The organism is Aureimonas glaciei (assembly GCF_014643375.1).
GTDB classification, from domain to species: domain Bacteria; phylum Pseudomonadota; class Alphaproteobacteria; order Rhizobiales; family Rhizobiaceae; genus Plantimonas; species Plantimonas glaciei.
The window spans coordinates 336698-393994 of record NZ_BMJJ01000001.1 but is presented as its reverse complement, the minus strand read 5'-3'; the positions used below and the strand labels follow the sequence as shown (position 1 = coordinate 393994).

Annotated in this window: 50 protein-coding genes and 1 pseudogene (2 of these 51 only partly in view); 16 read left to right on the top strand and 35 right to left on the bottom strand. The window is 67.5% G+C overall.

Translation table 11 applies throughout. The features are described 5' to 3' along the window. Both IEX88_RS01795 and IEX88_RS01790 read left to right on the top strand, forming a co-directional pair. Positions 1–728, top strand: the 3' portion of a protein-coding gene (locus tag IEX88_RS01795; RefSeq protein WP_188848840.1) for an adenylate/guanylate cyclase domain-containing protein. Its footprint begins 703 nt before the window's first position; the window shows 728 of its 1431 coding nt (coding positions 704–1431); the start codon falls outside the window, past its left edge; it ends in the stop codon at positions 726–728. Then, positions 725–2002, top strand: coding sequence for an adenylate/guanylate cyclase domain-containing protein (locus tag IEX88_RS01790; protein ID WP_188848839.1), 1278 nt, complete (start codon positions 725–727; stop codon positions 2000–2002). The genes IEX88_RS01795 and IEX88_RS01790 overlap by 4 nt, the downstream gene beginning before the upstream one ends. A 198-nt stretch (positions 2003–2200) precedes the next feature. Here IEX88_RS01790 and IEX88_RS01785 read toward each other — a convergent pair whose 3' ends face one another. From IEX88_RS01785 to IEX88_RS01730, 13 genes and pseudogenes are all read right to left on the bottom strand, one after another. Continuing rightward, on the bottom strand, positions 2201–2488 hold the full coding sequence (locus tag IEX88_RS01785; RefSeq protein ID WP_188848838.1) for a GIY-YIG nuclease family protein: 288 nt from the start codon (positions 2486–2488) through the stop codon (positions 2201–2203). Positions 2489–2721: 233 nt separating this feature from the next. Continuing rightward, a complete protein-coding gene (locus tag IEX88_RS01780) occupies positions 2722–3879 on the bottom strand; it encodes an ABC transporter permease (protein WP_188848837.1) in 1158 nt (385 codons plus the stop codon). Continuing rightward, complete coding sequence (locus tag IEX88_RS01775; protein ID WP_188848836.1) at positions 3876–4874, bottom strand: ABC transporter permease; 999 nt, start codon at positions 4872–4874, stop codon at positions 3876–3878. The genes IEX88_RS01780 and IEX88_RS01775 overlap by 4 nt, the downstream gene beginning before the upstream one ends. A 13-nt stretch (positions 4875–4887) precedes the next feature. Next, positions 4888–6864 (bottom strand): ABC transporter substrate-binding protein, encoded by a 1977-nt coding sequence (locus IEX88_RS01770; protein ID WP_210319225.1) that lies wholly within the window; start codon positions 6862–6864, stop codon positions 4888–4890. Between the two features lie 13 nt (positions 6865–6877). Further along, entirely contained in the window at positions 6878–8128 is a 1251-nt protein-coding gene (locus IEX88_RS01765) for an FkbM family methyltransferase (protein WP_188848835.1), read from the bottom strand. Continuing rightward, entirely contained in the window at positions 8125–8919 is a 795-nt protein-coding gene (locus tag IEX88_RS26740) for a polysaccharide lyase family 20 protein (RefSeq protein ID WP_244639810.1), read from the bottom strand. Before IEX88_RS26740 ends, IEX88_RS01765 begins: the two co-directional genes overlap by 4 nt. Before the next feature lie 78 nt (positions 8920–8997). Then, positions 8998–10788: pseudogene (locus tag IEX88_RS26735) on the bottom strand (ABC transporter ATP-binding protein); the annotation flags it as partial. Then, positions 10785–11594 carry a polysaccharide deacetylase family protein gene (locus IEX88_RS01755; RefSeq protein ID WP_188848833.1) on the bottom strand — a complete coding sequence of 270 codons (810 nt, stop codon included), beginning with the start codon at positions 11592–11594 and terminating at the stop codon, positions 10785–10787. The gene IEX88_RS01755 and the pseudogene IEX88_RS26735, both read right to left, overlap by 4 nt. Beyond that, a complete protein-coding gene (locus IEX88_RS01750; RefSeq protein WP_244639762.1) occupies positions 11591–12778 on the bottom strand; it encodes a glycosyltransferase family protein in 1188 nt (395 codons plus the stop codon). Before IEX88_RS01750 ends, IEX88_RS01755 begins: the two co-directional genes overlap by 4 nt. Beyond that, entirely contained in the window at positions 12775–13443 is a 669-nt protein-coding gene (locus tag IEX88_RS01745) for a histidine phosphatase family protein (RefSeq protein WP_188848832.1), read from the bottom strand. Before IEX88_RS01745 ends, IEX88_RS01750 begins: the two co-directional genes overlap by 4 nt. Then, positions 13440–14597, bottom strand: coding sequence for a glycosyltransferase family 4 protein (locus tag IEX88_RS01740; RefSeq protein WP_188848831.1), 1158 nt, complete (start codon positions 14595–14597; stop codon positions 13440–13442). Before IEX88_RS01740 ends, IEX88_RS01745 begins: the two co-directional genes overlap by 4 nt. After that, entirely contained in the window at positions 14594–15874 is a 1281-nt protein-coding gene (locus tag IEX88_RS01735; protein ID WP_188848830.1) for a glycosyltransferase family 4 protein, read from the bottom strand. Before IEX88_RS01735 ends, IEX88_RS01740 begins: the two co-directional genes overlap by 4 nt. Before the next feature lie 7 nt (positions 15875–15881). After that, entirely contained in the window at positions 15882–17081 is a 1200-nt protein-coding gene (locus tag IEX88_RS01730; RefSeq protein ID WP_188848829.1) for a glycosyltransferase family protein, read from the bottom strand. Between the two features lie 358 nt (positions 17082–17439). On the opposite strand from IEX88_RS01730, the gene IEX88_RS27015 reads away from it, so the two are divergent. After that, complete coding sequence (locus tag IEX88_RS27015; RefSeq protein WP_188848828.1) at positions 17440–19689, top strand: methyl-accepting chemotaxis protein; 2250 nt, start codon at positions 17440–17442, stop codon at positions 19687–19689. Positions 19690–19828: 139 nt separating this feature from the next. On the opposite strand, the gene IEX88_RS01720 is transcribed toward IEX88_RS27015, so the two are convergent. Genes IEX88_RS01720 through IEX88_RS01710 form a run of 3 tightly spaced genes read right to left on the bottom strand, consistent with a single transcriptional unit; the run spans position 19829 to position 24492 of the window. After that, a complete protein-coding gene (locus IEX88_RS01720) occupies positions 19829–20983 on the bottom strand; it encodes an osmoprotectant NAGGN system M42 family peptidase (RefSeq protein ID WP_188848827.1) in 1155 nt (384 codons plus the stop codon). Beyond that, positions 20970–22715, bottom strand: coding sequence for an N-acetylglutaminylglutamine synthetase (gene ngg / locus IEX88_RS01715; RefSeq protein ID WP_188848826.1), 1746 nt, complete (start codon positions 22713–22715; stop codon positions 20970–20972). The genes IEX88_RS01720 and ngg overlap by 14 nt, the downstream gene beginning before the upstream one ends. A gap of 1 nt (position 22716) precedes the next feature. Continuing rightward, positions 22717–24492, bottom strand: coding sequence for an N-acetylglutaminylglutamine amidotransferase (locus IEX88_RS01710; protein WP_188848825.1), 1776 nt, complete (start codon positions 24490–24492; stop codon positions 22717–22719). A gap of 764 nt (positions 24493–25256) precedes the next feature. On the opposite strand from IEX88_RS01710, the gene IEX88_RS01705 reads away from it, so the two are divergent. Both IEX88_RS01705 and IEX88_RS01700 read left to right on the top strand, forming a co-directional pair. After that, positions 25257–26288, top strand: a complete 1032-nt coding sequence (locus tag IEX88_RS01705) for an LLM class flavin-dependent oxidoreductase (RefSeq protein ID WP_188848824.1) — start codon at positions 25257–25259, stop codon at positions 26286–26288. Between the two features lie 79 nt (positions 26289–26367). Next, positions 26368–26871 (top strand): cupin domain-containing protein, encoded by a 504-nt coding sequence (locus IEX88_RS01700; RefSeq protein ID WP_188848823.1) that lies wholly within the window; start codon positions 26368–26370, stop codon positions 26869–26871. A 131-nt stretch (positions 26872–27002) separates the two neighbouring features. Here the strand turns inward: IEX88_RS01700 and IEX88_RS01695 are convergent, their stop codons facing one another. The 12 genes from IEX88_RS01695 to mutM form a co-directional block, all read right to left on the bottom strand. After that, on the bottom strand, positions 27003–27233 hold the full coding sequence (locus IEX88_RS01695) for a hypothetical protein (protein ID WP_188848822.1): 231 nt from the start codon (positions 27231–27233) through the stop codon (positions 27003–27005). A gap of 126 nt (positions 27234–27359) precedes the next feature. After that, positions 27360–28790, bottom strand: coding sequence for an aldehyde dehydrogenase family protein (locus IEX88_RS01690; RefSeq protein ID WP_188848821.1), 1431 nt, complete (start codon positions 28788–28790; stop codon positions 27360–27362). 131 nt (positions 28791–28921) lie between these two features. Beyond that, on the bottom strand, positions 28922–29725 hold the full coding sequence (gene moeB / locus IEX88_RS01685) for a molybdopterin-synthase adenylyltransferase MoeB (RefSeq protein WP_188848820.1): 804 nt from the start codon (positions 29723–29725) through the stop codon (positions 28922–28924). Next, positions 29725–30846: a DNA replication/repair protein RecF gene (recF, locus tag IEX88_RS01680; protein WP_188849276.1), complete on the bottom strand. Its 1122-nt coding sequence runs from the start codon at positions 30844–30846 to the stop codon at positions 29725–29727. The genes moeB and recF overlap by 1 nt, the downstream gene beginning before the upstream one ends. Before the next feature lie 101 nt (positions 30847–30947). Next, complete coding sequence (gene dnaN, locus IEX88_RS01675; protein ID WP_188848819.1) at positions 30948–32066, bottom strand: DNA polymerase III subunit beta; 1119 nt, start codon at positions 32064–32066, stop codon at positions 30948–30950. 148 nt (positions 32067–32214) lie between these two features. Next, positions 32215–33717, bottom strand: a complete 1503-nt coding sequence (gene dnaA, locus IEX88_RS01670) for a chromosomal replication initiator protein DnaA (RefSeq protein WP_244639760.1) — start codon at positions 33715–33717, stop codon at positions 32215–32217. A 107-nt stretch (positions 33718–33824) separates the two neighbouring features. Then, entirely contained in the window at positions 33825–34256 is a 432-nt protein-coding gene (locus IEX88_RS01665; RefSeq protein ID WP_188848818.1) for a rhodanese-like domain-containing protein, read from the bottom strand. Positions 34257–34933: 677 nt separating this feature from the next. Further along, the gene (gene rpsT / locus IEX88_RS01660; protein ID WP_188848817.1) at positions 34934–35212 is read right to left on the bottom strand and encodes a 30S ribosomal protein S20; all 279 of its coding nucleotides are present in this window, start codon (positions 35210–35212) and stop codon (positions 34934–34936) included. A gap of 191 nt (positions 35213–35403) precedes the next feature. Beyond that, positions 35404–36177: an enoyl-CoA hydratase gene (locus IEX88_RS01655; protein ID WP_188848816.1), complete on the bottom strand. Its 774-nt coding sequence runs from the start codon at positions 36175–36177 to the stop codon at positions 35404–35406. Positions 36178–36254: 77 nt separating this feature from the next. Continuing rightward, positions 36255–36566: a HigA family addiction module antitoxin gene (locus IEX88_RS01650; RefSeq protein ID WP_188848815.1), complete on the bottom strand. Its 312-nt coding sequence runs from the start codon at positions 36564–36566 to the stop codon at positions 36255–36257. A gap of 18 nt (positions 36567–36584) precedes the next feature. Beyond that, on the bottom strand, positions 36585–36866 hold the full coding sequence (locus tag IEX88_RS01645) for a type II toxin-antitoxin system RelE/ParE family toxin (RefSeq protein ID WP_188848814.1): 282 nt from the start codon (positions 36864–36866) through the stop codon (positions 36585–36587). 98 nt (positions 36867–36964) lie between these two features. Continuing rightward, positions 36965–37867: a bifunctional DNA-formamidopyrimidine glycosylase/DNA-(apurinic or apyrimidinic site) lyase gene (mutM, locus tag IEX88_RS01640; protein WP_188848813.1), complete on the bottom strand. Its 903-nt coding sequence runs from the start codon at positions 37865–37867 to the stop codon at positions 36965–36967. 173 nt (positions 37868–38040) lie between these two features. On the opposite strand from mutM, the gene ubiE reads away from it, so the two are divergent. From ubiE to dut, 6 genes are all read left to right on the top strand, one after another. Next, positions 38041–38820, top strand: coding sequence for a bifunctional demethylmenaquinone methyltransferase/2-methoxy-6-polyprenyl-1,4-benzoquinol methylase UbiE (gene ubiE, locus IEX88_RS01635; RefSeq protein WP_188848812.1), 780 nt, complete (start codon positions 38041–38043; stop codon positions 38818–38820). 6 nt (positions 38821–38826) lie between these two features. Continuing rightward, positions 38827–40410: a 2-polyprenylphenol 6-hydroxylase gene (ubiB, locus tag IEX88_RS01630; protein ID WP_188848811.1), complete on the top strand. Its 1584-nt coding sequence runs from the start codon at positions 38827–38829 to the stop codon at positions 40408–40410. A 63-nt stretch (positions 40411–40473) separates the two neighbouring features. Next, a complete protein-coding gene (locus IEX88_RS01625) occupies positions 40474–40746 on the top strand; it encodes a FitA-like ribbon-helix-helix domain-containing protein (RefSeq protein ID WP_188848810.1) in 273 nt (90 codons plus the stop codon). Then, positions 40743–41168, top strand: coding sequence for a type II toxin-antitoxin system VapC family toxin (locus tag IEX88_RS01620; protein WP_188848809.1), 426 nt, complete (start codon positions 40743–40745; stop codon positions 41166–41168). Before IEX88_RS01625 ends, IEX88_RS01620 begins: the two co-directional genes overlap by 4 nt. Then, positions 41165–42388, top strand: coding sequence for a bifunctional phosphopantothenoylcysteine decarboxylase/phosphopantothenate--cysteine ligase CoaBC (coaBC, locus tag IEX88_RS01615; protein WP_188848808.1), 1224 nt, complete (start codon positions 41165–41167; stop codon positions 42386–42388). Before IEX88_RS01620 ends, coaBC begins: the two co-directional genes overlap by 4 nt. Continuing rightward, positions 42385–42834 (top strand): dUTP diphosphatase, encoded by a 450-nt coding sequence (gene dut / locus IEX88_RS01610; RefSeq protein WP_188848807.1) that lies wholly within the window; start codon positions 42385–42387, stop codon positions 42832–42834. The genes coaBC and dut overlap by 4 nt, the downstream gene beginning before the upstream one ends. A 47-nt stretch (positions 42835–42881) precedes the next feature. Here dut and IEX88_RS01605 read toward each other — a convergent pair whose 3' ends face one another. Next, positions 42882–43730 (bottom strand): GGDEF domain-containing protein, encoded by an 849-nt coding sequence (locus tag IEX88_RS01605; protein WP_188848806.1) that lies wholly within the window; start codon positions 43728–43730, stop codon positions 42882–42884. 388 nt (positions 43731–44118) lie between these two features. Between IEX88_RS01605 and cysK the strand changes: the two genes are divergently transcribed. Continuing rightward, positions 44119–45144, top strand: a complete 1026-nt coding sequence (cysK, locus tag IEX88_RS01600) for a cysteine synthase A (RefSeq protein WP_188848805.1) — start codon at positions 44119–44121, stop codon at positions 45142–45144. A gap of 105 nt (positions 45145–45249) precedes the next feature. Here cysK and IEX88_RS01595 read toward each other — a convergent pair whose 3' ends face one another. Both IEX88_RS01595 and IEX88_RS01590 read right to left on the bottom strand, forming a co-directional pair. Continuing rightward, the gene (locus tag IEX88_RS01595) at positions 45250–46617 is read right to left on the bottom strand and encodes a cytochrome P450 (protein WP_188848804.1); all 1368 of its coding nucleotides are present in this window, start codon (positions 46615–46617) and stop codon (positions 45250–45252) included. Between the two features lie 79 nt (positions 46618–46696). Further along, entirely contained in the window at positions 46697–46996 is a 300-nt protein-coding gene (locus tag IEX88_RS01590) for a hypothetical protein (protein WP_188848803.1), read from the bottom strand. A gap of 211 nt (positions 46997–47207) precedes the next feature. Between IEX88_RS01590 and gyrB the strand changes: the two genes are divergently transcribed. Both gyrB and IEX88_RS01580 read left to right on the top strand, forming a co-directional pair. Then, entirely contained in the window at positions 47208–49640 is a 2433-nt protein-coding gene (gene gyrB / locus IEX88_RS01585; RefSeq protein WP_188848802.1) for a DNA topoisomerase (ATP-hydrolyzing) subunit B, read from the top strand. Positions 49641–49731: 91 nt separating this feature from the next. Then, on the top strand, positions 49732–49896 hold the full coding sequence (locus tag IEX88_RS01580) for a hypothetical protein (RefSeq protein WP_188848801.1): 165 nt from the start codon (positions 49732–49734) through the stop codon (positions 49894–49896). A 111-nt stretch (positions 49897–50007) separates the two neighbouring features. Here the strand turns inward: IEX88_RS01580 and IEX88_RS01575 are convergent, their stop codons facing one another. Both IEX88_RS01575 and IEX88_RS01570 read right to left on the bottom strand, forming a co-directional pair. Then, positions 50008–50838: a flagellin gene (locus tag IEX88_RS01575; protein ID WP_188848800.1), complete on the bottom strand. Its 831-nt coding sequence runs from the start codon at positions 50836–50838 to the stop codon at positions 50008–50010. Between the two features lie 814 nt (positions 50839–51652). Further along, entirely contained in the window at positions 51653–52483 is an 831-nt protein-coding gene (locus IEX88_RS01570; protein WP_188848799.1) for a flagellin, read from the bottom strand. A gap of 265 nt (positions 52484–52748) precedes the next feature. Between IEX88_RS01570 and IEX88_RS01565 the strand changes: the two genes are divergently transcribed. Then, entirely contained in the window at positions 52749–53228 is a 480-nt protein-coding gene (locus tag IEX88_RS01565; RefSeq protein ID WP_188848798.1) for a hypothetical protein, read from the top strand. A 197-nt stretch (positions 53229–53425) separates the two neighbouring features. On the opposite strand, the gene IEX88_RS01560 is transcribed toward IEX88_RS01565, so the two are convergent. Continuing rightward, positions 53426–55240 (bottom strand): flavin-containing monooxygenase, encoded by a 1815-nt coding sequence (locus IEX88_RS01560; protein WP_188848797.1) that lies wholly within the window; start codon positions 55238–55240, stop codon positions 53426–53428. Between the two features lie 380 nt (positions 55241–55620). Continuing rightward, positions 55621–56622: a 2-hydroxyacid dehydrogenase gene (locus IEX88_RS01555; protein WP_188848796.1), complete on the bottom strand. Its 1002-nt coding sequence runs from the start codon at positions 56620–56622 to the stop codon at positions 55621–55623. A gap of 265 nt (positions 56623–56887) precedes the next feature. Here IEX88_RS01555 and IEX88_RS01550 point away from each other — a divergent pair, with 265 nt between their 5' ends. After that, on the top strand, positions 56888–57297 hold the 5' portion of the coding sequence (locus IEX88_RS01550; RefSeq protein ID WP_244639807.1) for an SH3 domain-containing protein. It continues 55 nt past the right edge of the window; the window shows 410 of its 465 coding nt (coding positions 1–410); it begins with the start codon at positions 56888–56890; its stop codon lies off the right edge, out of view.

Below are 57297 nucleotides of genomic sequence, written 5' to 3'. Positions count from 1 at the left end.
AGCGCCTCCTCATCTCGTCGATCAGCGAGACGCAGGCGGCCGGCAACCTGTCGCGCTTCTTCGATCCCGCCGTCGCCAGCGACATCCGCGACCAGGACGGCGACACTGCCCCCGGCGACGGCGAGCTGCGCAACGCCACCATCCTCTTCGTCGACCTGCGCAACTTCACCACCATCGCCGCCAGCCGCCCGCCGGCCGCCGTCATCGGCGCCCTGGCGTCCGTGCAGGCGGCGCTGGTGCCGATCATCCACCGGCATGGCGGCACGATCGACAAGTTCATGGGCGACGGCATCATGGTCACTTTCGGCGCGGTGCGCCCGGCCGAGACCCATGCCGCCGACGCCTTGCGCTGCGCCGTGGCCGTGCTCGACGGCTTTGCCGCCTTCGCCGGACAGAGGGAGGATTCCTGGTTCGCCTCCGGCGGGCTCGGCGTCGCCGCGGTGGCCGGGCCTGTCATTGCCGGCCTCGTCGGCGTAGAGGGGCGTCTCGAATTCACGGTGATCGGCAGCGCGGTGAACCTGTGCGCCAAACTCGAGAAGCACAACAAGATGATCGGCTCGCAGGGAATCACCACCGCCTCGACGCTCGCTCTGGCGCAGGAGCAGGGCTTTGCCCCGGAGCCCGGGTTGGAAGGACGGGTGGCCGACATCCCCGGCATCGCCGCCGCCGTCGAGATTGTCGTCCTGCGCCGCGCCGCCGCGCCGGGCGGCGCCGGGCAGCCGGGATGAGCACGGATACCCTCGTCGAGGGAATCGGCGACTGGCTGATCGAGCAGGCGCTCGCCGACAGTCCCTTCCCCGGCACCTTTCGCCAGCTCTGCCTGAAGCTGCAGTCGATCGGCATTCCCGTGGTGCGCGCGCGCGTGACCTGGCCGACGCTGCACCCGCTCTTCCGCGCCGAGACGCTGCTCTGGCACCAGGACGAGGATCTGGAATTCCAGCAGTTCAACCATCAGGACCGCGAGAGCGAGGCCTGGCTGCAGAGCCCGATCCGCTGGATGCTGGAAAAGGACGTGACGGTGATGCGGCGCCGCCTGACCGGCAGCGACCCGCAGCTCGACTTCGCCCTCATGCGCGAGCTGGCGGCGGGCGGCTTCACCGACTTTCTCGGCATCCGCACCTCCTTCACCGGCGGCCGCCCGGCGCTGCGCCCCGACGGCCGCGCCGATTTCGGCCTCTACGTGACCTGGGTGACGGAACGCCCCTCCGGCTTTTCCGACGGCGACATCGGCGCGCTGCAGCGCCTGCAGCGCTCCTTCGCGGTCGCCTGCAAGACCGCGATCCAGCCGCGGATGACGGCCAACATCACCGACGCCTATCTCGGGCCGACGGTCGCGCGCCAGGTGCTGTCCGGCCAGATCCAGCTCGGCAGCGGCAGCCGCACGCTGGCACTGGTCTGGTATTCGGACCTGCGCGATTCCACCCACTCCTCCGAGACCCTGGACGAGGCGAGCTACCTCGCTTTACTCAACGCCTATTTCGGCTGCGTCGCCGAGGCGGCGATCGAGGCCGGCGGCGAGGTGCTCGCCTTCATCGGCGACGCCGTGCTGGCGATCTTCCCCATCAAGGGTCATAGCTGCGAGACGGGCGAGACGCTGGACGATGTGGTGCGCGCCGCGACCTTTGCCGCACACCGGGCGCGGGCCGCCGCCGCCATTCTCAATGAAGGGCGGCGCGCCGCCGGACAGGCGCCGATCACCTTCGGCATCGCCATGAACATCGGCGAGGTCATGTTCGGCAATGTCGGCATTCCCCGCCGCCTGTCCTTCTCGATCGTCGGCCCGACCGTGAACGAGGTGGCGCGGATCGAGAAGATGACGAAGACGCTGGGCGCCGGCGTCCTGGCGACCCGAGCGGTCGCCGAGACCGACCCGGCCGCCTGGGTCTCGGTCGGCGAACACCCGCTCGTGGGCCTGGAGAATCCGGTCGAGCTCTACGCGATGATCGAGGCGCCCGCCGAAGGGCGCCCGGCCCTGGCGGCGCCCGTCGGCGGGGTGGGGTGATGGTCCTCGGCGCTGGGCCGGTCCTGCACTGGCGGCATGGGTTCTCGGGTCAAGCCCGAGAATGACTATCCTGATGGGGCTGGCCCTCGGATCCGACGCCGATGAAAACGTCGAGCACCACCTTAAACATAGTCATCCTCGGGCTTGACCCGAGGACCCATGCCGCGACGGCGTCAACGACACTCCGGGTCCGGACGCTCACCACCCCATGCCGCGGTAGAGCTCGCTCCAATCCGGATTCAGACTCGCGATCAACGATACCTTCCACGCCCGCCGCCACGTCTTCAACGTTCGCTCGCGGCGAATGGCCTCGCGCACGTCGAAATACTCCTCGTACCAGACCAAGCGCTTGCAGCCGTGCTCGGCGGTGAAGCCGGGCAACAGGCCGTTTCGATGCTCAAAGACGCGACGCGACAGGTCGGTGGTGACGCCGATGTACAGCGTCCCGTTTTTCTGGCTGGCCATGATGTAGACGTAGCCGGGCATGGCCGAGCGTTGCCGCGCAGCGGCGGATCGTCAAGGCCGTATACGGCAGCTTTTCAATGGCGGCATGGGTTCTCGGGTCAAGCCCGAGAATGACTATTCTGAAAGGGGTCGGGCTCTGGATCCAGCGCCGATGGAACCACGCTGGGCGCTCCCTTGAACATAGTCATGCTCGGGCTTGACCCGAGCACCCATGCCGCCGCGCTGTCACCGAGGGTACGGGCTCGTTGCCCGCCTCAGTTCGACGAATGCGGGTCGACCGCGTCGCGCAGGCCGTCGCCGAGGAAGGAGAAGGCGAGCACCGTCAGCATCACCGGCAGCATCGGCATCAGCAGCCAGGGATAGAGCGCCACGGCCTCGATGTTCTGGGCTTCCGAGAGGAGCACGCCCCAGCTTGTGATGGGGGGGCGAAGGCCGAGGCCGAGAAAACTCAGCGCGGTTTCGGCCAGAATCATCGAGGGGATGGACAGCGAGGCCGAGGCGATGAGGTGGCTCATGAAGTTCGGCAGGAGATGGCGGGTGATGATGCGGCCGGGCGTCGCCCCCATGACCACGGCGGCAGCGGTGAAATCTTCCTCGCGCAGCGACAGGAGTTTGGAGCGCACGGCGCGGGCAAGGCCCGGCCAGTCGAGCAGCGCCAGGATCAGCGTGATGCCGAAATAGACCAGGATCGGGCTCCAGGTCACCGGCAGCGAGGCCGAGAGAGCCAGCCACAGCGGCAGTTCCGGGATCGAGCGCAGCGTCTCGGTCGCCCGCTGCACCCAGTAGTCGACCTTGCCGCCGAAATAGCCGGCGATGCCGCCGAAGAACAGGCCGAGCGCGAACGACATGGCGACGCCGACCAGCCCGACCGTCAGCGAGATGCGGGCGCCGTAGATCAGACGCGACAGCATGTCGTGGCCGAGACGGTCGGTGCCGAGCGGAAACAGCGTGCTGCCTTCCGGCGGGCAGACGAGGTGAAAGTCGCCGGGCACGAGGCCCCAGAAATTATAGGAATCACCGCGACAGAAGAAGCGCAGCGGCCGCGGCTCGTTGCCGGGCGTGTAGTGGCGCTGCAGCGTGTCGAGGTCGAGCCTTCCGTTCATGTCGTAGACGAAGGGGCCGACGAAGCTCCCCTCGTGGAAGAGGTGGATGGCCTGCGGCGGCATGAAGATATGCGCGGTGTTGCGCGTCTCTAGGCCATAGGGGGCAATGATCTCGGTGAACAGCACGCTGAGATAGGCCGGCACGAGGAAGGCCAGCGCCACCAGCGCGATGCGGTGCCGCCGGAAGCGCCACCAGATCAGCTGGCGCTGCGACGCCTGCATGTATTTTTCCGAGTAGAACGACCCCTCCGCCATCGTCCGCTCTGGATCGAAGGGCTCGGTCGAGACGGTGTGCGGCAGCGCGCTCATGCCTTGCGCGTCCCCGTCAGCCGAACCCTTGGATCGATGATGGCGAGCATGACGTCGGAGACGAGCATGCCGATCACGGTGAGGACGGCGAGGAACATCAGGAAGGATCCGGCCAGATACATGTCCTGGCTTCTGAGGGAGGAGAGCAGCATCGGCCCGGTCGTCGGCAGCGACATCACCGCCGAGACGATGACGGAGCCGGAGACGACCTGCGGCAGCAGCGTGCCGATATCGGCGACGAAGGGGTTGAGCACCGCGCGCAGCGGGTATTTCCGCAGGATCTTGCCCTCGGACAGGCCCTTGGCCCGGGCGGTCACGACATAGGGTTTTTGCAGTTCGTCGAGGAGATTGGCGCGCAGGCGGCGGATCATGCCGGCGGTGCCCGAGGTGCCGATGACCAGCACCGGCACGACGAGATGGCCGAGCAGCGAGGCGATCTTGGCGCCCGTCCACGGCGCGTCCGTGTAGATCGGGTCCATCAGCCCGCCGACCGAGATGCCGAAGAAGGTGTTGGACGCGTAGAGGAGGATCAGCGCCAGGAGAAAATTCGGGGTGGCGAGGCCGAGATAGCCGAGGAAGGACAGGCTGTGGTCGGCGACCGAGTACTGGTGCGTGGCGATGTAGACGCCGATCGGAAAGGACACGGCGTAGATGAACAGGATGGTGACGAAGTTCAGGACCAGGGTCAGGAACAGGCGGTCGCCGACGACGTCGGTGACCGGCATAGCGTATTCGAAGGAATAACCGAGATCGCCGTGCAGGAGGCCGACGACCCAGTCGAAGTACTGGATCGGCATCGGCTGGTCCAAGCCGTACTGCTCGCGCAGGAAGGCGATCTTGTCGTCGGTGACCGATTCGCCGGCGGCTCGGAGTTCGGCGATGTAGGTGGTGAGATAGTCGCCGGGCGGCAGTTGGATGATGATGAAGACGAGCACCGAAATCACGGCGAGCGTGCCCAGCATCGTCAGGACGCGACTGGTGAGGTAGCCGAGCATCGAAAGCCTTCAATTATTGCGGCACGGAGGCCTGTTGTTGCTGCGGCTCGCCGAAGAAGAAGCTGTCGGGGTGGTAGACGCCGAAGAAGGCGCCGGGATTCCAGTTGAAGACGGCCGTCTCGGGCACATTCTGCAACCGGTCGGAGACCACGACGATCTGGTCGACGCCCGAGACGATGCCGATACGGAAGGCCTCGTCGGCGCTGATCGTCAGCATCTTGTCCCAGATGGCCGCCTTCTTGGCCGTGTCGGTGGTCAGCCGCCATTCCTGGTTGAGGGCGAGAAGCTCTCTCGCCGCCGGGAGTTCGGGCGCCGAGCCCATCTTGCCCTTGGTCTCGTAATGCATGCCCCAGACCGGCCACTCGTTCTGCTCGGAATTGGTCGGGGCCAGTTCCGCCGGGCTCGACTCCGCCGTCGGATAGGCATTCTCCAGCCCCGCCCAGACCGACATCACGGTCGCGCCGGAGGCGAGGCGCCGCGAGAGCATGTCGCGCTCGGTCGGCTTGGCCAGGATCTTGATGCCGATCTTGCGGAAATCCTCGGCGATGAGGCCGAGCACGTCGATCTGCTCGATGTCCTCGCCGGCGGTCTCGACCACGATCATCATCGGCCGACCGTCGGGCAGAAGGCGGATGCCGCCGGAATCCTTCTCGGTCAGGCCGAGCCCATCGAGCATGGCATTGGCGCGACCCGGATCGTAGGAGGTCCAGCGCGCGGCGAGCCTGTCGTCATAGAGCGGCGAGCCGGGCATCACCGTGTCGGTCATCGGGATCGCCAGGCCGTAATAGATCGCCTGGTTGATGTCCTGACGGTTGATGCCGAGCGACAGCGCGCGGCGGAAATCGGCCTGCTGGAACAGAGTGCGCCAGGCCTCGTCTGATGTGTTGAGGTTGGGGTAGAGGGCGACCTTGGCGCCCTTGCCGTTGGTCCAGCGGCGCACCGAATAGCCCTTGGCCTTGGCCGCGCGCTTCAGGAAGGCATAGTTGCCGAAGGAGAGATAGTTCGCCTGCAGGTCCGCCTCGCCGGCGCCGACCTTCGCCGGGATCAGGCGGGAACTGGCGATCGTCATCGCCACCTCGTCGATATAGGGCAGCTGGTGCCCGGCCGTGTCGATGCGGTGGAAGAAGGGGTTGCGGGCGAAGATGAAGCGGTCCGACGGCGGCTCGGTCGCCAACACCCAGGGCTGCAGCGACGGCATGTCGACATTGGAGTTCTTGTAGGATTGGTCGTATTTGAAGTGCAGCGCGACCCAGTTGCGCTGACCCTTCTTTTCGATGAGGGCGGCGAGTTTTTCCGGGTTGGCGTATTTCTTGTGGAATTTCTTCAGGTAGTGGGCCGGGCGATAGATATCGAGCGGCTGCGCGCCGGCCAGCGCCGGCAGGAAGAACGGGTTGGGTTTCGACCATTCGTAACGCAGGGTGACGTCGTCGATGAAGGTGACGACCGGCGGCTCGCCGTCGACCATCAGCTCGCGCGGCGGCCCATGCGGCGTCATCTCGGCGTCGCCGAGGATGTCTTCCCAATAGTAGCGAAAATCGTCGGTGGTGAAGGGTTCGCCGTCCGACCAGCGATGGCCGCGGCGAAGATGGATGGTGAAGCTGCGCCCCTCGACGACGTCGACGGCACGGGCGATGTCCGGCACGATCCGCTGGTCGGGCGTGAAGCCGACGAGCCGGGCATAGCCGTAGACGACCATGCGGCGGGTGTCCTTGGCCTGTGCCTCGACGATGCGCAGCGTACCGCCATAGTCGCCGACCGCCTTGCCCTCGGCGGCGAGATCCATGACCAGCGGCTCGGCCGGAATGCGCTCGGCGACGGGGGGAAGCTCCTTCGCCTCAACCTTGGCCAGAAGGGCGGGCGGCTCCACCATGTCGGCGGCCCGGGCAGCGCCGGCGAAAAGGGCGAGGACGGAGCAAAGGACCGCCAGCTTGGAAAAGCCGGCTCGATGCGCGGCGCCCGGATGCCTGTCCGTGTCGGTTGCGCGCATCATTGTCCCGTCTCCCTCAGTCGCCGTTCGGCGCGATCAGATAGTTGGCATGGCCCTTGTCCGAGAAGATCCGCTCGACACGGTAGTGGTGTTCCTGCAGCCAGGCTTGGAACACTTGGGTGTTATCATTGGCGATCTCGATGAAGATGACAGGCCGGTCGCGCGCGATCGTCGCCTCGGCGCCGCCGAGAACCTTCAACTCCATTGATTCCACATCGATCTTCAGAAAGTCTACCGGTCCCGTCAAGGCGTCGTCGAGTGTCGTAACGGCAATCTCGCCGGTTGGATCCGCAACGAGCCGCGAGGCGCCGAGCCCGCCGCGCTCGGAGCGGACGATGCCCATCCGCCCCGCGCGGTCGGACAAGCCGAGCCGCAGGCGCGAGAGATCGACGTTGCCGAGACGGTTCTCCGCTACCGCCCGCTCGAGCACCGCCGCGATCTCAGGCAAAGGCTCGAAGGGCACCACCGACGCCGCCTGCATCGGCCCGGCGAAATAGACCGTGTGGTTGCCGGTGTTGGCGCCGATGTCGACGATCCGCCGGCCCGGCCCGATTCGCGCGTGCAGCGCGCCGAGTTCGGCCGCCTCGAAGAACTGCCCACGCGTCTGGTCCCGCTCGATGCCGGCGTTGAGGCCGGTGTAGGGCAGGCGATAGAGGGTCTCGCCGAAGGCGACGGGCAGGAAGACGGGGCGGCGTTCCAGCCGCTCGAGCACCCGGGCCCGCGCCGTCCCGCTCAGGCCCGGCGGCGCCGTCGCGACTTCGGTCAGAGGCGCGGCAAGTTTGATGCAGCGATGCTGCGACCAGAGAAGGAACAGCGCGTCCAGCCAGTCACCATCGGCCTCACCCGGCGCGGCCAGGGACGCGGCGACCTTGGTGCGCAGGACCGACGTTGTCCCGATCCACCAATGCAGAAGCGCGTGCGGCAGTCGGTCGGCATCATCGAAGGCGAGGCGCGAGGGGCGGTGCACCGCCTCGCCGCTGCCGGTGACATGGACGCCGCCGAAGATCGCGTCATAGGGGCCGAGGGCGGGTGCCAGCAGCGCGAGGGCGTCGGGGCGCAGCGTCTCGCCCGGGGCCGGCGCGACGAGCCAGTCGCAGCCCGCTTCCGCCGCCATCGCCGCGGCAGCCGCCAGCCGCGCGACGGCGACTTCGCCGGCCGGAGCCGTCCGGGCCAGCGCGACGACGGCGCCAAATCCGCCGGGCGCCAGCCCGACGGGCGGCACCTCGGTCACGATGGCAAGCCGCGGCGGCGCCGACGAAACCGTCACGCGACCTCGGGCGCGAGAGCGGCGGTGTGCAGCCGGCTCGGGTCGACGGCGTCGAAGCTTTTGCCGCGGCTGTAATTGTCGTGGAAGGCGACGAGCGGCACGTCGATCGGGCCGCTCGCATAGAGGCCGAGCTTGAAATAGGGCGCCTTCGCCTCGTTGCGGTAGCCGAGCGGGCCTGAGAAGGAAAACAGCGGCTTCCCGCCGAGAAAGGCTTCGATGGTCGAGGTGCCGTGGCGCGACCAGAGGATCTTGAAGGCGAAATCCATCCAGCTTCCGCGCGGCGGCGCCGGCATGCGGTGGAAGACGTATCGCTCGACCGGATCGGACGAGGCGACCGCGTCGAAGGCGCCGGTGAAGCGCAGGCCGCCGTCGAGATAGCGGATCGCCAACGGCGGCTTGCCGGAGGGATCGCCCAGCGCCGCTTGGTCGTGCCATTGGGCCAGCACCACGCCAGTGTCGAAGGGGGGCGCAAAGCTTTCCGGGAGCAGGGTCGAAAAACCGTACCAGACGGGCGTCTCGTGCGGCGGGTTGTACCAATCGCGCAGCTCGGCCCTCAGCCCTTGGCTGACATGGTCGCCGGGCCGAAGCTCGAAGCGGCAGGCTTTTGAGCCGACACGCTTGACCTCGGACTGTACCCGGGCGGAATGGGGGCCGGAGAGGCGCCGCACGCTCCAGCCGTCGAGCGTGCCGGTCTCGAAGTCGAGATGGACGTTCGCCTCGCCCTTGGGATCGGTGCGCAGGGCGGCGGCGATCTCGGCATGCTCGGCCTCGCTGCGCCCGCCGCGGTCCATGCGCGGCGGCAGGACATGGGCGCGGACATGGTGGTCGCTCTCGACCTCGATCAGATGCGGCTCGCCCGTGGCGTCGGCGGCGAAGGGCACGCCCCAGGCCCTGGGATCGGACTGCCGCTCGAGGCTGATCTTGTCGAAATCCAACTTATGGTGCGGATCGGGCTGCGGCACGGCGGAGATCAGCGCGCGGGTATAGGGATGCAGCGGCTCGCGGAACAGCGCCTCCCGGCTCGCCAGCTCGACGATGCGGCCGGCCGCCATGACTGCGATGCGGTCGGCGAGATAGTCGACGACGGCGAGATTGTGCGAGATGAACAAATAGGTGAGCCCGAGCGCCGATTTCAGATCGCGCAGGAGGTTCAGGATCTGCGCCTGGATCGAGACGTCGAGAGCGGAGACCGGCTCGTCGAAGATGATCAGCTCCGGCTCCAGCGCCAGCGCCCTTGCGATGCCGAGCCGCTGCCGCTGGCCACCCGAGAAGGAGTGCGGGTAGCGGTTCATGTGCGTGTCGTCGAGGCCGACGAGCTTCAAGAGCTCCGACACGCGCGCGCGTCGTTCCGCGGCGTCGCCGATGCCGTGGATGACCAGCGGCTCGGACAGGATGCTGAGCACCGTCATGCGCGGATTGAGCGCCGAGAACGGGTTCTGGAAGACGTACTGCACCCGAGTGCGCCATTGCCGGAGCGGCACGCCCTCGAGCGCCAGCACGTCGATCAGCTTCTTGCCGTCAGCCATCTCGATCGTGCCGGCATCGGCATTTTCCGAGCGCACGATGATCTTCGACAGCGTGGTCTTGCCGCAGCCGCTTTCGCCGACGAGGCCGAGGCACTCGCCGCGGCGGATGTCGAGGCTGACCTCGTTGACGGCGAGCGCGGTCGCCTGCGCCTTGGCGCCGAACCAGCGCGTTTCGCTGCGGTTGACGAAGCCCTTGGAAACGCCGCGGACCTTCAACAGCACGTCGTGCGTGCCGGCCTCGGGCGCGGCCAGCTTGCGCCGGCCGGCGGCGCTCGCCATGTCGACCTTGATCTCGCGGATCGGCGTCAGCCGCTCGCCGGGCTTCATGTCGAAGCGCGGTACGGCATTGAGCAGCGCCTTGAGATAGGGGTGGCGCGGCTCGGCGAAGAGATCGTTCGCGGTGCCGCTTTCCATGATCTTGCCGTGGTGGACGACGACCATCTCGTCGGCCATGTTGGCGACGACGCCGAGATCGTGCGCGATCAGGAGGATGGCGGTGCCGTGCTTGTCCTGCAGCGCCCGCATCAGCTTCAGGATCTCGGCCTGCACCGTCACGTCGAGCGCCGTCGTCGGCTCGTCGGCGATGAGGAGCGCCGGCTTGCAGATCATCGCCATGGCGATCATCGCGCGCTGGCAGAGGCCGCCGGAAAGCTCGAAGGGATAGGCGTCGACCTTCTTTTCCGGGCTGGGGAAGCCGACCGCGGCCAGCGCCTCGATCGTCGCCGCGCGCGCCGCCTTGTCGCTCGCGCCCTCGTGGATCTTCAGGACTTCGCCGATCTGGTCGCCGATCGTGTGCAGCGCCGAGAAGGAGGTGGTCGGCTCCTGGAAGATCATCGAGATGCGACCGCCGCGGATCGCGGCGTATTGGGGCGAGCGGGTGTCGAGGCCGGCGAGATCGATTTCCGCCTTGCCCTCGTCCCTGAACAGGATGCGGCCGCTGCGGCGCCGGGCGATCGGCGGCAGGATGCCCATGATCGCCTGTGCCGTCACCGATTTGCCGGAACCGGACTCGCCGACGATGGCGACGGTCTTGCCCGGCTCGATGCGAAAGCTGAGGCCGCTGACGGCACGCGTGCGACCGGCAAGGGTCTGGAACTCGACGGTGAGGTCCTCGACGCGCAACAGATCGCTCATCGGGCGGGGGCTCCTTTGCCTGGTCCGTCAAGACCTAGCAGCGTTTCCGGCGAATGCCAGCGGCAGAAGCCCTGCCTAGTCGTTGTTTGTAAGAGTTTTTCGACGAAGTCGAAGGTTTCGTCGTCGTGGACGAGATGGTGGGTGAGAATTCCCGTCGCTTCGCTCCGGTCGGCGCTCCCCGCCGCCATCCGCCGCAGGCGGTCAGAGAGGCGTCCGAGCACCGCCGCCTCGCCGAGAAAGCCGCGACCGCCATGCCAGTCCACCGGGTCGACATGGGTGTTGATCAGCACCAGCCCGGCCGCGTCGCCTGAAGCGCCCGACGGCAGCGGGCGGTCGCCATAGGTCGACAGCGCGGCAAAGCCGAGATCCGGCAGGCGCGCGGCCAAAGCCGGGTCGATGCGGTTCCACGGCGGTACGAGGACAGGCGCGGTGCGCGCAAACATCGACAGGAGTTCGCGGCCTCGCACCAACTCGCCGAGCACGACGTCTGCGGGACGATCCAGGCCGAGCTCGCATTTCTTGGCGCCGGGGGCGCTGTGATCGGCATGGGAAAAGCCGTGCTGAAGAACCGTGACGCCGGCAAGTCCGGCCAGGCGGTCGGCCAGCGCCGGCGTCGCGCCGGCCGGAATCACCGCCAGCGCCAGCGGCACACCATGATCGGCGGCGAGCGCCAATAGCCGCTCCAGCGATGGCGTCGGCGCCACCGCATCGTCGTCGCGCAGCCAGAAGTCGACTGGCCGTCCGTCGGCGGCACAGGCCTCGAGGGCCGCATCGAGCGCAGCCCAATGCGGACCCTCCGCCCTCACAGCGGGCGCCGCCGGGCGTGCAAAGCGACGATCTCGGCGGTGCGGGCGGCGCCGTCGAGGGCGAAATCCACCGGCGCCATGGCGCGGCGACGCGGCGCATCGGCGAGCGCCGCGTCGATCACGCCGGCCAGCGTGCCGAGCGCCGATTCGTCCAGCACCTGGAGAAAACCGCGCTCGGCGAGGCGCCGGGCGCGGTCCTCCTGCTCGGTCTCTTCCTCGGCGCCGAAGGGCACGACGATGGCGGGCACACCGGCGCGCAGGAGGTCGATCGTGGTGTTGTAGCCGCCCTGCGACACCGACAGCGCCGCCGTGCGGAGCAATTGGGGGAAGTCCGGACGGAAACGCTCGACGGTGATCGCCCCCCCGCCCTTTGCCGCCGCGGCCTCGGCCAAGCCGACGACGGTGCGAAAATGCGCTTCCGGCAGACGCGGGCCGGTCAAAAGACGCCAGTCGAGGCCATAGGCCGTGGTCTGCGGGCGCGCGGCGAGGGCCGCCTGCATCAGCGGCAGGCCGGCCGCCCCGCCGCCGGCCGAAACGATCACCTCGCCGGGACCGCTCGCCGGCGCCGGCTCGCGCCCCGTCCGGATCTCGGAGCTGACATAGCCGGTATAGCGCAGCTTGTCGGCGATCCGGTCGGCGGGGCCGAAACTGTCGCCGAAGGAGACGAAGGCGGGGTCGCCATGCACGAGGATCTCGTCGAAGGATTTTGCGATGAGATCGGCCGCCTCTGTCTCGCGCTCGGCTTTCACCGGCCGCACCAGGATATCGCGCACCGAAGAAAGGATCGCGGGACGCGGCGACCAGGACCGCAGCTCCTCGATCAGCGGCAGCAACTCGAAGCGGAACTGGCGGCGGCCGAAAGGGAACAGCTCGAACAGCACCACGTCGGGACGAAAGTCCCGGGCAAGGCCGAGTAGGTCGTCGCGGCGGCGGGCGCGCCAAGCGTCGTCGGCGTCGTTGCCGTGTTCATCGACGAGGTTGGAGAAGTCGTTGCCGCGGATGCCGGCCGGCGGCAGCTGGTGCACCCGCGCGCCGGGATAGGTCACATCCGGCACCTCGGCGCCGCCATGGGCGACGGTGACCTCGAGCCCGGCATCGGCCATCGCCGCGGCGATGGCGGCGGCGCGCTTGAGATGGCCGATGCCGAGGAGATGCTGAACGTAGAACAGGACGCGCTCGCTCACGGCAGGTTTTCCTTGTCTGACCAGGTTGGCTGGATCGAGTGGGCCGGCGTGTTCGGCGGGGCTGACGTGGCGGGGGCCGCGGCGCTCGGGTCGCAACGCTGCAGCGGGATGTTCGGTTCGACCAGCCGCAGCCGGCCCGCATCGAGGGCGAAGCGGTGGCAGCAACCGTCGCGGATCTTGATCGGGGGCGCTGCCTGCATGTCCCAGCCGGTGGCCAGCGCGAACAGCGGCCGCAGGACGCCTTTGTGGGTGACGACGATGCTGTCTTCCCGCAGAGCCGCGAGGCCCGCGAGGGCCCGCTCCCCGACCGCACGCGGGCTCTCGCCGCCCGGCGGCCGGAAGTCGAGCCCCTCGGCCTCTTCGGCCGCCAGGACGGGCCCGAATTCCTGCCGCAGCTCGGCCAGGCGACGGCCCTCATAGCCGCCCCAATCCATTTCGACGAAGGCGGAAGCGACCTGCGGCGAGAGGCCCATGGCCTCGGCCGTCTGCCGGGCGCGCAGCAGCGGGCTCGACAGGCACGGCCAGCCGGCGGCATCCTCAGGCAGGCGCCAGGCCCTCGCCTGCGCCGCGCCTTCCGGCGAGAGCGGAATGTCGGAGCGGCCCTGAAGGCGCCGCTCGGCATTCCACGGGGTCGGCGCGTGGCGAAAGAGCAGGAGCTGGATCATCGCCCACCCCTTTTGCTATGCCGGCTCACCAAGTCCGTCAGATCGTCCGCGAAGAGGCGGGCCGCCGCCGCGATGTCGTTAACCGCCACGGCGCGGCGCGCGCCGGCCTCCCCCATGGTCCGCCGGCGGTCGGGATCGTCGAGGAGCGCGGCGATCCCCGCTGCCAGGGCGGCGGCATCGCCCGCCGGAGAGACGAGCCCGGTCTCGCCGTCCGCGACGACATGGTCGATGCCGCCCGAGCGGCCGGCGACGATCGCAAGGCCGGATGCCGCGGCCTCCAGGAAGACGAGGCCGACCGCCTCCTTCACTGCCGGCCAGACGAAGAGGTCGGCGCCGGCATAGGCGTCGAGGAGATCCTTGCCCTCGCACAGGCCGGCGAAGGCGACCCGGTCGCCGAAAGGCGCCATCAACTGCCGCACCGCCGATGCGGCAGACCCATCGCCGACGACCAGCAGCTGAAAAGGGCGGTCGCCGAGAAGCGAGAGCGACTCGGCCAGCACCTGGTAGGAGCGCAGTTTCTGGTCGTCGCGCATCATCGCCACGGTCAGGAGCAGCGGCACGTCCGGGGCGAGGCCGTAGCGCTGCTCCAGGAGACGGCGCGCCGCGACCCGCGCCTCCGCCGTCCGGAGGAACGGCGCCGTGTCGATGAAGGGCGGCAGGTCGCAGAGGACCTCGGGCCGCTTGACGAGCGGCGCAAGGCAGGCGGCGTCGACGGGGTTCAGGCAATAGATGCGGTCGGCGGCCCGGATCGCCGCCTCGGCGGCGCGAAAGCCGGCGTCCCAGCGCCCGCCGGCCTGTTTCGGCGCATGCGAGGCCTCGGCGACGACATAGGGAACGCCGAGAGCGGCCGCCACATCAGGCCCGAGAGGGTCGGGCGCCTTGTGGTAGAGGTGATAGGTGAACCAGAGATCGGGCCGCGTTTCCGGCCGACGGCGGTAGCCGGCGACGAGCCGCCCGGCGAGCCGCGCCCCCAGCCGCATCAGCCGCGCCTGGCGCTCCTCGTCGCCGCGATCGTAGCTGCGGAAGGCGGAGGCAACTTCCACCTCGGCGCCGCTGCGCTCCAGCGCCTGGATGAGGAGCCGCGCGACGCGGCGGTCGCCCGAGGGGACGGGATCGCCCGGCGGCTTCATCGGGGCGTAGAAGGCGATCCTCATGCGCGCCGTCCGAGCGTCTCCCCGATCCGCCGGAAGATCGTCTTGACGCCGGCGGCATAGCCGAAATGCCGGGTGACGCGGTCAAGCCCCGCCTCGGCCAGGCGCCGGCGCAGCGCCGGATCGGCGATGGCGCGCGACAGCGCCGCGGCAAAGGCCTCCGGGTCGTTCGGCGGCACCAGCAGGCCCGTCTCTCCGTCGATGATGAGTTCGGGGATCGCCGAGACGCGCGTCGAGACGCAGAGGAGACGCTGGCTCTGCGCCTCCATCAACACGTTCGGCAGGCCGTCGCGGTCGCCGTCGTCGGAGACGCGGCAGTTCAGCGGAAAGATGTCGGCGGTGCGGTAGCGCTCAAGGATCTCCGCCTGCGCCATGGCGCCGAGAAAGGTGATGCGATCGGCCAGGCCGAGCGCCTTGGCGCGGGCCTTCAGCTCGGCTTTCAGCGGCCCGCCGCCGATGATGTCGAGCCGCCAGTGGCAGCCGGCCGGCAACAGCGCGAGGGCGTCGAACAGCCCGCGATAGCCCTTCTTGTCGACGAGGCGGCCGACGGTCAGCAGTTTTACGGGCCGCGCGGGATCGCGGCCGTCGCGATCGCGGCCGTCGCGATCGCCGTCGTCCGGCGCGCCATCGTCCGGCGGCGGGAAACGGCCGAAATCCAGGCCGTGGTAGACGAGGCCGACGCGGGCGGGATCGGGCGCCAGCGCCTGGAGATGCTCGGCATTCGCCGCCGTGCAGGTGACGAGGAAGGCGCAGTCGGCGAGTTTTTCGCGCTTCTCCCAGTCTTGAAGGGTCCAGATGTCCTTGGCATGGGCCGAAACCGCGAAGGGCAGGCCGAGCATGCGGCCGGCATAGCGGGCGACGGAGCCCGGCGTGTGCAGGAAATGCACGTAGATCAGCCCGACGTCCGCGGGCATCTCCGCCGCCAGCACCAGCGCCTGGCCGAAACGGCGGCCGCGGTTGGGCGTCGGGTCGCGGCGCCAGTCGCGTAGGAACTGCCGCTTCGCCTCGGCGTAGAAGGGCAGTTTTCGCGCGATCCGCCAGGCGCGAAACACCCGGAGGGGATCGGTGTAGAGATATTCCGGCAGGTAGTTCGGCACCTCGGCGATCTCGCCATGCACGGGGTGCTCGCGCTCGTCGGTCGGCAGGCGCAGCGACACCAGCGTCAGCTTCAGGCCGAGCTGCTTCAGGCCGAGGATTTCCTGGGCGATGAAGGTTTCCGAGAGGCGCGGATAGCCCTTGAGGACGATGGCGACCCGAGGCCACGCAATGGTCTGCTCCATGCCGCCGTCAGCCGCCCGTCGTCGCGAGCACGGGGCGGCGGCCGCGCTCGGCAACGGCGGCACTGAACAGGATCTCGATCTGCTCCAGCCCCGACAAAAGGCCCGGCAGCCGCGCTGCCGAGGGTTTCGGCTGGAACGGCAGGCCGTGCAGCGCGGCGGCCATGCGGCCGGCATCGTCGTCCCCATCCGGCAGCATCATGCGGGCGAGGCCCAGTTCCTGCGCCCGCGAGGCGCGGATGTACTGTTCCAGCCGCGGATGCGTGCGCGGCACGATCAGCGCCGGCTTGTCGAAGGAGATGATCTCGCAGAACGTGTTGTAGCCGCCCATGGTGACGAGGCCGGCGGCACCCTCGACCATGGCTTCCATGTTGGTGTGGAAGTTGATCGCCTGGATCCGGTCGAGCCGCGCCACGCGGTCGCGGAAACCCTGCCGCTCGTCGCCGGACAGGAAGGGCCCGAAGACGATCTTGGCCCGGTGCGGCAGGCTCGGATCGGCCTCGTAGGCGCCGATCAGCCAGTCGAGCATCACCGCGCCGTCATTGCCGCCGCCGGCCGTGACGAGGATATAGGGTTCTTCCTCGTCCGGCGTCTCGTCGGAGAACGCGCCGACGGCGCGGCGGAGATAGCCGGTATAGCGCACCCGCTGCATGGTCTTGTCGGCGAGGCCCACCCCCTCCAGCGGCTCGAACACTGCCTGCGGCCCGTAGACCCAGATCTCGTCGTAGAGATTGTCCACCGCGTCGATGGCGCCCTTGCGCTCCCACTCCTCGCGCAGCCGGGCGGGATCGTCCATCACTTCACGAATGCCGAGGATGTTGCGCGTCCCGGCCTGCTTCAGGTGGATCAGCGTGTCGTTCACCTCGCCGCGCAGGCCGAGGGGCTCCTTGTCGACGAGGAAGACGTCCGGCTTGTAGCGCCGCGCCGTCTCCAGGATGATCACCGAGCGGATCTCCATCAGCTCCTCGGTCGTCACCCCCAGCGCCGTCGGCGCGTAGGTGTTGTTGTCGACCTTGACGATGCCGGGCACGCGGATGAAGTCGACGCGCGGATGCAGGTCGAAGGAGCCGACGACCGGCGAGCCCGAGATGATCAGCACCGAGAGGTCGTCATGCAGCGACGACAGGTGGTTGGCGATCGTCTGGCAGCGCCGGAGATGGCCGAGGCCATAGGAATCATGACTGTAGATGAGAAGCCGCTTACCGGTCATCCGAGGTCATCCAGTTGGCCGAGCGCGCGTCGGTTCGGGCAGGGGCGTCTAGCGGGCATCCTATCCCGCCATCGGCCGCGATTTGCAAGTCGGGCACGCCCATTAAGACTTGGAACCGGTGCCATGCGGCGGACCGGACGTTGCTTCCGCCCTCCACCACAGTAACCATGGCTGCCTGGACGCTGTCCTTGCGGCATATTTCGACCGACCGGAAACAATCGGGGGTCCCGCATTATCCAAGTCTCAATCACTTTTGCTCACTGATGAATCGATTGGCGGCACCTCGGCATCGTCTCGATAGCCCGACGCGACGGCCTTCCCGACAGTCCTGAAACAGGCGACCGAAAGCGAGATACTGATGAGCGACGCGCCGATCAAGCGACCCTTGTGGATCCGCATCACCGCCTATGGCTTTGCCGCCGTGCTCTTCGCCAGCGCGGCCATCGGCGGCCTGGCCTGGTATCGCCAGTCGGCGATGAGCACCCAGTCGGTCGCCTCCGAGCTCCAGAACGACATGGCCCATATCCAGTCGGACATGGATGCGCAGAAGCGCGTCGCCTCGGCCCTGGCCCTCGCCATCGCCGGCGAGCCCGAGACCGGCTATCTCATCCAGTCGAACGCCAAGGACGACATCATCCGGCGCTATGCCGACGCCTTTCCGGCGATCTCCGCCAAGGGCGCGCTGCAGCTGATCACCTTCGTCGACGCCAGTGCGCAGGTCGTCGCCCGCATCCACGAGCCCGACAAGTTCGGCGACAACATGACCGGTCGGCGCAACATGGTCGTCAAGGCGATCGCCGACGGCCAGCTGATGGCCGGCACCGAGCCCGGCCGTACCGCCGTCAGCATGTTCGCCTCGGCGCCGGTGATGCAGGCGGGCGTCGCCGTCGGCGCCGTCGATATCGGCACCAAGCTCACCAACGAGTATTTCGCCCGCCTCGCCGACGAGGTGAAGGCGGACGTCGCCATCTACATCAACGGCGCCGAGGGTCTGGTCGCCCAGGCGTCGACCTTCGCCGACAAGCCGCTGCTGACGCCCGAGGAGCTGAAGGCGGCCTTCGAGGGGACGCTCACCCAGCGCACCGTCGCCACCGCGGCCGGAACCTATGCCGTCACCGCCCTGCCCTTTACCGACTTCTCCGGCAGCAAGGTCGGCCTCATGGAGCTGGCTTCGGACATTACCGCGCTTGTCGAGGAGCAGCAGGCGGCCCGGTGGGAATCGATCGTCGGCATGATCGCGGTCTGCCTCGTCTCGCTCGTCGGCTTTCTCCTTTTCGCCCGTTCGCTGGGCGGCCTGATCCAGCGCCTGACCCAGACCATGGGAAGCCTGGCGGCAGGCTCGCTGACCGTCGAGGTCGTCGGCCAGGACCGTCCGGACGAGATCGGCGCGATGGCCCGGGCCGTCCAGGTGTTCAAGACCGCCGCGCTCGAGAACAAGCGTCTGGAATCGGAGGCGGAAGCCGCGCGGGCGGCGCAGGCCAGCCAGCGGGAGCGGCAGTCGGCGCTGGATCATTCCAAGGAGGAGGATCTCCGGGCCTTCGTCGAGGCGGTGGAACAGAGCTTTGACGCGCTGTCGGCGGGCGATCTGACGGTGCGCATGACCCGCGCGGTGGCGCCCGAATTCGAGCCGATCCGCGAAAAGTTCAATGCCAGCGTCGCCGAGCTCGAGGCCGCGATCTCCGGCGTCGCCGGCGGTGTCGCGACGCTGCGCACCGGCCTTGCCGAAATCTCCGTCGCGTCGAACGACCTCGCCCAGCGTACCGAGCAGCAGGCGGCGAGCCTGGAGCAGACGGTCGCAGCGCTGTCGGAAGTGACCACCGGCGTCAATCAGACGGCCGAGGGCGCGGCCCGCGCCCAGGTGGGCGCCAGCGCCGCGCAGAAGAATGCCGAAAAGGGCGGCGAGATCGTCGCCCGCGCCGTCGCCGCGATGGCCGAGATCGAGCATTCCTCGGAAGAGATCGGCAAGATCATCGGCGTCATCGACGAGATCGCCTTCCAGACCAACCTCCTCGCCCTGAACGCCGGCGTCGAGGCGGCACGGGCCGGTGAAGCCGGCCGTGGCTTCGCGGTGGTGGCGCAGGAAGTGCGCGGCCTTGCCCAGCGCTCGGCGGAAGCGGCCAAGGAGATCAAGAACCTGATCTCCACCTCGTCGAAACAGGTCGGCGAGGGCGTCGAGCTGGTGACGGCCTCGGGCAAGTCGCTGGAGGAAATCGTCGCGCAGGTCGGTGATATGTCGGCGGTGGTCGCCGAGATCGCCCGAAGCGCCCGCGAGCAGGCGGTGTCCTTGCGCGAGGTTTCGGGCGCGGCCGACCAGATGGACAAGGTCACGCAGCAGAACGCCGCCATGGTCGAGGAAGCCACCGCGGCCGCCCAGACGCTATCCGACGAGACCGACGAACTCGCCGCCATGGTCGAACGCTTCACCACCAACACCGGCCACGGCGCGGCCGCCCGCGGCGGCACGCCCGCCCGCGGCAGCGCTCCGGCACCGCGACAGGCCTCCCGCGCCCCGGCCTCCCGTGCGTCCCGTCCGGTGACGCAGATGCGCACCACCGGCACCGGCGGCGCCGCACCGGCGCCCGCCGCCGAGGGGTGGGAGGAGTTCTGAGGCCTCACGCCAGGGGCCGGCCTTCCAGACCCGGCGCCTGCGGCCGAGGGTTGTAAGGCGTCCCAAAGCTCCGTCCGGAAAGCCGGCCTTCCGGCTTTCCGGACAAAGCAGCGCCACTCCGCCTGCCCGATGCCCGGGCCTATTCGGCCGGATCGCTCTCGATGCCGAGGTCCTGAGCCGCTTCCGCCAGCGGCTGGCGGGTAAAACCTTTCAGGCCCGCATGGAGGTTGCGGTCGCGCTCGATCTCCACCGGCGAGGCGGCATAGGCGGTGACGAGTTCGGCGAGCGAGCGCAAAGCGTGCATGTGGATGCGCTCCCAGCCGTGCGAGGCGTCGACGCCGAAAGTGATGAGGGCGGTGCGCACGTCGTGGCCGGCCTCGATCGCCGAGGCGGAATCGGAGCGGTAGTAGCGGAAGACGTCCTTCTGGTAGCGGATCTCCTCGTCCTTGCAGAGCCGCACCAGCTTCTTCGTCAGATGGTAGTCGAAGGGGCCGGTCTGGTCGGCCATGGCGATGGTGACGCCGAATTCCGACGAGGCCTGGCCGGGCGCCGAGGTGCCGTTGTCGATCGCCACCATCGAGGCGACGTCCTCGGTGAGGATCGAGGCGGCGCCGACGCCCACTTCTTCCGCGATGGTGAACAGGAAGTGGATGTCGACGGGCGTCACCGCCTTGTTGCGCTCCAGCGCGTGGATGGCGGCCAACACCACGGCGACGCCGGCCTTGTTGTCGAGATGGCGCGAGACGATGAAGCCGTTGTCGAGAAATTCCGGCTGCGGGTCGACGGCGACGATGTCGCCGATCTCGATGCCCAGCCGGTCGATCTCCGCGCGGTTGCGGGCGAGCGCGTCGATCCGCAGCTCGACATGGTCCCAGCCGACAGGCAGGCTGTCGATCTCCTCGTTGTAGGTATGGCCGGAGGCTTTCAGCGGCAGGATGGTGCCGCGATAGGCGCCGGCCTCGGAAAAGATGGTCGTGCGGGCGCCCTCGGCAAAGCGCGCCGACCAGGTGCCGATCGGCACCAGTTCCAGCCGTCCATTATCCTTGAGGTTCTTCACCTGCGCGCCGAGCGTGTCGACATGGCTGACGATGGCGCGCGCCGAAGCGCGGCGCGAACCCTGGCGCACGGCGCGGATGGCGCCGCGGCGCGTCAGCTCGACGGTGAGGCCGAGCCGTTCCAGTTCGCGCGAGACGTGGCGCACCACCGTATCGGTGTAGCCGGTCGGGCTCGGAATGCGCAGCAGCCCCTTCAGCTGTTCGGCGAGATAGCCGATGTCGATATCAAGCCTTGGCATGCTTGCGTCCTCTTCCCCGCCGGCTCTGCGCCTCGCGGGCATGGGCGGGGATCGACAGCGGGAAGAGCAGGTCGACGAAACGCTCGGCGGTCGGCTGCGGCTCGTGATTGGCCAGGCCCGGCCGCTCGTTCGCTTCGATGAACACGTAGTCCGGCTCGCGCGGACCCTTCACCATCAGGTCGATGCCGCAGACCGGAATGTCGATCGCGCGCGCCGCGTTCACCGCCGCCTCGACGAGCCGCGGATGCACCTCGCCGGTGACGTCGTGGATGGTGCCGCCGGTGTGGAGGTTGGCGGTCTTGCGCACGGTAATGCGGGTGCCCTCGGGCAGGACATCCTCCAGGCCGAAGCCGGCCTGGGCGAGGCACCGCTCGGTTTCGGCGTCGATCGGCACCTGGCTTTCCCCTGAGGTCGCGGCGGCGCGCCGGCGCGACAGATGGCCGATCAGGTCGCGGACCGAGGACGTGCCGTCGCCGGTGATCTGGGGCGGGCGGCGCAGCGCGGCCGCGACGAGGCGGAAGGCGATGACGACGAGGCGCAGGTCCTCGCCCTGGAAGCAGGATTCGACCAGCACGCGCGCGGACTGCTCGCGCGCCACGGCGATCGCCGCCTTGGCGTCCTCCATCGTTTCGATCCCGACGGCGACGCCCCTTCCCTGCTCGCCGCGGGCCGGCTTGACCACGACCTGGCCGTGCCGGGCGATGAAGGCTTTTAGCGCCGCGTCATCGCCGGCCTCGATCTGCTCGGGCACCACCACGCCGGCGGCCTCGACCATGCGCCGCGTCACGGCCTTGTCGTCGCAGATCGAGACGGCGACGCCGGAGGTCAGCTCCGACAAGCTCTCGCGGCAATGGATCGAGCGGCTGCCATGGGTCAGGCGGAAGAAGCCGCCCTTGGCGTCGGTGACCTCGGTGTGGATGCCGCGGCGGTGCGCCTCGTCGACGATGATGCGGGCATAGGGGTTCAGCGCCTCGAGTCCTTCGCCGCGGTCGACGAAGAATTTCTCGTTGATCTCGTTGCGGCGCTTCACCGCAAAGAAGGGGACGCGCACGAAGCCGAGTTTTTCGTAGAGCGCGATCGCCTGCGCATTGTCGTGCATGACGGACAGATCCATGTGCCCCCGCCCGCGCGCCCGAAAATGTTCGGCCAGGCTGCGCACCAGCACTTCGCCGATGCCGGGCTGCACCGCCTGCGGATCGACGGCGAGGCACCAGAGCGAGGAACCGCCCTCCGGGTCACCGAAGGCTTCGACATGGTCGACGCCGGTGACGGTTCCCACGATCGCGCCCGTCGCCTCGTCCTCGGCGACGAGATAGGTCAGCGCCGGGTCGTTGCGGCGCGACCAGAAGAAGCTTGGATCGACCTCAACCATCTTCCGGCTCTGGTACAGCCGGTTGATCTCGCCGCTGTCGCGCTCCGAGGCCACCGGCCGGACGGTGAAGCCGGCGCGCCGCGGCTCGCCCGGCGCATAGGCCGAGAGATCGAGCCGGTAGGTGTGCGAGGGGTCGAGAAACAGCTCCTGCGGCGCGTGGCTGAGAAGGACGTGCGGATCGGCGATGTAGAAGGCGATGTCGCGGCGGTCGGCTCCCTCCTCGCGCAACAGCGCCACCAGCTGCTCGGCGCTGGCAAAGGTCTGGCCGAAGACAAGTCGTCCCCAGCCGCAATCGAGAAAGGCGTCCGTTTCGGGCGCGGCCTCACCGGAACTGGCCGGGGACATCGTCGTATCGCTCATCTCACACTCCCTGTGCCTGCAGCCAGGTCTCCAGCAGCGCCACCTGCCAGAGTTCGGAGCCCCGGAGCGGCGTGATGTGCGCGGTCGGATCGTCGAACAGGGCCGAGAGGTAGCTCTCCTGGAACAGGCCGCGCTCACGCGCCGCCTGCGAGGTCAGCGTGTCGCGCACCATGTCGAGATACGGGCCGGAAATGTATTTCAGCTGCGGCACCGGGAAATAGCCTTTCGGTCGGTCGATGACCTCGTGCGGCACGACGAGTCGCGCGACTTCCTTGAGGACGCCCTTGCCGCCATGGGCGAGCTGGTGGCGCGAGGGGATGCGGGCGGCCAGTTCCGCCAGCTCGTGATCGAGGAAGGGCACGCGCGCCTCGAGGCCCCAGGCCATGGTCATGCTGTCGACGCGCTTCACCGGATCGTCGACGAGCATGATCTGCGCGTCGAGCCGCAGCGCCTTGTCGACGGGGTCGTCGGCGCCGGGTCGGGCGAAATGCGCGGCGACGAAGTCGCGGCTCTCGTCCCGCTCCGTCATCCACTCCGGCGAGAGCTGGCGGGCGAGCGTCGCATGGTTGCGGTCGAAGAAGGCCGTGGCGTAGGCCGACAACGGGTCCGCGGCGCCGGCCATCGGCGGATACCAGTGGTAGCCGGCAAAGATCTCGTCGGCACCCTGGCCGGACTGCACGACCTTGATGTGCTTCGAGACCTCGCGCGAGAGGAGGTAGAAGCCGACATTGTCGTAGGAGACCATGGGCTCCGACATCGCCGCGATCGTCCCCGGCAGGTGCTCCATCAGCTCCGAGCCGGGCACGAAAATCTGGTGATGGTTGGCCTGGTAGCGTTCGGCGATGAGGTCCGAATAGCGGAATTCGTCGCCCTTCTCGCCATTGGCCTCCTCAAAGCCGATCGAGAAGGTGGAGAGTCCGGTCTGGCCCATCTCGGCGAGAAGGCCGACGAGCAGCGAGGAATCGACGCCGCCGGACAGGAGAACGCCGACCGGCACGTCCGCGACCATGCGGCGCGAGACGGCGGTGCGCAGCGACTCCAGCACGGCGTCGCGCCAGTCGTCGGCGGAGAGGTTTTCCTCGCCGGCGCGCGGGCCGAAAGGCGGCGCCCAGAACACCTCGTCGGCAGAACGCCCATCCGCCTCGATTACCCGGATGGTCGCCGGCGGCAATTTGCGCACACCCTTGAGGATGGTCATCGGCGCCGGCACGACGGCGTGGAAGGTCATGTAGTGGTTGAGCGCCACGCGGTCGATCGCGGTGTCGACGTCGCTTGTGCGCAGGAGGGCCGGCAGCGAGGAGGCGAAATAGAGGCGCTTCTCGTCCTGCGCGACATACAGCGGCTTGATGCCGAAACGGTCGCGGGCGAGCGTCACGCGGCCAGAATCGCGCTCGTGGATGGCGAAGGCGAACATGCCGTGGAATCGCTTCACGCAATGCGCGCCCCAGGCGTGGAAGGCCTTCAGGATCACCTCGGTATCCCCCGAGGAGAAGAAGCGGTAGCCGAGTCCTTCGAGTTCGGCGCGCAGCGCTGGATAGTTGTAGATGCAGCCGTTGAAGGCGATGGTGAGCCCCAACTCTGGATCGACCATCGGCTGCTCGGCCCGCTCGGACAGGTCGATGATCTTCAGCCGGCGATGGCCGAAGCCGACGCGGCCGCGCATCACCTGACCGGCGCCGTCGGGACCGCGCGGCGCGAGGCAGTCGCCCATGCGCTGCACCCGCTCCGGCGAGGCCGACTGGCCGTCAAACCGGATTTCTCCGCAAATTCCACACATGCGCTGACGCTCTCCTGCACTTCTCTCTGTCGTTGGCTGTCCCTGCGATATAGGCCGGAGCCGGCTTTCAGGAACCGCTGAGGGTGATTTTCCTCGCCCGGCAGCCAGCTGCCGGGGCGTTTTGCGGGGGTGGCGGGCGTCTGCGGGAGCGGGAAGGCGGCGCGCTTGCCCACCCGCTTTGGGCGGTGAAACCGCAAGAGCGCGGGCGGATCCTTTCCGGTCCGCGCCGGCGAGAGCTGCGTGACGCCTTCTGATCGGCCTGCGCCTGCAAGAATGGGTGGCGCCTTCTGATGCGATTTTGTCGGCTGGACGCTTCGGCATGGGTTCTCGGGTCAAGCCCGAAAATGACTATGGTTTGGGCGTTGTCGCCAGTGACCACAGCCCCAGCGAAGAAGCAGCCCGTGGGCCAGGAGATCCGTTCTCGGGTCAGAATAGTCACTGTTGTGTCAAAATAGTCATTCTCGGGCTTGACCCGAGAACCCATGCCGAGAACGGCGACGCCGCACTTCGGGTCCTGAAGCACACATTCACCCCAGGAGAAAAAGCCTTGGCCTCGCCCCGGAGGATCCGCTCGGCGGGCAGTGACCGTCCATATCAGTGCCTTCCAATCCGGCCATTCGGTTGACACTTCGTTCAGCCCCCCGCGCTGCTTTCGGGCGCCGGAGCGGTTGCGGCGGTGACGCGGGGGTTCTACCTCGGGATGGCGCTGCAAGGCGCGAAGACGACCCGACCTTCCCTGGTGGTCGCGATGACGGAGACTTTTCTTGTCCCAGACCCTCGAATTCGGCCTCGACACTTTTGGCGACGTCACGCGTGGGCCCGACGGCCAAGCGGAGAGCACCGCCCAGGTGATCCGCGACCTCGTCGACCAGGCGGTTTTGGCCGACGGGCTTGGGCTCGATTTCTTCGGCGTCGGCGAGCATCACCGCTCCGACTTCGCGGTCTCGGCGCCGGAAGTGGTGCTGGCGGCGATCGCGGCGCGCACGCAGCGCATCCGCCTGGGCTCGGCGGTGACGGTGCTGAGTTCGGACGATCCGATCCGCGTCTTCCAGCGGTTCGCCACGCTCGATGCGGTGTCGAACGGCCGGGCCGAAGTGATCCTCGGCCGCGGCTCCTTCACCGAATCCTTTCCCCTGTTCGGCTTCGCGCTCGACCAGTACGAGACGCTCTTCGACGACAAGCTCGACCTGTTTTCGGCGCTGATCACGCAGGACCGCATCGACTGGCAGGGCAATACCCGTCCGCCGCTCGCCGGCCAGGAGGTGTTTCCGCGGATCGAGAACGGGCGGCTCAAGACCTGGATCGGCGTCGGCGGCAGTCCGGAATCGGTGGTGCGGGCGGCGCGCTACGACCTGCCGATGATGCTGGCCATCATCGGCGGCGATCCCGCCCGCTTTCGCCCCTATGTCGACCTCTACCACCGCGCCTTCGCGCAGCTGGAACAGGCGGTGCAGCCGATCGGCGTGCACTCGCCCGGCCATGTCGGCGAGACCGACGAGGCGGCGCGCGAAGAGTTCTGGCCGGATTACAGGGTGATGCATGCGCGCATCGGCGCCGAGCGCGGCTGGCCGCCGCTCGCCCGCGCCGCCTTCGACCAGGAGATCGACCGCGGCTCGCTCTATGTCGGCTCGCCCGAGACGGTGGCCCGCAAGATCGCCGCCACGGCGAAGGCGCTGGGTCTCGCCCGCTTCGACCTGAAATACAGCGCCGGCCCCCTGCCGCACGAGAAGCTGATGTCCTGCATCGGCCTCTACGGCGAAAAAGTCATGCCGATGGTGCGCGACATGCTGGCGTAAACTGCCCTTGGCGGGTCCGGCCTGACCGGGCTCGCCTGCGGGGGATGGTCGCGCTAGCTTCGGTCCCGGAGGAACCGACATGACGCATGATCACGACGACCACGAGCATCCGCCCGGCGAGCCGCGCTGGAAGCATGACGGCATCCGCGTCATCAAGGGCGACCAGCTGGATCCGAACACCGCCCAGACGCCGGGCATGTTCCGCCAGGCGGCGATCAACCATGCCCGCGTCGGCGCGCAAAAAATCTGGGCCGGCACGGTCAGCATCGCCCCGGACGCCAAGACCGGGGTGCACCATCACGGCGCACTGGAAAGCGTGATCTACGTTCTGAAGGGCCGGGCGCGGCTGCGCTGGGGCGACCGGCTGGAATTCGTCGCCGAGGCCGAGGCCGGCGACTTCATCTTCGTCCCGCCTTATGTCCCTCACCAGGAAATCAATGCCGATCCCGGCGAGACGCTGGAATGCGTGCTCGTGCGCTCGGACAACGAGGCGGTGGTGGTCAATCTCACCGATGTCGACCCGGTCGAGAAGCCGGAAGAGGTCTACTGGGTCGACCCGATCCACCGGCATCCCGAGGGCTGAGGGCCGCCACAGACTGCACACTTTCCGCAATCCGTCGACGCCTCGAGAGGCGACGACGCTGGCGGAGAGGAGAGCGGCCCGGACCTGTATTCGGCAAGCGCCTCGAGAATGGCGTCGGCCGGGTGGGGCCGCTACCGGCCCTTGTGCCCGCGAACGGCGACGCGCTCGCAAATCTTCTTCTTCATCGTGACGACCTTGCCGTGCTGGCGGACCTTGACCCGCTCGACATGGCATTTCTGCACCGTCTTCGCAGGCGAGGCAGCGTGATGCCGGACGGAGTCGCGCGCTTGCGCCGTCGCGGCGAAGCTCGAGAGCGAGAAAGCCGTGGCGAGGGCGACGGCGGCGAAACGGGACATGCGCATGCAACTGATCTCCTGAGGACTACCCCCTCAGAACCCAGCCCCGCGGCGGATGTTGCGTTGCGAAACCCGCCCAAGTGTAACGGAAGGTCTCTCGCTTCCCGCGTCACGTGGCGCCGCTACCGCCGATCAGGCGGCGCCGTAGCCGACGACGCCCTTGATCTCCAGGAACTCGGTCAGGCCGAAATCGGCATATTCGCGCCCGTTGCCCGACTGCTTGTAGCCGCCGAAGGGGGCGCCCGCGTCCCAGGCGGGATAGTTGATGTAGACCGTACCTGCCCGCATCTTCGCCGCGACCTTTCGGCCGCGCGCGAGATCGCCGGCCTGGATATAGGCGGCAAGGCCGTAGACCGTGTCGTTGGCCAGCTCGATCACCTGGTCTTCGCTGTCATAGGAGAGGATCGACAGGACGGGTCCAAAGATCTCCTCGCGCGCGATGGTCATGTCGGGCGTCACATGCGCAAACACCGTCGGGCGGACGAAGTAGCCGCGATTGGTGCCCTCGGGCAGGCCGGGGCCGCCGGCGACGAGGGTGGCGCCCTCCCGGATCCCGGTCTCGATCAGCGCCTGAATCTTGTCAAACTGCTGTTTCGAGACGACCGGGCCAAGGTTCGAGGTTTCGGCATCGGCGGGGCCGACCCGGAAAGTCGCGGCGGCACGGCCGGCGATCTCGGCGGCCTCGTCGTGGCGGTCGGCCGGCACGAACATCCGCGTCGGCGCATTGCAGGACTGGCCGGAATTGCCGAAGCAGGCCGTCACGCCCCGCGTGACCGCGGCTTCCAGGTCGACGTCGGGCAACAGGATGTTCGCCGACTTGCCGCCGAGCTCCTGATGCACGCGCTTGATCGTGTCGGCCGCGGCCTTGGCGACGAGGATGCCCGCGCGCGTGGACCCGGTGAAGGACATCATGTCGATGCCGGGATGGCGCGACATCGCCTCGCCGACGCCGGGACCATCGCCGTTGACGAGGTTGAACACGCCCTTCGGCACGCCCGCTTCCTCCATCATCTCAGCGAACAAGAGGCCGCTCGTCGGCGCGATTTCCGAGGGCTTCAGCACCATGGTGCAGCCGGCGGCGAGCGCCGGGGCGACCTTGCACATGATCTGGTTCATCGGCCAATTCCACGGCGTGATCATGCCGACGACGCCGATCGGCTCGCGCGCGATCAGCGTCGTGCCGCGCATCTCCTCGAAGACGAAGGTCTCGAGCGTCGCGATCATGCGTTCGAGATGCAGCGACCCCATCGCCGCCTGCGAGGCATGCGCCATTTTTCGCGGCGCGCCCATCTCGCGCGAGATCGTCGCCGCCATTTCGTCGTAGCGTCTCATGTAGACGGCGAGAAGCCGGCGCATCAGTGCCAGGCGCTCGTCGCGGCTGGTCTGCGAGAAGGTCGCGAAGGCCCGCCGGGCGGCGGCGACCGCCTTGTCGACGTCGGCGGCGCTGCCGAGGGAGATCTCGGTGAAGGCTTCCTCGGTCGAGGGATCGATGACGGGGAGCGTCGCGGGCACGACCGGGTCGACCCAGGCGCCGTCGATGTAGAACTTTTGCGCGTTGCTCATGGGGCGTCTCCTGCGTTGCCGACGGAGCCATTAACGCCGGCCGAAACGGCCGGTCAATCCGGGCGCGCCCGGCGGCCATCCTGCGGCGCGACGCCGCTGCCGCGGGCGGCACGCGGACAAGCAGGCGGGTCTCAGGCCGTGGAAGAGGCCGTTCCGGTCTTGCCGCGGCGGTAGCGGATGGTCTCGAAACGCATCTGCAGGACATCGACGAGAAGGAGGCGCCCGAGCAGCGGCTCGCCGATGCCGCAGACGAGCTTGATCGCTTCGGCGGCCGCCAGCGTGCCGAGAATGCCGGTGACGACGCCGAGAATGCCGGCCTCGGCGCAGCTCGGCACGAGTCCGGCCGGCGGCGCCTCGGGAAACAGGTCGCGGTAGCCGGGGTTTGGGTTCCCGTCGGCGGCCTCGGCATAGGGCATGAGCGTCGTCAGCGAACCGTTGAAGCGGTTCACCGCGGCCGTCACCAGCGGCCGTTCCGCCGCGGCGCAGAGATCGGCGAGGGCGTAGCGGGTGGCGAAATTGTCCGAGCCGTCGATGACGAGGTCGTAGGCGGAAACGATTCCCGCGCCATTGGCAGGGTCGATCCGGAGCGCGTGCGGCACGACGGCGGCATGCGGGTTGAGGGCGGCGACGCGCTCGGCGGCGCTGTCGAGTTTGGACCGCCCGATGTCGGCGGTGCCGTGCAGCACCTGGCGCTGCAGGTTGGAGAGCGACACCGTGTCGTCGTCGACGATGCCGATCGTGCCGACACCGGCGGCGGCGAGATACAGCACCACCGGCGAGCCGATGCCGCCGGCGCCGATGACGAGGATTCTCGCCCGCTTCAGCTTCTGCTGGCCCGAGCCGCCGACCTCGGGCAGGACGATGTGACGAGCATAGCGGCCGAGCTCATCGGGGGTTAGGGGCGGCGACAGCGGCTCGTTCGTCCTCTCCGGCATTATCCCACTCTCCCATCGTCGACGCGCAGATGCTGCGCGCGGCCCTGCAACGCCTCGAACAGCGAGGCGTCGGTGCCGGTCATGAAGGATTGCACGCCGAGCCCGTCGATGATGTCGAACAGCGCCGCGCGCCGGCCGGGATCGAGATGGGCGGCGATCTCGTCGAGGAGAAGCACGGGCGCGGTGCCGCTCATCGCCCGGACCAGCTTGGCATGGGCGAGAATCAGGCCGATCAGGAGCGCCTTCTGCTCGCCGGTCGAGGACAGGGCGGCCGGCATCGCCTTGGCGCGATGGGTGACGGCGAGGTCGGCGCGGTGCGGCCCCTCCAGCGTGCGGCCGGCGGCGCGATCGAGGCTGCGTTGGCGGGCGAGGCGCTCCCGCGCCGCATCCTCGAGCGCGACGGCCGGGCCGCCGAGATCCTCGGTCGCGTAGCCGCTGGAGAGGAGAAGGTCGGCCTTCGGGAACGGCTGGTCGGCCGGCGCCTCGGCGATCATCGCCTGGAGCAGGCCGACGAGTTCGCCGCGGGCGATCGCCATGGCAAGGCCGAGTTCGGCCATCTGCGCCTCGATGCCCGACAGCCAGGAATCGTGGCCGCGATCCTCCGACAGAAGGCGGTTGCGCGAGCGCATGGCGCGTTCGTAGTCGGTCGCCCGGCGGCCATGGGCGGGATCGACGGTGAGGACGAGCCGGTCGAGAAAGCGGCGGCGGTCGCCGGCCGGCCCGGTGAAGAGCCCGTCCATCGCCGGGGTCAGCCAGACGATGCGTAGGTGATCCAGCATCTCGTCGGCGCTTTTCGCCTGCGTCTCGTTGATCCGCACGATGCGCGACAGGGCGCCGGCGGCATCGGGGCGAACGGAGGTGGCGATGTCGACCTCGCCGTCCTCGCCGAGGAGCTTTGCCTGCACGGCAAAGCCGCCGCTGCCGCCGACGCGGGCGATCTCGGGATAGGCGGCGCGGCGAAGGCCCCGCCCCGGCGTCAACAGCGACACGGCTTCCATGAGGTTGGTCTTGCCCGCGCCGTTCTCGCCGGTGAGGACGGTAAAGCGCGAGTCGAGCTCGAGCCGGAGCACGTCGTAATTGCGGAAATCGGCCAGGCGCAGGCTGGTCAGCCGCGACGGCAGGGCCAGCGGCACGGACACCGGCCCGCGCTGCGCCTCGGGACCCGTCGCCGGGTCCGACGCAGGCGGCGTCCGATGATCGTCATGGGGAAACGTGACGGGCGTCACACCCGCATGGGCATCAGCACGTAGAGCGTGCCGTCGTCGCCGCCGTCCTTGATCAGCGTCGGGGAGCCAGGATCGGCGAGCATGAACACCGCCTCGTCGCCGGACAGCTGGCCGGTGATGTCGAGGAGATAGCGCGCGTTGAAGCCGATCTCGATGTCGTCGGACTCGTAGCCGACGGCGAGTTCTTCCGTCGCCGTACCCGAATCCGGGCTGTTGACCGTCAGCGTCAGCTGGCCCGCGGTGACGGCGAGCTTCACCGCGCGGCCGCGCTCCGAGGAGATCGTCGACACGCGGTCGACCGCGGCCGAAAACGACTGCCGGTCGAGCGTCAGCGCCTTGTCGTTGCCCTGCGGAATGACGCGCTGGTAGTCCGGAAAAGTGCCGTCGATGAGCTTCGAGGTCATCACGACCGGGCCGATGGTAAAGCGGATCTTGGAATCCGACAGCTCGACCAGGATGTCGTCGCCGCCGTCGTCGAGCAGCTTCTGCAGCTCGCCGACCGTTTTCCGGGGGATGATGATGCCGGGCATGCCTTCGGAACCGGCGGGCGCCTCCATCTCGGCGCGGGCGAGACGGTGGCCGTCGGTGGCGACGGCGCGCAGCCGCAGCTTGCCCTCGGATTCAATGGTGTGGAGAAAGATGCCGTTCAGATAGTAGCGGGTCTCCTCGGTCGAGATCGCGAACTGCGTACGCTCGACGAGGCGGGCGAGCGCGGACGCGGCGATCTTGAAGGAGTGCGAGAAGGTGCCGGCGGTGATGTCGGGAAAGTCGGATTCCGGCAGGCACTGCAGGCGAAAATTCGAGCGGCCCGAGGTCACCGTCATCTGGCTGCCCTCGGCATTCGTCGCGAGCTTTACCTCGGAGCCGTCGGCGAGCTTGCGCACTATGTCGTAGAGAAGGTGGGCGGGGACCGTCGTCGCCCCCTCCTGCTCGCCATTGGCCGCCACCGTTTCGGTGATCTCGAGGTCGAGGTCGGTCGCCTTCAGCCTGAGCGCGCCGTCCTCGGTCTTGACGAGGACGTTGGACAGAATCGGGATGGTGTTGCGCCGCTCGACCACGCGGTGGACGTGACCCAGCGTCTTCAACAGGTTGGAACGCTCGATGATGATACGCATGTGAGGCAACCAATTCGTTCGAAGAAGCGCCCGATGCGGGCGCTCCCCGCGGGAGTCCGAACCTTTTAGAGACTCGGGGACCGGTTGAAAAGCCTTCGCCCGTATGCCGTCCGCGACGGGGCGGCAGCGGCGGGAAGGGCTTTCCGGCCTATTCCTCGATCATGCGACGGATGAGGTCGAGCTCCTCGCCGAGCTTCTCGTCCTTCGCCCGCTCACCCTCGATCTTGCGCACCGCGTGCAGGACCGTCGTGTGGTCGCGGCCGCCGAAGCGCCGGCCGATCTCGGGCAGCGAGCGCGGCGTCATCGTCTTCGCCAGATACATGGCGATCTGCCGAGGGCGCACGATGGTGCGCGTGCGCCGGGCCGAGAGGATGTCGGTGCGCGAGATGTTGTAGTGGCGCGAGACGAATTTGAGGATGTCCTCGATCCGGATGCGCTTCTCGCCATTGGTGCGGGTCAGCGAGTTCAAGAGATCGTCGAGATGATCGGCCGAGAGCGGCTGGCCGACGGCATGGCGGAAGGCGATCTGGTTGAAGGCGCCTTCGAGGTCGCGGCCCGAGCCGATCACGCGGCGGGCAATGGTGTCGACCACCTTGTCGTCGATGGCAAAGCTCGGATCCTCGAGCTTCAGCGCCGCAGTGCGCGTGGTCAAAATCTCCTTGCGCATCTCGAAATCGGGCGCGGCCATTTCGATGGCGACGCCGCCGGCGAGGCGCGATCGGACACGCGCGTCGAGCGACTCCAGCTCGAAGGCCGGCCGGTCGGCGGCGACGATCACCTGCCGGGCCGAATCGATCAGCGCGTTGAGAAGGTGGCAGAACTCCTGCTGGATCGACTTGCCCTGCAGGAACTGCATGTCGTCGATGATCAGGATGTCGATGCCGCGCAGGTTCTCCTTGAAGTCGAGGGCCTGGTTGTCGCGGATGGCGGTGGCGAAGCGCCACATGAAATATTCGGCCGTGAGGTAGACGACGCGCGGCTGGTCGGCGCGCCGCGTCGCAGCGTTGGCGATCGCCTGCAGGAGATGCGTCTTGCCGAGGCCGACATTGGCATGGACGAAGAGCGGGTTGAAGCGGACGGACTGCGGGCCGTTCTCGGCGATCGCCCGGGCCGCGGCGAGCGCCACGCGGTTCGACGCGCCCTCGACGAAGGTGTCGAAGACGTAGCGGTTGTCGAGCGGCGAGCCAAAGCCGTTGCCGCTATGGGGACCGGCCGGCGAGCCCGCCCGCTCGCGCGGACCGGCATCGAAGGCCGGGACGGTCGACTGGTTGGCCGGCGCCGGCGCCCCCGTCGCTTGCCCCTTATGCTCGGCCGCGGCCGCGGCCGAGGCGACCAGCGCCAGTTCCCGGGCGGCGGCGGCGGCCTGGCTGCGGATGGCCGAGCGCACGGCGATGTCGACCTTCAGCGTCCCCGGCACTTCCTCGGCGAAGATCGCGAGAAGCACGTCGCTGTAATGGGAGTTGATCCAGGTCTTCAGGAAGGCGGTTGGGACGGAGAGGCGCACCAGGCCCTTGGAAACCTCGTCGATCTTCATGCGCTCAAACCAGCTGGCGAAGATGTCCTGGCCGAGTTGCGCCTTGAGGCGGGCCTTGGCCCGCTCGAGAATCTCGACCTCGTTCCGCAAGCCGCTGATCGCCTGAATTTCTGCCATGCCGTCGTCGTCCGTTCTGTTCTTGCGTCCGTCCCCGACGGCATTGGCTGGTTGTGGAAGCCCCCGCGGGCGCATCGGCAGCGGCTCGCGGGCTCGCATCACGACGCTCATCGCTGCATCCAGGGCAGCGCCGCCGCCTTCCAGCCCGCCGACGTGCCCCGGTGGCCCTCTCCGTCCGGCGGCCCCTCGAAGCCGTCCAGCACGTTGAAGCAGCGGGAATAGCCTGCCGCCGTCAGGGCCGAAGCGCCCGCGATGCTGCGAACCCCGGAGCGGCAGAGGAAGTAGATAGCCGACGCCGGGGTTCCGCCGGCCTCGGAGATTTGCCGGGCCAAGGTCTCGGCGAAACCGGGATCGACGCTCATGGAGGGGAAACTCTGCCATTCCTGGAAAAGCGGCATCCGTCCGCCCGGCAGGACGGGGAAGCCGACATAGGTCCACTCGGCCCGCGTTCGCACGTCGACGAGAAAGGAATCGGAATTTTGGCTGAGAGACTCCCAGCATGTCGCGACGGTGACATCCCCCGCATAGGCATCGGCCATGGTCAAAATCCTCACCTCGCCCGGCCCCCTGGGAGGCCGCGCGGTCCTACGCAATATCGATTTGTTGAACGGTCTAAACCCTGGAAATGCTTACCCAGAGCCTAATCACTAACAGCGCAGTCTAAAGATTTAGCGCTGAATCCTCTAGCCCGCCAAAAACACTTGGATAGGCTGCGTTATCCCCACACTTAGTCTTTTCGTTCTCTTGTCTGAGTTTTGAAAATACGCATGCGGCACAGCCGGAGCAAGCCGAGTCATGGCTGAATCAGCGAGGGGGGCCGCCACCTGTGTCCGACCGGCCATGCCCGGTCCCGGGCCCGTGACCACAAGGCGTTGAATGCCCTGAATTTTCGGCAATCGTCGACTGAGCGAAAAGGAGGCTATCTTTAAATTTGGAAATTTTCGTGACGAGCCGCTTGACTCAAGGGGTTGCCAAAAATTGCTTAGCCGGCAGCAAAGAGGCAAACGGCGACCTTCGGCAAGGCTTTGAAATAATTGAATTTAATCTGCTGCCGCGGCATCTGGAGCCGAAAGCGCCCACAAGGTCGTGACACTTCGATGACATGCCGCAGAATCGGGCAATTCGCCCCTCGCTTCGGCCGCAAAAGCCGTCAGCCGGAATCAAAAAGGGCCCGACATGGTCGGGCCCTGACAGTATAGATCCGGTGGGCTTTCGATTAAACGGCGGCGACGGCGCCGACAGCGTTCACCCGGCTCGCCAGGCGCGAAACCTTGCGGGACGCGGTATTCTTGTGCCACACGCCGCGCGACACGGCGCGCATCAGTTCCGGCTCGGCCGCCTTGAAGGCGAGCTGGGCGGCATCCTTGTCGCCGGTCAGGATGGCTTCCTCGACCTTGCGCAGAAAGCCCCGGACGCGCGAACGACGGTTCTTGTTCACCGCGGTGCGGGTCTCGATCTTGCGGGTGGCCTTCTTGGCCGACGGCGTATTGGCCATGGTGGGTCTCTCTCGTCGTTGGTGATCGTGTCGAGCCTGACGTTTCGCAAAACCGAGCGGACGAAGCCACGACTAAGAACGGCGCCGCCCTGGCGCCGCCGAATATCGAAGCTGCTTATAGGCGGCGCCCCGGTCCTCGTCAACCGTCCAGCGGGGGCATCGGCCACAGAGTTTTTGCCACTCCGGCCCGCTCAGCGATGACGAAATTGAGCCGGGCGCTTTTCGACGAAGGCCGCCATTCCCTCGCTCTGGTCGTCCAGCGCGAACGTCGAGTGGAACTGCCGCCGCTCGAAGCGCAGCCCTTCCGCCAGGCTCGTCTCGAAGGCGCGGTTGACGGCCTCCTTCACCATCAACGTCGCCGGCAGCGAGAAGCCGGCGATCTTCTCGGCCGCCGCGATCGCCGTCTCGAGCAGGTCGCCGGCCGGCACGACGCGTGCCACGAGGCCGCAGCGCTCGGCCTCCTCGGCGTCCATCATCCGGCCGGTGAGGCAGAGGTCCATGGTCTTGGCCTTGCCGATCGAGCGCGCCATGCGCTGCGTGCCGCCCATGCCGGGCAGGACGCCGAGGGTGATCTCCGGCTGGCCGAATTTGGCCGTGTCGGCGGCAATGATGAAGTCGCACATCATGGCCAATTCGCAGCCGCCGCCGAGCGCAAAGCCCGCGACCGCCGCGATCATCGGCTTGCGCGTCGCAGCGACCTGGTCCCAGCCGCCGGCAAAATCACCGAGATAGGCGTCGGCGAAGCCGAGAGGCTGCATCTCCTTGATGTCGGCGCCGGCGGCAAAGGCCTTTTCCGAGCCGGTGATCACGATGGCGCCGATGCCCTCGTCGCGGCCGAGCTCGCCGAGCGCGGCCGAAAGCTCACCGAGCAGCGCCGTGTTCAGCGCATTCAGCGCCTTCGGGCGGTCGAGCGTCACCACGGCGACTCGGCCCCGCCGCTCCAGCCTGATCGTCTCGTAGGTCATCGGTCACGCCCTCCCGCTGTGTCTCTGTTGGGCAGTAGCATAAGGAGTGCCGGTGCGGGGGCAAGCGCTCAGCCGCTTCAGGCAGCCATGGGGCCGCCCTCCAGCGGGATGATCGCCTGCAAGGCCGCGGCGATGTCCCTCTCCGTCGTTTCGATGTCGAAGGCGGTCTGGAAACTCATCCAGAACTGCGGCGACATGCCGAAGAACCGGGCCAGTCTCAACGCGGTATCAGGCGTCACCGCCACTTCCTCCCGCACGATCCGCTCGATCCGCGTTCTCGGCAGATTGAGCTTTTTTGCCAGGGCGCCGGGACTCATTCCCAAAGGCACCAGAAACTCCTCCCGTAGATACTCGCCGGGATGGACGGTGCGGGCGAACTTGATCGTCATGTCAGGGTCCTCCGCAGATCAATGATAGTCGACGATCTCGACATCCTCGGCACCAGCATCCGTCCAGCGGAAGCAGATGCGCCACTGGTCGTTGATGCGGATCGAATGCTGCCCCTGCCTTTCTCCAGAAAGCTTCTCCAGATGGTTTCCCGGCGGGGATCGCAGATCATTCAGATCCTCGGCAAAATGCAGCGCCCGCAGCCGGCGCTCGGCTCTGGAAACGATGTCTGCCGGAAAGCCCTTCGGCGCCCGACCGGCCGCCACCGCTTCGACAAACCGGCCTCTGGTCGAAACGATCACCCTGTCAGCCTCCTCTCTGTATCGTATGATGATACAGAGGCTTGTCAATGGTCACTGACATCGAGAAGAGCGGGAGCGGCCCAGGGCGCCAAGCGGGTTCAGCGCTGGCAGACCGGACAGAAGAAAGTCGAGCGGCCGGACTGGACGAGGCGGGCGACGATGCCGCGGCAGCCGGGATGGCGGCAGGGCTGGTCCTCGCGGTCGTAGACCGCGAAGGAATGCTGGAAATAGCCGAGCGAGCCGTCGGCCTGGCGGTAGTCGCGCAGCGACGAGCCGCCGGCTTCGATGGCGTCGGCGATGGTTTCGCGGATCTGGGTGGCGAGGAGGTTCAGCCGCGCCGTCGGCTGGCCGTCCTTGCGCACCAAAGTGCCGGCGGCGCGGCGCGGCGACAGCTTTGCCCGCCACAGCGCCTCGCAGACATAGATATTGCCGAGGCCCGCAATCAGCTTCTGGTCGAGCAGCACCGCCTTCAGGGGCGCCGCCTTGCCGGCAAACATTGGTGCCAGCGCCGCGCCGTCGAGCGCATTGCCGGTCGGCTCGATCCCGAGGGCGCCGAGATGGGGATGGTTCTCCATGTCGCCGGCATCGTGCAGCGTCATGTAGCCGAAGCGGCGGGGATCGTTGAAGACGACGGTGAGATCCCCCCATTGCGGCGAATCGAGGTGGAACAGCACGTGGTCGTGGGTGCGCGCCTCCGAGCGCGGATGGTGGAAGGCGCCGGGAAGGATCGAGGCATCAGGTGATTCCATCCGGAACGAGCCGGACATGCCGAGATGCATGGCCAGCATCAACCCCGCGGAATCATCGGCGATGTGCGCCAAGAGGTATTTCGCCCGCCGCCCGAGGCTCTCGATCCGCCGGCCCTCGAGCCGGCCGGCGAAATTCTCCGGCAAGGGAAAGCGCAGGTCCGGGCGCTTCAGCTCGACGCGGCGGATCAGCGCCCCTTCCATGAAGGGCTGCAGGCCGCGGCGAACCGTCTCCACCTCTGGCAATTCGGGCATGGCAGCTTAAGTCCTCGGAAAAAGGTGTCGTCCGCGTGGGGCGGCGCCAAGTCTGTGGACGCCAGACATGGCCTGTCCGCTTCCGTTCCGCTAGAGGAAGCGCAGGCCGGCGCTCGATCGCTCCCGCCCACCGCCCGCGCCGAACGGCGCTGGTCCGTCAGAAGGTTCAAGAGATGTCGCGAAGCCGCGTTACCGGTGCCGAGGGAATGGAGACGACCTACGGCTTTGAGTCCGTCGGCGGTGCCAGCGAGAAGCAGGCGCGCGTCAACGAGGTGTTCCACCGCGTCGCCGAGCGCTACGACCTGATGAACGACCTGATGTCGGGCGGCCTGCACCGGATCTGGAAATCGGCCATGGTCTCCTGGCTCGCCCCGTCCAAGCGCCCCGGTTGGCGCTTCGTCGACGTCGCCGGCGGCACCGGCGACATCGCCTTCCGCATCGTCGAGGCCTCGAACGGCGCGGCGACGGGCACGGTGCTCGACATCAACGGCTCGATGCTGGCCGTCGGCGCCGAGCGGGCGGAAAAGCGCAAGCTGTCGGACAATCTCACCTTCGTCGAAGGCAATGCCGAAAGCCTCGACCTGCCGGACAGCGCCTTCGACGCCTATACGATCGCCTTCGGCATCCGCAACGTGCCGCGCATCGACCTGGCGCTCGCCGAAGCTTTTCGCGTGCTGAAGCCGGGCGGACGGTTCCTGTGCCTGGAATTCTCCGAGGTCGATCTGCCGGTGCTCGACAAGCTGTATGAGGCCTGGTCGTTCAAGGCGATTCCGGCGATCGGCAAGGTCGTCGCCGGCGACCGAGAGTCCTACGAATACCTCGTCGAATCGATCCGCCGCTTCCCCAACCAGGCGAATTTCGAGACCGCCATCCGGCAGGCGGGCTTCGAACGCGTGACGCACCGCAACCTGTCCGGCGGCATCGCGGCGATGCATTCCGGCTGGAAGCTGTAGCGCAAGGTGGCCAATCCCGTCCTCGGCATCCTGGCGCTGGTGCGCGCCGCCTATGTTCTGGCGCGCGAAGGCGTCGTCTCCTCGCTGCCTTCCGATGGCCTGACGGCCGGCCCCTTGCTGGCCTATCGCCTCGCCGGCCTCATGGCGCGCAAATCCGCCGACGAGGCGGAGCGCTCGATCAAGCTGTCGCGGGCGCTGAACCGGCTCGGACCCTCCTATGTCAAACTCGGCCAGTTCCTGGCGACGCGGCCCGACATCGTCGGGCTCAAGATCGCGGGGGAGCTGGCGAGCCTTCAGGACAGCGTGCCGCCCTTCCCCAAGGCGGAGGCGATCGCCGAGATCGAGGTCTCGCTCGGGCGGCGCATCGACGACCTCTACCTGGAGTTCGGCGAGGTCGTCGGCGCCGCCTCCATCGCGCAGGTCCACCGGGCGCGGGTGCGCGACCGCGAAGGGCGCGAGCGCGACGTTGCGGTCAAGGTCATCCGCCCTGGCGTACGCCTGCGCTTCCTGCGCGAGCTCGAGGCCTTCGCCTTCATCGCCCGCTTTCTCGAGCGCTTCGTCAAATCCTCGCGGCGGCTGCGGCCGATCGCCGTGGTCGAGACGCTGGCGCAGTCGACGCGGATCGAGATGGATCTGAGGCTCGAGGCCGCCGCTTCCTCGGAAATGGCCGAGAACGTCGCGGACGACCCGTATTTCCGGGTGCCGACCATCGATTGGGAGCGCACCGGCCGCGACGTTTTGACGATGGAGTGGATCGACGGCATCAAAATGAACGACGTCGCCGCGGTGACGGCGGCCGGCCACGACCTGCCGGCGCTCGGCGTCAACGTCGTGCAGTCTTTCCTGCGCCACTCGATGCGCGACGGCTTCTTCCATGCCGACATGCATCCGGGCAATCTCTTCGTCGCGCCGGACGGCACCATCGTCGCCGTCGACCTCGGCATCGTCGGCCGGCTCAGCGCCGATTCCCGGCGGTTCCTCGCCGAAATCCTCTACGGCTTCATCCGCCGCGACTACAAGCGCGTCGCCGAGGTGCATTTCGAGGCGGGCTACGTGCCGCGCAACCAGGACGTCCTGTCCTTCGCGCAGGCACTGCGCGCGATCGGCGAGCCGATCCACGGCCAGCCGGCCGAGACCATCTCGATGGGCCACCTGCTGACGCTGCTGTTCGAGGTGACCGAGCTGTTCGAGATGCGCACGCGGCCCGAGCTCATCCTCCTGCAGAAGACCATGGTCGTCGTCGAGGGCGTCGCCCGCTCCTTCGACCCGAAATTCAACATGTGGGTCGCGGCCGAGCCGGTCGTGTCGGAATACATCCTGTCCGAGCTCGGGCCGGCGGCGAAGCTGCGCGACGCCCGCGACGGGCTGGAAGCCCTGATGCGCATCGCCAAGCGCCTGCCGCAGTTTGCCGACGGCATCGAGATCCTCGCCCACCAGATGCCCGAGCTGATCGAGAACGGCCTGCGCATCAACGACGACACGCTGGTGGAGCTCGCCCAGGACACCCGCCTCGGCATCATTTCCGGCCACATCGCGCAATGGGTGACGGCGCTGGCGCTGGTCGGGATCGCGGTCGGACTGTTGACGTGAGAGACGTTGCCAGCGGTCCGCCCCGGTCCTAGAATTCCCGCCGGTCAGGCCGGAGGGCGCAGCATGGCGAGCATGACGATCCACAACCTCGACGACGGCGTGATGAAGGCGCTGGAGGCGCAAGCCGCGCGCAAAGGCGTGTCGGCTGAAGACGAAGCCCGGCGACTGCTGGGCGCCGGGGTGGAAGCGCCGGGATCGGCCGAGGACATTTCACGCGAGACTGCGTGGGAACGCCTGCAGCGATTCAAAGAGGAAATTGGCGGCGGCATCGATTTCGAACTGGAACTACCCGACCGCAAGTCGTGGAAAATGCGACCCGTCGATCTCGGTGAATGATCATCCTCGACACCAATCTCGTCTCCGAGTTGATCAAGCCTGCGCCCGCGACGGTGGTGGCGTCGTGGTTCATGTCACTCGACCGAACAGACGTTGCGCTGAGTTCCGTCACCCTCTTCGAAATCCGCTTTGGTCTGAAACTCCTTCCGCCCTCGGCGAGACGGCAAAGGCTTGAGCTTGCCTATCGGGAGATCAAGGACGCCGGGTTGTTCGGGCCTCTGCTGCCGTTCGGACCCGCGACAGCGGAACACGCTGCCGATATTTTTGTCAGACGACGGCAGATGGGGCGCCCCGTGGAAATTCCCGATTGCCTCATCGCCGGGACCGTGCTGGAGCACGGGGCCACGCTCGCCACCCGGAACGTCCGGGATTTCGAGGGCGTCGGCCTGTCGCTGATCAATCCCTGGGATACTGCATCGTGAATACGCTTTCGGCCAAGCGCATCCTCCTCGTCGTCGGCGGCGGCATCGCCGCCTACAAGGCGCTGGATCTCATCCGCCGGCTGCGCGAGCGCGGCGCGACGGTGATTCCGGTGATGACGCGGGCGGCCGGCGAATTCGTCACCGCTTTGTCGGTCGGCGCGCTCGCCGGGGGGCATGTCTATGGCGAGCTGTTCGACCGCGAGGACGAGCAGGATGTCGGCCATATCCGGCTCGCCCGCGACTGCGACGCCATCGTCGTCGCGCCGGCGACGGCAGACCGCATGGCGATGCTGGCGACAGGGCGAGCCGACGATCTGGCCGCGGCCGTGCTCCTGGCGGCGCGCGTGCCCGTCCTCATCGCTCCGGCGATGAACCCGGCCATGTGGGATCATCCCGCTACGCGCCGCAATCTGGCGCAGCTCGAGGCCGACGGCGTGCATGTCGTCGGCCCGAGAGCCGGCGAGATGGCGGAGAAGAACGAAGCGGGCCTCGGCCGCATGGCCGAGCCGCTGGAGATCGTTGCCGCGCTGGAAGAACTCCTTTCCCCCGTCGCACAAAGCCTCAGCGGGCGGCACGCGGTGGTCACCTCAGGGCCGACGCACGAGCCGATTGACCCGGTGCGCTACATCGCCAACCGCTCTTCCGGCCGCCAGGGCCACGCCATCGCCGCGGCCCTCGCTCGTCGTGGCGCGCGGGTGACCCTCGTCTCCGGCCCGGTCACGATCGCGACGCCGGCGGGCGTCGATCTCGTTGCGGTGGAAACCGCGCGCGAGATGCTGGCGGCGGTGGAAGATGCACTGCCGGCCGACATCGCCGTCTTCGTCGCGGCGGTGGCCGACTGGCGCAGCGCTGATGCCGCCGACAGCAAGATGAAAAAGGGACCGGGCGGCCCGCCGGCGCTGGCGCTGGTCGAAAATCCGGACATCCTCGCCACCACCGGCCACCACCGCGCGCGGCCGCGCCTCGTCGTCGGCTTCGCCGCCGAGACCAACGACCTCCTCGCCAACGCCGTCGCCAAGCTCGACCGCAAGGGCGCCGACATGATCGTCGCCAACGACGTCTCGAAGGGGGGCGCCGACCAGGGCGTCATGGGCGGGGCGACGAACACCGTCCATCTCGTGACAAGGTCGGGCAGCGAGGCCTGGCCGCAGATGACGAAGGAAGCGGTCGCCGAAAAACTGGCGGACCGCCTGGCCGTGCTTTTGGAGACTGCCCCGTGACCGCCCCCATCGTCCGCTTCGTCCGCCTGCCCCATGCCGGCGACCTGCCTTTGCCCGCTTACCAGAGCCCTGGCGCCGCAGGCGCGGACCTGATGGCGGCCTTGGCCGAGCCCCTGGTGCTCGAGCCCGGCGCACGGGCGCTGGTGCCGTCCGGCCTGCAGGTCGCCGTCCCCGAAGGGTTCGAGATGCAGGTGCGGCCGCGCTCCGGCCTGGCCGCCAAGCACGGCGTCACCGTCCTCAACGCGCCCGGCACGGTCGACAGCGACTATCGCGGCGAGGTGATGGCGATCCTCGTCAATCACGGGGAAGCCGACTTCACCATTCGGCATGGCGACCGCATCGCCCAGATCGTCATCGCGCCAGTGGTCGTGGCCGCCTTCGAGGCGGTCGACGCGCTGGACGAGAGCGCGCGCGGCAGCGGCGGTTTCGGCTCCACGGGCGTGTGAGACGCGGCCTCTGGCTTTGGCGGCGGTCCCGGGCGGTAGGGGGCCGTCTATCCCGCGCGCTGGCGGCCGCCATCGCGCACCACGGTGCCCGCGAGCTCGCGCGTCAACGCCCCCGTGGCGCCCGTATTGTCGCCGGGACGGCGAACGAGGCGCGCCATGTTGGCAAGGTCGACGCGATTGCGACCGTTCCGCTTGGCCTTATAGAGGTTGGCGTCGGCGGCCCGATAGATCATGTCGTAGGGCATCGCGTTCTGGAAGGTGACGCCGCCGAGGCTGACCGACAGCCGGGTCGGCTGGGCGATCGGGCCGACGGTGAGCCCGTTGATCGCCACGCGCAGCCGTTCGGCAACGAGGCGGGCCTCCTCGAATCCGGCATTGCGCAGAAGGATGCCGAACTCCTCGCCGCCGATCCGACCGACGATGTCGTCCTGGCGCAACGAGCGCCGCAGTGTCGTGGCGATGGCGATCAGCGCCTGGTCGCCGGTGGCGTGGCCGAGCCGGTCATTGATACGCTTGAAGTGGTCGGCGTCGAGAATCAGCAGCGTGAAGGACTGGCCGTCGGTCCGGCGCCGGCCGAGATGGCGCAGCTCGCCTTCCACCTCCGCCCGGAAGGTCGTCTTGTTCAAAACCTTGGTCAGCCCGTCGCGCGTCGCCTTGTCGAACAGCACGGTATTGTCCGCGCGCAGGCCGGCCACGCGGGCGATGATGTAGATCTGGATGGGCACGGCGCTGAGGAAGATGGCGCTGAGCGAGAACACGACGGCCGCCCGGGCGGACTCGAAGCCGAAACCATCGAAGTAGTGATAGGCAGCGACCACCGTCACGGCCCCCATCGCCGCCGTCAGCCCGAGCGTCTCGAAGCAGATGCGCTTGATGGATTCCAGATGCTGGGACAAGACGTTAGCCTCTCGGAACAGAACAGGATTCGACTGTGGCCGTGCCGCCTTGCCGAAGTGTGAATTCAGACACTCGACTTGCGCGTGTCGTCGATTCATTTGCGGGAGACCGCCAGGAGAGCCGCAGCGGCGCCTGCCGCCCCTGCTCCGGGGCCGGTCCGGGGCCTCCGTCTCGCCCGCGCATCTCGACGCGGCAGGAAAGGCCGTGCCCGATTCGGCAGGCCGCCGGAAAGATGTTTCGTCTCCCGTGCCGCATCCGAAAGCCCTGGGTCTCGCGAACCGCGCGGTTTGCCCTATTGTGGACGGGAAGCGGGAGCGGTCCCGGCGCATCGGCCATGCCGGCGACCGGCCGCCTTCCCAGCATGCATCGGAACAGGGAGCGACAGGTATGGACAAGCCAGTGAATGAGACCAAGGCACGCACGCACGGGCGCGGGCGGATCTATGATTCCATCGTCGACACGATCGGCGACACGCCGATCGTGCGCCTCGACAAGCTGGCGCGCGAGAAGGGCGTGAAGGCGAACCTCCTCGCCAAGCTCGAATTCTTCAACCCCACCTCCAGCGTCAAGGACCGCATCGGCGTCGCCATGATCGAGGCGCTGGAGGCGGCCGGCACGATCACGCCGGGCAAAACCACGCTGATCGAGCCGACCTCGGGCAATACCGGCATCGGCCTCGCCTTCGCCGCCGCTGCCAAGGGCTATCAGCTGATCCTCACCATGCCGGAGACGATGTCGGTCGAGCGCCGCAAGATGCTGCGCCTGCTCGGCGCCGAGCTCGTCCTCACCGAGGGCGCCAAGGGCATGAAGGGCGCCATCGCCAAGGCCGAGGAACTCCTGAAGGACATTCCAGGCGCCGTCATCCCGCAGCAGTTCGAGAACGCCGCCAATCCCGAGATCCACCGGGTGACGACGGCCGAGGAGATCTGGAACGATACCGGGGGCAAGGTCGACATCTTCGTTTCCGGCATCGGCACCGGCGGCACCATCACCGGCGCCGGCCAGGTGTTGAAGGCCCGCAATCCCGCCCTGCAGATCATCGCCGTCGAGCCGGAAGCCTCGCCTGTCCTGTCCGGCGGCACGCCCGGACCGCACAAGATCCAGGGCATCGGCGCGGGATTTGCGCCGGGCGTTCTCGACCGCGGGATCTACGACGAGGTGGTGACGGTCGGCAACGACACCGCCTTCGAATACGCCCGGCTCGTCGCCCGGCTCGAGGGCGTGCCGGTCGGCATCTCCTCCGGCGCCGCGCTCGCCGCCGCGATCAAGGTGGGTCTGCGGCCAGAGAACGAGGGCAAGAACATCGTCGTCATCATCCCCTCCTTCGCCGAGCGCTATCTTTCGACGGCCCTGTTCGACGGCCTCGTCGAGGACGAGCCGGTGACCCCGCCGAAAGGCGCGCCGTCGATCTGACGGGCGCTCGCCGCTTGCTTGACCCCGGCGCCGTTGCTCAACGCGGCGCCGGGACAGCTGAGCGGCAGGGCAGCTTCTGTCGCCGTGTCCGGGGAAGGCGCGCGCTCAGCGCCGCGTCACCCGCATCGGAAAACCTCGATCGGGCTGGACGGTGATCTTCTGCATCGGAAACGGCGGCCGCGCGCCGACGAAGTCGAAGCGCAGATGCCGCATCAGCTCGGCGAGGAGGATCACGCCCTCCTGCATGGCGAAACTCTGGCCGATGCAGACGCGCGGACCGACGCCGAAGGGCAGGTACTGGTAGCGGTCGATCGTCCCTCGGTTCTCGGGCATGAAGCGCGCCGGCACGAAGCAAGCGGGATCCTTCCACAGGCCTTCGTGCCGGTGGACGAGCCAGGGCATGACCAGCACCGACGCGCCGGCGGGGATAGCCAGGTCGCCAAAACGGTCGTCTCGAAGCGCCGTCCGGTTGAGCGAGGGGGCCGGCGGGTAGAGGCGCATCGCTTCCTCGAAGACCGCCCGCGTGTGCACCAGCCGGTCGAGCCAGGTGGCCGGATCGTCGCCGAGGCCCGGCAGCAGGGCGTCGAGCTCGGCCTCGACCTTCGCCCGCTCCTCCGGCGCCTGGCTGAGGAGGTACAGCGTCCAGCCCAGCGCCCGCGCCGTGGTCTCGTGGCCGGCGCCGATGAAGGTGATGATGTTGTCCTCGACCTCGGCGCGCGACAGGCCCTCGGCTTCCAGCAGAAGCGTCAGGAAATCGCGCGGCGCGGCATCCGGGTCGCTGGTGACCAGCGCCATGCGGCGGTCGATCGTCGCGCCGATCAGCTGGCGGAAATAGGCCTGCGACCGCCCGGCCATGATCCGCGTCAGCCGCGGCAGGAAGGCCGGGGCATCGAGAAGATCGAGGGGATCCACGCGCCCCATGCGGCCCATGAAGCGCTCCATCGACCGGGCGAATTCCTCGGGCTCGCTGGCGATGTCGTCGGTGAAGAGCGTCGCCTGCAGGACGTCGTAGGTCAGCAGCGTCATCTGGTAGGCGATGTCGGCCCGACCTCCAGGCAGGGCCGTGAGCGTCTCGGCGAATCGCGCCGCCCGGCGCTGCATGACGGGCGCAAACCCCTCGATGTTCCTCGGCGTGAATACCGGCGCCAGCGCCCGGCGGGTGCGCCGCCAGAGTTCACCCTCGGCGGTCAGAAGTCCGTCTCGCATGACCGGGCGCAGAAGGCGCTGGCGCAGCGGCTGCATGGCGTAGTTCTGGGCGTTGTCGACGAGGAGATAGCGGATGGCAGAGGGATCGTTGACGATGATCGTCGGCACCTTCAGCCAGTCGGCGCGCAGGAAGGGCTCGCGATAGGCCCTCTCGCTCCAGATCTGCAGGGGATTTCGCGCCGCCGTATAGATGAATTTGAAAAGCTTCAGCTGCTCCGGCGGGGGCGTGGGCGCGGGGGCGCGAAACGGGACGGGACGCTGGTCCATGCGGGTTCTCCTCTGCCCCGCATATAGGGGTTCGGCCGGCTTTTACCGGCGTCGATCACCGCAGGACAGCCGCGATCGTTCAGTTGCGACGGCCGGACAGGCAACGCTGGTAGGCGCGCTCGCCTGCCATTTCCGCCTGACGGCGGGCCATCAGATTGGAGCCGATGCTGTCGCCGGAATCCCGACTGCCCTCGTACTGGTTGCCCGCAGTCTGCCGGGCATAGGTCCGACAGAAGGCCTCGCTGCCGCGCGGCGCGGGATTGCCGGAGACGCGCGCGCCATAGATCGGCGAGCCGTTGGGATAGCGCGTGCCGTCGGGAACGGCGTTCGTGCAGCCGGCCAGGAGAGCGACGAGGAGGCAAGGGAGGATGGGGCGCATGACGTTCTCCGAAGCGTCTGATTCGACGGGCTAAAGTGCGGATGTCGGCCGCGGGTTCCATCGGCTGGCGGCGCGCCGTCGCCGCGTGGCGGGCGCCAACTTTCCCAACCGGGCGAGGCGACTTGGATTGCCCGGCCGCAATCACTATATTCGTCCGACACATATCGGCGATTCGCTGCAGACGCGCCCTCGCCCGAGCTCAGGGAATTTCATGTCAGATACGGACCAGACGAACCCCGGTGAAATCGCCGAGTACGGCGCCGATTCCATCAAGGTTTTGAAGGGACTGGACGCGGTCCGCAAGCGTCCCGGAATGTATATCGGCGATACCGACGACGGGTCGGGCCTGCACCACATGGTCTACGAAGTCGTCGACAACGCCATCGACGAGGCGCTGGGCGGGCACGCGACGCTCGTCACCGTGACGCTGAACCCGGACGGCTCCTGCACCGTCACCGACAATGGTCGCGGCATTCCGACGGATATCCACACCGGCGAGGGCGTCTCGGCGGCCGAGGTCATCATGACCCAGCTGCATGCCGGCGGAAAGTTCGACCAGAATTCCTACAAGGTCTCCGGCGGCCTGCACGGCGTCGGCGTCTCCGTCGTCAACGCGCTCTCCGCCTGGCTGAAGATGAAGATCCGCCGCAAGGGCCAGATCTTCGAGATGAGCTTTACGCACGGCGTGCCCGATTCGCCTTTGATCGCCACCGGCGACGCCGGCAGCGACACCGGCACCGAAATCACCTTCCAGCCCTCGCAGGAGACCTTTACCAAGGTCGAGTTCGACATCGCGACGCTGGAGCACCGGCTGCGCGAGCTGGCCTTCCTGAATTCCGGCGTGATGATCGTCCTCACCGACCGCCGCCATGTCGACGAAAAGCGCGTCGAGCTGTTCTACGAGGGCGGGCTCGAGGCCTTCGTCCGCTATCTCGACCGCGCCCGCAAGCCGCTGATCAACGACCCCATCGTGCTGCACGGCGAGAAGGACGGCATCGTCGTCGAGGTCGCGATGTGGTGGAACGACTCCTACCAGGACACGGTGCTCTGCTTCACCAACAACATCCCGCAGCGCGATGGTGGCACGCACATGGCGGGCTTCCGCGGCGGGCTGACGCGGCAGGTGACGGGCTATGCCGAAAGCTCCGGCACCCTCAAGCGCGAAAAGGTCCAGCCGACCGGCGACGATTGCCGCGAGGGGCTGACCTGCGTTCTCTCGGTGAAGGTGCCGGATCCGAAATTCTCCTCGCAGACCAAGGACAAGCTCGTCTCCTCCGAGGTCCGCCCGGTGGTCGAGAGCCTCGTCAACGACAAGCTGAAGGAGTGGTTCGAGGAGCACCCCGCCGAAGGCAAGGTCGTCATGGCCAAGGTCGTCGAGGCCGCCGCCGCCCGAGAGGCGGCGCGCAAGGCGCGCGAGCTGACGCGGCGCAAGGGCGCGCTCGACATCTCGTCCCTGCCCGGCAAGCTCGCCGACTGCCAGGAGCGCGATCCCGCCAAATCCGAGATCTTCATCGTCGAGGGTGATTCCGCCGGCGGCTCGGCCAAGGGCGCGCGCTCGCGCCAAAACCAGGCGATCCTGCCGCTGCGCGGCAAGATCCTCAATGTCGAGCGGGCTCGCTTCGACCGCATGCTCGCCTCCGACCAGGTCGGCACGCTGATCACCGCGCTCGGCACCTCGATCGGCAAGGACGAGTTCAACCCGGACAAGGCGCGCTACCACAAGATCATCATCATGACGGACGCCGACGTCGACGGCGCCCATATCCGCACGCTTCTGCTCACCTTCTTCTTCCGGCAGATGCCGGCGCTGATCGAGCGCGGCTACGTCTACATCGCACAGCCGCCGCTGTTCAAAGTCACGCGCGGCAAGCAGTCGCAATATCTCAAGAACGAGAAGGCGATGGAGAACTACCTGATCGAGGGTGGGCTCGACGATGCGACGCTGACGCTGTCGAACGGCGAAGTCAGGGCCGGACGCGACCTGCGCGCCGCCGTCGACGACGCGCTGGCGCTGCGCTCGGTGCTGGCGGGCCTGCACAGCCGCTACGACCGCGCCGTGGTCGAGCAGGCGGCGATCGCCGGCGCGCTGCATCCCGATGTCGCCGACGACAAGGAGAAAGCCACCGCCATCGTCGCCCGGATCGCTGCCCGTCTCGACGAGATCGCCGAGGAAGGCGACGGCCCCTGGTCCGGCGAGATCGACGGCGGCGGCTACCGCTTCACCCGCACCGTGCGAGGCGTCCTGGAAGTGCGCAATGTCGACGCGCCGCTGATCAATTCCGGCGACGCGCTGGCCCTGCACCGGCTCTCGGCCCGGCTCGGCGACGTCTATACCGGCTCGCCCGTGTTGAAGCGCAAGGACACCGAACGCCGGCTTTCCGGCCCGATGGAGCTGCTCACGGCCGTCTTCGACGTCGGCCGCAAGGGCCTGACGCTGCAGCGCTACAAGGGCCTCGGCGAGATGGATCCCGAGCAGCTGTGGGAGACCACGCTCGATCCGGAAGTGCGCTCGCTCTTGCAGGTGAAGATCCAGGACGCCACCGAAGCCGACCTCCTGTTCTCCCGCCTGATGGGCGACGAGGTCGAGCCGCGCCGCGAGTTCATCCAGGACAACGCGTTGCAGGTCGCCAATCTGGACATCTGACGGAGCCTGACTGAGGCGAAAGAGCATCGCCCACTAGATCGGGGCGATGCTCGCTTTCGGCTGCGGTGGACGACGAGCGGGAGGACGAGGAATGGCGGACGATCGCAAAGAGCCGGCGCGGGTAGAGACTACACTGGAGAAGTCCGCGCGCCTGAAGGCCGCGCGCCTCGAGGCCGGGCAGCAGAAGGATCAGCGCATCGAACGCGCGACCCGCAAGGCCGCCGCCCGTCGCAAGGTGCTCGGCGCCAAGCCGTAAACTCTGCCCCTGAAACAGGTGCAGCCCCCGGTGCAAGAGCCGGGGGCTGCGGGTGCCACGAACGATGTCGCGACGGGGAGACGCTGATCGCGTCGTGGCAGACGGGGGTGCTTACTGGAAGAGGCGCAGGATGTTCTGGCTCGACGAGTTGGTGATGGCGAGCGCCTGGTAGGCGAGCTGCTGCTTCACCTGGAGGGCGGTGAGCTTGGCCGACTCTTCTTCCATGTCGGCGTCGACGATCGAGCTCAGGGCCGAAGACTTGATGTCGTTCAGAGTGTTGAGGAAGTCGAGTTGGCTTTCCAAGCCGGCGGAGAAGCTCGAGAGCGTGGCCTGATAGCCGGTCAGAAAATTCGTTGCCGCAGCGACGTCCAAAACCTCCAAGTTGTCATTGTCCGACGCACCGGTGAGATCGTCGATCGCTTCCGTCAATGTAAAGAGGGCGCCCGTCGTTTTGACATTGAGCGTCGTCACTGCGATTGTCGCGGTGGTATCAGAGCCGATCTTTACCGTCTGCTCTGCCGGGGCTCCCGACAGGTAGTTGGCGGTCTGAAAGCCAGAGCCCGCGATGACAGCGGTGATCTGCGTATTCAAAGACTGCAACTCCGACAAGGTGCTCGCGCTGAGGACGGCATCGTCGGCTCCGGCTTTAGCGGTGGTCGTCAGTACCTTGACCTGATCCAGAAGCTTCGTGATCTGATCGATGCCGGCGACAGCGGCATCGGCCTTTGCCTTGGCGACAGAAATTCCGGCGGTGAGCGAGTCCTGCGTCTTGATGTCTGCGCGAATGCTCTGCGCGGTGGCCCACTGTGCCGAGCCGTCCGAAGCGCCATTGATCTTGAGGCCGGTGCCGATGCGCGTCTGGGCCGTCGTCATGTCGTTGTTCGTCTGACGGAGCGAGGCGAGGACGAAGGAGTTCGCTGCGGTGTTGTTGATCGAGACCATGTTCATTTTCCCCGTAATGCTGTGAACTGTTGTTCTTTGCTTGCAGGAATGGTTGTAAGCCCGGTTTATAACCTTCTCAGTCCAAAATTGATTACACTTTTATCGAGATCGGCTGATGGTCAACGCCATTGATTACTTGGTTGATCGACTATGGAAGCGAATGTCAGGTTTTGCAGGGCTTTTTAAACCCACGCTTAACCACGGGGAATCGACATTCGCTTGAAGACAGGGCCGTCTCGGCGAGGCTCAGGAAGATTGTGGGTGCGGACGAGCGGATCGTCATGCACGATCGGATGCCATGCGGCCAAGCGATGGAAAGCCGACAGGCTGGACCATGAAACCGAGTCGGTCGAGCCCGCGGTGGCTGCGTCGGCAAGGGCTGACTTGCCTGAACCGCGCCTTCGATGTCGAATATTTCAGACCGTTACCCGATTGGGGGTCGATTGCTCGGCGACGGCGCCTGGCGGCGTCCCAAAGCATGGACGATCGCCCCGGACGGGCGCGTGACCGTCGGCAAATGCCGGGCCGCCGGCGTTGAGATCAGCGCGGGCACGATGGGCAGTGGCGTCCCAGGCGAGCAGGACGGCGCGACGGTGACTCCCGCATGGACGGCTCAGACCAGACCCGCGCGGCTCTTTCCGCGGGAACGAACCGGTCTTGATCCACTTGCCCCGGATCTATGCCTGATCCTCGCGTCGTCACGTGCCTGGTCCACAAACAGGTGCAGCCCCCGGTGCAAGAGCCGGGGGCTGCGGGTGCCACGAACGATGTCGCGACGGGGAGACGCTGATCGCGTCGTGGCAGACGGGGGTGCTTACTGGAAGAGGCGCAGGATGTTCTGGCTCGACGAGTTGGTGATGGCGAGCGCCTGGTAGGCGAGCTGCTGCTTCACCTGGAGGGCGGTGAGCTTGGCCGACTCTTCTTCCATGTCGGCGTCGACGATCGAGCTCAGGGCCGAAGACTTGATGTCGTTCAGAGTGTTGAGGAAGTCGAGCTGGCTTTCCAGACCGGCCGAGAAGCTGGACAGCGTGGTCTGATAGCCCGTCAGGAAATCCGTCGCCGCAGTGACGTCCAGCGCCACAACGGCGGCATTGGTTGACGTCCCGTCCATCGCCGTAATCGCTGCAGTCAGCGTATTCAGGGCACCGGTCGTGCTGACGTTCAGCGTGGCGACCGACATCGTCGCGAGGGTGTCGGAACCGATTTTGACGGACTGGGGTCCTGCGGTTCCCGAGAGATAATTGGCGCTCTGAAAGCCCGAACCCGCGATGACAGCGGCGATCTGCGTATTCAAGGACTTCAGCTCGGACAAGGTGCTTGCGCTGAGGACGGTGGCGCCGGTTCCGGCTGCAGCGGTGGTCTTCAGCTCCTTCACCTGATCCAGAAGCTTCGTAATCTGATCGATGCCGGCGACGGCAGCATCGACCTTGCCCTTGGCGATGGAAATTCCGGAGGTGAGCGAGTCCTGCGTCTTGATGTCGGCGCGGATGCTCTGCGCGGTGGCCCACAGTGCCGAGCCGTCCGAAGCGCCATTGATCTTGAGGCCGGTGCCGATGCGCGTCTGGGCCGTCGTCATGTCGTTGTTCGTCTGACGGAGCGAGGCGAGGACGAAGGAGTTCGCTGCGGTGTTGTTGATCGAGACCATGTTCATTTTCCCCGTGATGCTGTGAACTGTTGTTCGTTGCTTGCAGGGATCGTTGTAAGCCCGGTTTATAACCTTCTCAGTCCAAAATTGATTACACTTTTATCGAGATCGGCTGATCGTCAATGCCATTGATTACTTGGTTGATCGACTATTGAAGTGAATGTCAGGTTTTGCAGGGCTTTTTAAACCCTTGCTTAACCACGGGGAATCGACAATCGCGCGTGACGACAGGGCCGCTGTGGCGGCGCCCAGGGAGATTCAGGCTGTGGACGAGACGACATCACCGGCCGGCGGCGATCTACAGATGACGCTGAAGGTGGCCGAGCCCGCGCGCGATACCATGGTGGAAATCGCCGCGATGATGCGCAGCGACCCCGCCTTCCTCCTGCGGCTGCGCAACTTCGTCGAAGACGCCCAGCGCCCGACACTCGCTTCCGCCTTCGACCGGCTGGCGGAGCGGCTGGAGACGATCGAGCGTCACATGGTGACGCTGACGAAGGATGTGCGCGCGGTGAAGACGAAGGTCGCCGACGGCAAGCTGCCGGTCTGGACGACGGGCCAGGGCGCCAATCCCCGGCTGACCGTCGAGGGCGAGGCGGAAGCCGCGCGGCTGATCGACCAGGGCCTCACCGACACCGACGTAGCGCTGCGCATCGGCGTCAGCGTCACCACCATCCGCAAGAGGCGCCGCGACCTCGACCGGACGGAGTTCGAGGCGTCGCTGAAGTCCGGCCTGCGCCAGTAGGGGCCGAGCCATCAGGGAGGAAAGGCGGGCAAGTCCGTATTCGCCAGCGTCGCTTTAAGCCGCGACGCCCTCGCCCGTAGCCGCAAGACGCGCCCCTGGTACTGGCGCGCCGTAGCGGCCAGACCCGCCCACGGCGGCCCGGAGGCCGCGACGGGGAGCCTGAGCCGCGCTCCTCGCCTTCATGCCTCTCCGAGGCCTCAGCCTTTGTGAAAACTCTCCTGCAGCCCGTAGACGGGCGTCGGGATGCCTTCTTGGCGGGCCTTCAGCTGCAGCGCCAGGAACTGCGAGTAGTGACGGGATTGGTGCAGGTTGCCGCCGTGGAACCAGAGGTTTTCCACCTGCGTCGGCTTCCACATGTTGCGCTGCTCTCCCTCCCAGGGTCCCGGGTCTTTGGGCGTATCGGAGCCGAGGCCCCAGCATTTGCCCACTCTGTCCGCCGTCTCGCGGTCGATGAGGTCCGCGACCCAGCCGTTCATCGAGCCGTAGCCGGTGGCGTAGACGATGAGATCGGCTGGAAGGTGCGTGCCGTCCTTGAGGAGCACGCCGTCCTCGGTGATCTCCTCGACGTCGCTGCCGCTCTTCAGCTTGATCTTGCCGTCGATGATGAGCTGGCTGGCGCCGACGTCGATGTAGTAGCCCGAGCCGCGCCGCAGATACTTCATGAACAGGCCGGAGCCGTCGGCGCCCCAGTCGAGCATGAAGCCGGCCTTCTCGAGGTCCGCGTAGAACTGCGCATCGCGCTCGCGGATCGCGTCGTAGACCGGGATCTGGAACGTGTGGAGGATGCGGTAGGGCAGCGAGGCGAAGATGAGGTCGGCCTTGGCCGTGGTCACGCCGTTCGCCAGCGCCTGTTCCGAATAGAGCGCGCCGAGGCCGAGCTCCATCAGCGAGTCCGACTTGACGATGTGCGTCGAGGACCGCTGTACCATGGTGACGTCGGCCCCTGCCTCCCAGAGCGCGGCGCAGATGTCGTGCGCGGAATTGTTGGAGCCGATGACCACCACGCGCTTGTCCTTCCAAGCGTCGGGGCCGGGATGCTGCGAGGAATGGTGCTGCTCGCCCTTGAAGCGCTCCATGCCGGGAAAACTCGGCCAGTTCGCCTTCGCCGACATGCCGGTGGCGAAGACCAGCTGCTTTGGCCGCAGCACGATCTCCTTCCCGTCCCGCTCGACGGTGACGGCCCAGGTCTTCGTCGCCTCGTCGAATTTGGCGCTCTTGGCCTCGGTCGAGCTCCAGTAGTTGAGCTCCATCACCTTGGCGTACATTTCCAGCCAGTCGCCGATCTTGTCCTTCGGGGCGAAGACCGGCCAGTTCTTAGGGAAGTCGATATAGGGGAGATGGTCGTACCAGACGGGATCATGCAGGCAGAGCGACTTGTAGCGCTTGCGCCAGCTGTCGCCGGCCCGGGCGTTCTTCTCGACGATGATGGTCGGCACGCCGAGCTGGCGGAGCCGCGCGCCGAGCGCGATGCCGCCCTGGCCGCCGCCGATGATGACCACCTCGGGCTGCGTCGCGTGGCCGAGCTCCTCGGCCTCCTGCTGGCGCTTCTCCAGCCAGCTCTTGCGGTCCTTCGCCGCGCCGTGCTCGGCGCCCATCGGCCGCCGCTCGCCCGAGGGCTCCTCGAAACCTTTCAGCTCGGTCATGGTGGTGAGAAAGGTCCAGGCCTTGCCGTCCTTCAGCCGGAGATGGCCGCGGCCGCGCGCGACTTCGGTCTCGAAGGTGAACCAGCTCTCGGTGACCCCACCGGCCTCCGTCGGCTCCTCCTCGATGCGAAAGTTTCGCGGCCGTACATGCGGGAGCACCGCTCGCAGCATGTCGCGGACACCGTCCGGCCCCTCCACGGTCTTGATGTTCCAGGTGAAGGCGACGAGGTCGCGCCAGTAGCTTTCCTCGCCGAAGAGCGCCGCTGCCGCGCCGGCCTCGCCGGCGGCACACACCGCCTCGAAGCGTTTCAGCCAGGTCTCCACCGTGCCGCGCGCCATCGTCTGCGGCCGTTCCAGCGTCTCGCTCATCCCGTTTCTCCCCGCTCGGTGCCGGGGAGGAGAATGAGCAAGGGGAGCGGGGCTTGTCTATCATGCGGGTGCGAAACGCAGGTGCAGCAAGGGGCGGGATGGGACGATGTTTCCCGCTCCTCCGGGTGGCGGAGGCGTTTCCTGATGCGCTTTGTTGCTCGACCGCCTCGGCATGGGTTCTCGGGTCAAGCCCGAGAATGACTATTCTGAGCCGGAGAGCGAGTCTCCCGGCCACGGAGTGCTTTTTCGCGGGTACCCGTGGCCACAAGCGGCAAGGCCCAAACCATAGTCATTCTCGGGCTTGACCCGAGAACCCATACCGAGAACGGCGACGCCGCACTCCGGGTCCCGAAGCACGCGTTCGCCCAGGCAAAAAAGCCCTACCCCTGCCCCGGCAGGATCCGGTCCGGCGGCCTGTGCCCGTCCATGAGGGTGCGGATGTTGATGATCACCTTCTCGCCCATGTCGATGCGCGCCTCGATCGTCGCCGAGCCCATATGCGGCAACAGCACGACGCGGTGCTCCTCGGCGAGCTTCATCAGCCGCCGGTCGATCGCCGGTTCGCCCTCGAAGACGTCGAGGCCGGCGCCGGCGATGCGGCCTTCCTCGATGAGCTTCACCAGCGCCTGCTGATCGATGATCTCACCGCGGGCAATGTTGACGATGAAGGCCTGCGCCGGCATCAACGCCAGCCGCCGCGCCGACAGGAGATGGTAGGTCGCCGGCGTCGAGGGGCAGTTGACCGAGACGATGTCCATGCGGGCGAGCATCTGGTCGAGGCTGTCCCAGTAGGTGGCGCCGAGCTCGGCTTCCGTCTTCGGGCTGACGCGGTGGCGGTTGTGGTAATGGATCTCGAGGCCGAAGGCTTTCGCCCGCCGCGCGACCGCGGTGCCGATGCGGCCCATGCCGACGATGCCGAGCTTCTTGCCGGTGAGGCGGCGGCCGAGCATCCAGGTCGGCGACCAGCCGGCCCAGCGCTCGCCGGAGATCAGTCGGCTGCCGCCCTCGACCAGGCGCCGCGGGACGGCGAGAATCAGCGCCATGGTCATGTCGGCGGTGTCCTCGTTGAGGACGTTCGGCGTGTTGGTGACGAAGATGCCGCGGGCATGCGCCGCCTCGACATCGATGTTGTCGACGCCATTGCCGAAATTGGCGATCAGCTTCAGCTGATTGCCGGCCTGAGCGATCATCGAGCGGTCGATCCGGTCGGTGACGGTGGGCACCAGCACGTCGACCCGGCGCATCGCCGCCACCAGCTCGGGCTGGGTCATCGGCACGTCGCCAGCATTGAGGCTGACGTCGAAGAGTTCGCCCATCCGCTGCTCGATCGGCTGGGGCAGCCGGCGCGTGATCGCGACGACAGGCTTCTTCCTCTCCGTCACGCCGATCCCCTTCTGAGGCTGTTTCGCAAGGGCTTGTTAACCTAGACGCGCGATGATCGGCGCATCGAGAACGACCGTCCATAGCAAGCAGCGAACCGAAAAACAAAGCGTTCCGGATTGTCCTCCCGGTCCGCCGCCCTTGGCTGGCCGCCAGCGCCCTTTTCTGCCGTCCCCTTCCAGTCTGGAGTATCCCGTGCGCAGCGCATTTCGTGGCCTCGCCCTTGCCGGCATCGCGTCGCTCCTGGCCTGCCTCTGGCAGCCGGCCGTGGCGCAGGAGACCGGGTCGATCACCGGCACCTATTCCAAGCTGGCGCTGCCGCGCTTCGTCTCGCTGAAATCGGCCCGCGTCAATCTGCGCGTCGGCCCCGGCAAGGACTATGCCGTCTCCTGGCTTTACATGAAGCCCGGCCTGCCCGTTGAAATCGTCCAGGAATACGAGCTCTGGCGCCGCATCCGCGACAGCGAGGGCACCGAGGGCTGGGTCTACCATTCGCTGCTGTCGGGCGAGCGCACGGCGATCGCCGCGCCCTGGCTGAAGGGCAAGAGCACAACGATCGACCTGCACCAGTCCGCCGCGACGGATGCGGCTCTCGTCGCCCAGCTCGAGCCGGGCGTCGTCACCAAGGTCGACGAATGCGGCCTCGGCTGGTGCAAGGTCGAGGTGTCCGGACGCCT

Coding starts and splice junctions, on each gene's coding strand:
- IEX88_RS01790 (WP_188848839.1), top strand. CDS start 725: ATGAGCACGGATACCCTCGTCGAGGGAATCGGCGACTGGCTGATCGAG.
- IEX88_RS01785 (WP_188848838.1), bottom strand. CDS start 2,488: ATGCCCGGCTACGTCTACATCATGGCCAGCCAGAAAAACGGGACGCTG.
- IEX88_RS01780 (WP_188848837.1), bottom strand. CDS start 3,879: ATGAGCGCGCTGCCGCACACCGTCTCGACCGAGCCCTTCGATCCAGAG.
- IEX88_RS01775 (WP_188848836.1), bottom strand. CDS start 4,874: ATGCTCGGCTACCTCACCAGTCGCGTCCTGACGATGCTGGGCACGCTC.
- IEX88_RS01770 (WP_210319225.1), bottom strand. CDS start 6,864: ATGATGCGCGCAACCGACACGGACAGGCATCCGGGCGCCGCGCATCGA.
- IEX88_RS26740 (WP_244639810.1), bottom strand. CDS start 8,919: ATGGACCGCGGCGGGCGCAGCGAGGCCGAGCATGCCGAGATCGCCGCC.
- IEX88_RS01745 (WP_188848832.1), bottom strand. CDS start 13,443: ATGATCCAGCTCCTGCTCTTTCGCCACGCGCCGACCCCGTGGAATGCC.
- IEX88_RS01740 (WP_188848831.1), bottom strand. CDS start 14,597: ATGAGGATCGCCTTCTACGCCCCGATGAAGCCGCCGGGCGATCCCGTC.
- IEX88_RS01735 (WP_188848830.1), bottom strand. CDS start 15,874: ATGGAGCAGACCATTGCGTGGCCTCGGGTCGCCATCGTCCTCAAGGGC.
- IEX88_RS01730 (WP_188848829.1), bottom strand. CDS start 17,081: ATGACCGGTAAGCGGCTTCTCATCTACAGTCATGATTCCTATGGCCTC.
- IEX88_RS27015 (WP_188848828.1), top strand. CDS start 17,440: ATGAGCGACGCGCCGATCAAGCGACCCTTGTGGATCCGCATCACCGCC.
- IEX88_RS01720 (WP_188848827.1), bottom strand. CDS start 20,983: ATGCCAAGGCTTGATATCGACATCGGCTATCTCGCCGAACAGCTGAAG.
- ngg (WP_188848826.1), bottom strand. CDS start 22,715: ATGAGCGATACGACGATGTCCCCGGCCAGTTCCGGTGAGGCCGCGCCC.
- IEX88_RS01710 (WP_188848825.1), bottom strand. CDS start 24,492: ATGTGTGGAATTTGCGGAGAAATCCGGTTTGACGGCCAGTCGGCCTCG.
- IEX88_RS01700 (WP_188848823.1), top strand. CDS start 26,368: ATGACGCATGATCACGACGACCACGAGCATCCGCCCGGCGAGCCGCGC.
- IEX88_RS01695 (WP_188848822.1), bottom strand. CDS start 27,233: ATGCGCATGTCCCGTTTCGCCGCCGTCGCCCTCGCCACGGCTTTCTCG.
- IEX88_RS01690 (WP_188848821.1), bottom strand. CDS start 28,790: ATGAGCAACGCGCAAAAGTTCTACATCGACGGCGCCTGGGTCGACCCG.
- moeB (WP_188848820.1), bottom strand. CDS start 29,725: ATGCCGGAGAGGACGAACGAGCCGCTGTCGCCGCCCCTAACCCCCGAT.
- dnaN (WP_188848819.1), bottom strand. CDS start 32,066: ATGCGTATCATCATCGAGCGTTCCAACCTGTTGAAGACGCTGGGTCAC.
- dnaA (WP_244639760.1), bottom strand. CDS start 33,717: ATGGCAGAAATTCAGGCGATCAGCGGCTTGCGGAACGAGGTCGAGATT.
- IEX88_RS01665 (WP_188848818.1), bottom strand. CDS start 34,256: ATGGCCGATGCCTATGCGGGGGATGTCACCGTCGCGACATGCTGGGAG.
- rpsT (WP_188848817.1), bottom strand. CDS start 35,212: ATGGCCAATACGCCGTCGGCCAAGAAGGCCACCCGCAAGATCGAGACC.
- IEX88_RS01655 (WP_188848816.1), bottom strand. CDS start 36,177: ATGACCTACGAGACGATCAGGCTGGAGCGGCGGGGCCGAGTCGCCGTG.
- IEX88_RS01650 (WP_188848815.1), bottom strand. CDS start 36,566: ATGACGATCAAGTTCGCCCGCACCGTCCATCCCGGCGAGTATCTACGG.
- mutM (WP_188848813.1), bottom strand. CDS start 37,867: ATGCCCGAATTGCCAGAGGTGGAGACGGTTCGCCGCGGCCTGCAGCCC.
- ubiE (WP_188848812.1), top strand. CDS start 38,041: ATGTCGCGAAGCCGCGTTACCGGTGCCGAGGGAATGGAGACGACCTAC.
- IEX88_RS01625 (WP_188848810.1), top strand. CDS start 40,474: ATGGCGAGCATGACGATCCACAACCTCGACGACGGCGTGATGAAGGCG.
- IEX88_RS01620 (WP_188848809.1), top strand. CDS start 40,743: ATGATCATCCTCGACACCAATCTCGTCTCCGAGTTGATCAAGCCTGCG.
- cysK (WP_188848805.1), top strand. CDS start 44,119: ATGGACAAGCCAGTGAATGAGACCAAGGCACGCACGCACGGGCGCGGG.
- IEX88_RS01595 (WP_188848804.1), bottom strand. CDS start 46,617: ATGGACCAGCGTCCCGTCCCGTTTCGCGCCCCCGCGCCCACGCCCCCG.
- IEX88_RS01590 (WP_188848803.1), bottom strand. CDS start 46,996: ATGCGCCCCATCCTCCCTTGCCTCCTCGTCGCTCTCCTGGCCGGCTGC.
- gyrB (WP_188848802.1), top strand. CDS start 47,208: ATGTCAGATACGGACCAGACGAACCCCGGTGAAATCGCCGAGTACGGC.
- IEX88_RS01580 (WP_188848801.1), top strand. CDS start 49,732: ATGGCGGACGATCGCAAAGAGCCGGCGCGGGTAGAGACTACACTGGAG.
- IEX88_RS01575 (WP_188848800.1), bottom strand. CDS start 50,838: ATGGTCTCGATCAACAACACCGCAGCGAACTCCTTCGTCCTCGCCTCG.
- IEX88_RS01570 (WP_188848799.1), bottom strand. CDS start 52,483: ATGGTCTCGATCAACAACACCGCAGCGAACTCCTTCGTCCTCGCCTCG.
- IEX88_RS01560 (WP_188848797.1), bottom strand. CDS start 55,240: ATGAGCGAGACGCTGGAACGGCCGCAGACGATGGCGCGCGGCACGGTG.